The organism is Castellaniella sp. (genome assembly GCF_049651205.1).
GTDB lineage: Bacteria > Pseudomonadota > Gammaproteobacteria > Burkholderiales > Burkholderiaceae_B > Castellaniella.
In genome coordinates, this window is the sequence record NZ_JBASBR010000015.1 from 115344 (window position 1) to 168428 (window position 53085).

Genomic DNA, 53085 nt, shown 5'->3' on the forward strand with positions numbered 1-53085 from the left:
GGTAGCCCTGCTGCGCTGCGTCGGATGGCCGGCAGTGCGTCAGGCGGTGGTGCATCGGGGCCGGAGAGGCGCCGGTGGGCCAGCAGCCGGCCGTCGTTGGCCCAGGCCCACCAGTCTGTGGCTGGGGGTTGTGCCGGAGTCTGGGTGTGACTGCCCGTCATGCGGTCTGCCGCATCGTAATGAAACATCTGAATATGCCAGGCACCGGGCACGCCTTGCTGCCAGCGGCTGACACGCCCCCGCTTATCATGCCAGCGCCGCTCGGCCCACCGCAGTTGCTTGCCTTGTGTCAGCAGCAGGGCTTGGGTACGGCCCCGCGCATCTGCCTGCGCTTGCAGCTGCAGGCCATTGCCATAGCGGTAGCCGGCCAGCCCGGCCACCGTGTCGATCACGGGGTGCAGGCGGCCGTCGGCAGATTGCCAGGTGAGGGCGGCCAGATGGCCGTTGGCCAGCCAGCGGTAGTGCAGGGCGCCGCCCTCGGGCAGATGGTGGCGTACCCGTTGTCCGGCAGGGTTGTAGTCAAATCTGTCCTGCCATGAAGAGGTGCCTGTCGGATGCGGGCGGCGCAGATAGCGGGCCACCAGCTGTCCCTTGTCGTTGTAGGTACGCTGTTCGCGCTCGGCCGGGTGATCCAGTCGCCGCAACTGGCGTCCACGCCATTGCAGCTGCACGCTGACCCCTGGTGTATCTGGTGCGGCATAGTGGATCTGTACTGGACGGCCCACCGCATCCAGCTGCCAGCGCTGGCCACCGCCGTGCACCTGGCGCAGGCCCTGGGGCCTGCCTTTGGCATCAAACAGCCATTGGGTGTGGCCGCCAAGCGTGCTGAACCAACTATCCAGCATCCCCTGGGGGTTGTAATGCAGCTGCAGACCAGGCCACAGACCTTCATGCTGGATGAGAGTGCGGATCTGCCCCGAGGGATGCCGATGGATTTCCAGGCCTGCCAGGGCGCTCAGGCGCCCGGCGGCGTCTCGCCGGACGCTGCCTTCTGCCTGCCTTGCACGCGCCAGGGTCTCTTTGATGGCCAGCGCATTGGGTGCCTGGCTGTGCGGCCCGGATACTGCGCGCGTGACGCGTCCCAGCGCATCATAAGACCAGCTGCGCGCCCGCCAGCGCCGGCCCTGGGGGGTCGCCAGGCTGATGCCGGTGATGGCCCGCACGTGGCCGCCCTGATGCGCTGCTTCGTAATGGTAGTGCCGCTGCATGCCGTCCGGCCGACGTACCCGCTGGAGATGCATCACCACGGATTGTGCCGAAGTGCCCGTATCTGCATGATCTGTGGGCACAAGCGGCGCCGGGAGGCTTTCTACTGCCTGCGCTGGCGCCACAGGCGGGGTGATGGGGGCGGGGGCGTAGTGATACTCAAACTGCCCGCGGGGTGTCTGCAGCGTATGCAGCAGCCGGCGGCCCATTATGGCCCGGTAGCCCAGCTGCAAGACCACTGGCCCCCTGCGGATCTGGGTGATCAGCCCCTGTGTCTCGGGCGTACGCCCATACTGGATGTGTGTGGTGGCCTGGCCCGGGTGCACCCAGGCAATCAGGCGGCCCGCCTGGTCAAACGCCAGGCGCTGGCCTTCAGGGGATAACCATAGGTGTGTGCTGCCTGGGGCCAATGGAGGTGGGCGCCCGCCCTGTGCAAGCGGCCGCTGGCGGCTTTCCTGGGCGCGCCAGCGAGCAGCAGACATCACGTACCCTGTCAGGGCCTGCCGTGCCTGGCCGTTTGCGTCAAAGTAGACAGTACGGCCATCGGCCAGGTGCAAGCGCCAACCTGTGCCCTCGCGTTGAAGCCGTGCGTCGTAATCGGTGTGCCAGCCGTCCCCCCAGGGCCCTGCGTATGTAGACCCTGATCGGTAGTAGCGGCGAAAGCCTGGCTGGCGTTTATCCAGGCTTTCGGGCAAATCGATGGCCTGCAGGTATTTTTCACCGCTCAGGCGATGCACAGGGTTGCTGATGCCGGTGTCCAGATCGGGCTCGCGCACGGGCCCCAGCGGAGTTTGTGCCCCACAGGGGGGCAGTTCGCCTGGCGGGGTGTCGGGGGCGGGACAGATCAGCGCGGGGTTGGCCTGGCACATGCCGGCCACAGCCAGCAGGCAGCCTGGCAAAAACATGCGCCATCCCTTGGTTTGCCCTAGGCCTGTCACCATCGCAATCCCCTTGTCCAAGCGGGATATTCTCCTGCTTGGCAGGGCACAGAACTTGGGTTAGTGTATGTTTATGTCCACTGTTGGAAGTCCATGATGCTCATTTTGTTCCAGTCCCGGTCAGCCGCCGAAGTCCTGATGTTTGCCAAGCACGCCCGTCCCATCCTCGAGGCCGCCGGCAAACAGTTCGACACCCCCGACCTCCCCGAAAGAGGCGTCATCACGCACGCTCAGCTGGATACCGCCATCGCAGGCATCGAAGCCCTCATTGCTGCCGACAAAAGCCCTGATACGCCCAATTCCGACCACGACGAGGCCGCCGAGCACCCGATTGCCCAATATGTCGGGATGCACCGCCGTGCCTGGCCCCTGTTGGCCATGCTGCGGCTGGCACGCGAGAAAAGCGAGGACGTCACCTGGGAACCCGCCCCGATCTGGTAAGGACAGCACTATGCAGGCTCATGTCATGATTGTGTTTGACGCCCGGCACTCGCTCGAGCTCGACGTCGACGTTTCGCCTGATGCCGCACAGGCACAGGCGGCTCGCCAGTGGTTCGAGCAACGTTGGGATGCGCTAGGCTGCGAGCCTTTGCGCGTCAGTGGCAAGGTATTGCTGCTGGACAAAATCCTGGGAGTGGCCGATGCACTGGGCTATCGCAAGCTGTCCAGCCAAACTGAAACCGCCCAGGAGTTTGCCTCCCGGGCGGCGCTGGCACTCGAAAAACCGCGTGTTACGGTTGATCTTCCCGGCCTGTCCATCGTGTATTGAGGGGGCCAGGGGCCGTGATTCTCGCCGGTTGGGCGGGGATCACGGCGCTGCCGTGTATGGCTATAAAAGTCTGGCTGAAAGTCAGGCAGCCGCTGATACGCGGGCCGGCATTTCCTTGCCGGTGGCTGCATAGCGGTTGACTGCACTCAGAATGGCCAGGAAAGACGAGGTCACGATGTCTTCGTGGATGCCTACGCCGTAGCCGCCGGCCTCATCGCCAATCCGGATCTCGACATACGACGCTGCACGGGTGTCCGTACCGGTGCCGATGGCGTGCTCCTGGTAATCCATCACGCGTGCTTCAATGCCCAGGGCATCCACAAACGCCGAGATTGCACCGTCACCACGGCCTGTCAGGTGGCGGGTTTCACCGTCGACCTGGAGTTCGACCTCGATGGCAAACTGCTTCTGACCCGTGGTTTTGGGGCTGCCCGTGATGCGGTGGCGCACCAGCGACCAGGGCCCGGCCAGCTCCAGGTATTCGCGAGAGAAGATCTCGTACACATCCCTGGGAGTGACTTCGCTGCCGGTTTCATCGGTTACCCGCTGGATCGCACGGCTGAATTCGATCTGCAGGCGACGCGGCAAGGCCAGGCCGTGCTCGTGCTCGAGCAGGTAAGAGACGCCGCCTTTACCCGACTGACTGTTGACACGGATGACGGCATCGTAGCTGCGGCCCAGATCGGCAGGGTCGATCGGCAGGTAGGGCACTTCCCAGACTGCATCGGGTTTCTGGATGGCAAAACCTTTTTTGATGGCGTCTTGGTGCGAGCCCGAGAAGGCGGTAAACACCAGATCGCCCACGTACGGGTGGCGCGGGTGCACGGGCAATTGATTGCAGTCTTCGACGCAACGGCGCACACCGTCGATATCCGAGAAGTCCAGCCCCGGATGGACCCCCTGGGTGTACAGGTTCAGGGCCAATGTCACCAGATCGACGTTGCCGGTGCGCTCACCATTGCCAAACAGGCAACCTTCGATACGGTCGGCGCCGGCCATCACGGCAAACTCGGCGGCGGCCACAGCGGTGCCGCGGTCGTTGTGCGGATGCACGCTCAGGACAATGGTGTCGCGCTGCTTGAGGTTGCGGTGCATCCATTCGATCTGATCAGCATACAGATTGGGCGTGGTGGCCTCGATGGTGGCCGGCAGATTAAGGATGATGCGGTCTTGCACCGTGGGTTGCCAGGTGGACACCACGGCGTCGCATACCTCGAGCGCGAAATCGGGCTCGGTGGTGCTGAAGACCTCGGGTGAGTACTCGTAGCGCCAGTGGGTTTCGGGGTGATGACTGACGGCTGCCTTGACGGCGCGTGTGCCCTGGACAGCAATTTCGCGAACTTCGTCGCGGCTCATTTTGAAGACAATCTTGCGAAAAGCCGGGGCACAGGCGTTGTACATGTGCACGATGGCATGCCGGGCGCCTGCCAGGGCTTGTACGGTGCGCTCGATCAGGTCTTCGCGGGCCTGGGTAAGGCCAATGATGGTGACGTCGTCGGGGATGCGGTTTTCGTCGACCAGCTTGCGGACAAAATCAAAGTCAGTTTGCGATGCCGAGGGGAAACCCACTTCGATTTCCTTGAAGCCGATCTTGACCAATTGGTCGAAGAACCGCAGCTTGCGATCGACGCTCATGGGTTCGATCAGGGCCTGGTTGCCGTCACGCAAGTCGGTGCTCATCCAGATCGGTGGCGTGGTGATGCGGTGGCTGGGCCAGGTGCGCTCGGCGTAGTCGCGCGTAAACGGCGCAAACGGGACGTATTTGGAGGCGGGATTTTGAATCATGTCGGTAACCTGTCAGGGAAGTGCATCCGGATCACGGATGCAAAAAAATCGCGGATGGCGAAGATGTGGCGAACTGGTTGCCGAACTGCCACGCGGCGCTAGGCCCGGCAACCGATCGCTAGAAGTAGTAGGCCCGACAGGGGAAGCGCAAAGGCTGCAAGTGCAGCCTGGCGCGCGCGCAGCCCGTTGCCGGCAGAGGCCTGCGGCAAAGAGAAGATGGGTGCGCGTGAAGTGTTCATAGTGTGTAAGTCAAACACATTTTTTATGGTTATGCAAGGTTTATGCGGCCAAAGACCGCTATACCGTTGCTTAACTGTTGCGCTGGCGAGCGTCTTCGAGGGTGGCCAGCTGCCGTGCGGCCTGTTGCAGCCGTTGGGATCGGCCCGCATGGATTTCTTGCCGAGCCAGTTGGAGGTCGCCGACGCGCAGGGGCTCGTCGCGCGCCTGCCAGGCCCACAGCAGAACCTCCAGGGCGGGGGCCGACAATTGCTGTTCGAGCTGCTGAAACGAAGTGTTGTCTACCCATTTTTGACGTGACCGTGCAAGGATGCCGCGCACCACCTGGTACACCACCCAGGCCACGATGATCGTGCATAAAATAACCAATGCAACCCAGAAGTACGGGTTGTAACGCTGCAACAAAGCCGTGGCTTCTGCCCCTACCAGATGGTTTCCGGCATAATCAACGCCGTTTCCAAACGCCAGCAGGCGGTTAAGCAGCTGATACCAGACCAATGCCACCAGCACCACCAGGGCGGCAGATGCTATCTTGGCGGTGGCAGTCAGCTTCAGCACAATGTGCCGCAGCAGGCTGGCGTCTTGTCGATTGGGGGTTTGGTATGGTTCCTGTGTCATGGCTTTGATGAGTTGAGTATGCGTACGCAAGCTTCCCTGGAGCTCGGCCAGCACCAGCAATTGACGCTGACCCTGCAACTGCGCCAGGGTCTGAAGTTGTTGCAGTGCTCGACCCAGGAGCTGGAACAGGAAATCGCGCAGGCGGTGGCGGATAACCCCGTACTGGAGTACACCGAGCCAAGCCAGGAGATCCCGTATCCGGCGTCTGAGGCACCTGCCCCGGGTGATTCGTCTGCGCAGGCCGAGATGCTGGAGCGTCATTGGGTGCAGCCTGTGCGCCAGGCTGTCACGGATGATATCCCGGAATCACCCGCCCCGCAGAGCCTCACTGACCATTTATTGCAACAATTGCGCACGACGCAGGCAAGCGGGCGGGATCAGGCACTGGTTGCTGTCCTGATCGGCGAGCTGGATGCGCATGGCTATCTGCTGTTCGAGCCTGCCAGCCATGCGGGTGCGTTGCCGCCCGACTGGCAGGTGGATGACAGTGAGTGGCAAGCGGCGCTGCGTTTGCTGCAGTCGTTCGACCCGGTCGGTGTTGGGGCGCGCAGCTTGCCGGAGTGTCTGCAATTGCAGCTGCGTGCACGAGCAGCCGAGTGGCCTGCGCCGGTGCTGGATTGTGCCTTGCGCCTGACCCAGCATCTGCCCGACTTGGGCGCAGGCCGCTGGGCACGCCTGTGTCAGGCGCTGGCTTGTGATCGGACGCATCTGGATGCCGCCCACCACGTGTTGCTGCAGCTGGACCCCCATCCCCTGAGCGCCTGGGACAATGACGCCACCTACTATGTGGTGCCGGATATCTTCTTTTACCGGGCGGGCACGCGTTGGGTAGCCAGCCTGAATCCGGCTCTCGAAACCCCGCTGCGGATTGATCCCGAGCTGGCGCAGCAGCTGGAGGCGGCAGGGGGCACGCGGCTGCGCGAGCAGGTTCGCGAAGCCCGGCAATGGCTCCAGCACCTGAACCAGCGGGGGCAAACCATTTTGCGTGTGGCCGATTTCATTGTCGATCATCAGCAGCCATTTTTTGAGCATGGCGAGTCTGCGATCAAGCCTCTGGTGCTGCGTGAGGTTGCCCAGGCGCTTGAGCTGCATGAATCCACGATTTCGCGAGCCACCCGCCTGAAATATGCACAAACGCCTTGGGGCGTTGTCGAATTGAAACACTTTTTTGGCACCGCCCTGCAAACCACCTCCGGCGAAGACGCCTCGGCGCGGGCGATTCAGGCGGTGATGCGGACGCTGCTGGAGGCAGAGCCTGCCGACAAGCCACTGTCGGATATGCGGCTGGCCACCTTGTTGGCCGAGCAGGGCTTTGTGCTGGCACGCCGCACGGTGGCCAAATACCGTGAGGCCATGGGGGTGCCGGTGGCCAGTGTGCGGAAGGCACAGGCACGATAAAAACGATTGTGGCAAAAAGTGCTTGCCATCAATTTAAAACCAGATGATAATGATTCGCATGTATATTTGTGTATGCAACGCGATCAGCGAGCGCCAGGTGCAAGAGGCGATTGCCCAAGGGGCGGCAGATCTTGGTGATCTGCAGGCCACGCTGGGTGTAGCGACCTGCTGCGGCCAATGTGCCCAAACGGCTACGGATTACCTGCCGGGTGGGCGCTATGCCACGGTGACAGCGCCGTCAGCGTCTGTGGCACCCGGTCAGGTGGTGGCAGCGCCCATGCTGGACAGCACCGAGATCCGGCGCGTCGCCTGACGCCGTCTGCGGTTTATCGCCCAGGGGTTTGCTTGCGCCACGCGGCCCGTATACGTGCCGGTGGTGCACCGTACCGTGCCGGCTTGGGGCAAGCGTGCTAGGCTATGGTTCGGTGCCCGTACCGATGCGGGCACTGTCTACCAGGAGCCCAGCATGAAAGGCGACAAGACCGTCATCAAATATCTCAATCAGCAGCTCAAAAACGAGCTCTCTGCCATCAACCAGTATTTTTTGCATGCCCGCATGATGAAGCATTGGGGCTACGAAAAACTGGGCCAGCACGAATACGATGAATCCATCGGCGAGATGAAGCACGCGGATTTGTTGATTCAGCGTATTTTCATGCTGGATGGCTTGCCCAATCTCCAGGATTTGCACAAGTTGCTGATTGGCGAAACCGTGCCAGAAATCCTGTCATGTGACCTGAAACTCGAATCCGCTGCCCAGGACACCGTCAAAGAGGCCATGAAGTATTGCGAATCCGTGCAGGACTACACCTCGCGGGATTTGTTTCAGGTGATTCTGAACGATACCGAAGAGCACATCGACTGGCTGGAAACGCAACTGGGTCTGGTAGAGCAGTTGGGCATCCACAACTACCTGCAATCGCAGGTGTAATCGGGGCCGGGCTGTTGCCACGTGCCTGATACAAGCCGTCAAACAGGGCGATGACGCCCTGCCCGGGGGCTTGGCTGCCCGCTGGCTTTAGTGTTGGGCGGGACAGTCTTTGGCCTTGCCCCAGGCCTGGTTGGCTTCGCAGTATTTGTTGCGGGCAGCCCATGCACACGACGGCCGGGAGAAAAAGCCCAGATCAGCGCAAGCCTTAAGCTGCGCCTGAAAAGCCACCTGCCAATTTTGATTGCCCTGAAGGGTGTTGGGGGCGGGCGCATCCGGAGGCGGCGGCACGTCGATAGGCTGTACCGGCTGGGTATTGACCAGAATCCCGGCGTTGGCAATACCTTGCAGGCCGCTGTCATCCATTTGCCCCTGTGCGGCCAGGGCAATGGCTTCGTCCATGCTGATGGTGGTGGTAGCCAGTGCAATGGGGCGGTTGGCGTCTATCAGGGGTGCGTTTTGTATTTTCCAATCAACCGGGGGAGGCTGGTTGGGTACCCCTAGGCGGCCATCTGACAAAGGCTGGGGGGCGGAAGCAACAAAGGGCTTGCCGTTAGCATCCAGTACCGTTGCATCGGCCACCTGAGTTGTGGGATTTGGTGCGGGTGCCTGTGCTGGGCTGTGGATGATGAGCCAATCGCCCAGCCGCAGCCCGCCCCAGGCCGAAGCGGCGGCGGCAAATACCAGAGTGGCAATAATCAGACGCCAGGACATGGACGGGTTCCTTCGTCGGTTGATGCTGTGAACCTTGCCATTGTATCGGATGGCACGTCAGACACCGCTGCCAAAAACCCGTCCGGCATGCTCGCGCATGGCATGAAACTCGATCTCCGGGTAGCGTTCCTGCGCCACACGCAGCTGTGCCGGGGACGTTGCTAAAAATGCAACAGCATCCACCACGTCGTAAGCAATGTTGGCATGGTTGGCATCCATGAACTTTTTCAGGGCTTTGGGATCCTCGCTGGTGATCCAGCGGGCCAGACTGAAGCGCGAGGGCATCAGGCGTGCATCGGCACCGTATTCGGTTTTAAGACGGTGCGCCACCACTTCAAATTGCAGTTGCCCCACTGCGCCCAGCAGCAAGGCGCCGCCTGCCGCTTCGGGGCGGAATACCTGGATTGCGCCTTCTTCGCCCAATTGTGTCAGGCCGGTGCGCAGTTGCTTGGTGCGCAGGGGATCTTTGACCTCTACCGCCTGGAAGAGTTCGGGGGCAAAGAAAGGCAGGCCCGTAAAGGTGAGCGACTCGCCTTCTGTCAGGACATCGCCCAGCTGCAAAATACCGTGGTTGGGGATGCCGATGATGTCGCCGGCAAAGGCTTCTTCCACAATCTCGCGGCGTTGCGAAAGAAACGACACCACGTTGTTGGGCCGGATCTCTTTGCTATTGCGGGCAACTTTCAGGCGCATGCCCCGCTGAAAATGTCCTGAGCTGACGCGCACAAAGGCCACACGGTCGCGGTGCGCGGGATCCATATTGGCCTGTACCTTGAACACCACCCCGGTGAACTTGCTCTCATCGGGTGCCACTTCGCGTTCGAGTGCCGGGCGTGGGCCCGGCGCGGGGGCATAATCCACCAGGGCGTCCAGTACCTCGCGGACGCCAAAGTTGTTGATGGCCGAGCCAAAAAACACAGGGGTCTGACGGCCCGATAAAAAGGCGTTATGGTCAAATTCGGGTACGGCGCCGGAGATCAGTTCGATCTCTTCGCGGGCTTTGTCGTAGGCGTCGTCAAAGCGCTGCTTGAGAATCGGGTTATCCAGTTCGTGGATGGTTTCGTCGTTGTGCTGATCACGCTCGGCCCCCGGCTTGAAGACCCGCATGTGATTGTGCCGGATGTCGAACACCCCGCCAAAATGACGGCCCATGCCCACCGGCCACGAGAACGGGATGGCATCCATCCCCAGGTGGCCTTCAATCTCCGACAGCAGCTCCAGCGGCTCGCGCACCTCGCGATCCAGCTTGTTGATGAAGGTGATGATGGGCGTATTGCGCGCGCGGCACACCTGCAGCAGGCGGATGGTTTGCGGCTCTACCCCGTTGGCGGCATCGATCACCATCAGCGCGGCATCCACTGCGGTGAGGACCCGGTAGGTGTCTTCAGAGAAGTCCTGGTGGCCCGGGGTGTCCAGCAGATTGATGACGCAGTCGCGGTATTCCATCTGCATCACCGAGGACGCCACCGAGATGCCCCGTTGCTTTTCTATCTCCATCCAGTCGGAGGCGGCGTGACGGCTGGCCTTGCGGGCCTTCACGCTGCCGGCGATCTGGATTGCACCTGCAAACAGCAGCAGTTTTTCCGTGAGCGTGGTCTTGCCCGCGTCCGGGTGGGAGATGATGGCAAAGGTGCGTCGACGGGCGACTTCGGTGCTGAGGCTCATGGGCAGATGTGGTTTAGTGCGTGGGCTTGTTTAGCAGCGCCCCCGCACGTGGTGCCTGAGGGCGGCTCTCGCGCCGCTGTGTGGAAGGGGCGGCGCCGGCCCGGCTGGTGCGGCCGGCAGGTGTACGGCTATCCGTGCGGCGCGCGTCGCTGCGACGGGCTTCGCCCGTGCCTGGACGGTCGGACGAGGCACTGCGGCGGCCATCGCGCCGGCCGTCACGCGCACCGGCGCTGTGGCGCCCGCCACTGCCGTTGCGTGCACCGCCACGGGTATCGCCAAGACGTGCCAAAGCACGTTGTTCACGGGCATCGGGGGCGGAGTCGGAGGTGACCATCGCCCGCGGGTTCCAGCCCTCGACGGTGATGGGTTCAATGGTTTGTTTGGTGAGGCGTTCGATGGCGCGCAGCAGCTTGACCTCGGACTGGTCCACCAGCGACAGCGCCGAACCCGTGCTGCCGGCCCGGCCGGTGCGGCCGATCCGGTGCACGTAATCTTCAGGTACGTTGGGCAGTTCGAAGTTCACCACCTGGGGCAGTTGGTCGATATCCAGGCCACGTGCCGCGATATCGGTGGCAACCAGTACGGCGACTTTGCCGTCCTTGAAACCTGACAGGGCCTTGGTGCGGGCCGCCTGGCTTTTATTGCCGTGGATGGCGGCAGCCGTCAGGCCGTCTTTGGACAGCTTCTCGGCCAGCCGGTTGGCGCCGTGCTTGGTGCGTGTAAACACCAGCACCTGATGCCAGCCGCTTTCACGGATGATGTGGCTCAGGAGGTCGCGTTTATGGGCTTGCTCGGTCATCACCACACGCTGGCTGACCAGCTCGGAGGTGGTATTGCGCCGGGCGACGGAGACTTCGCCGGGGTTGTTCAGGATGCCTTGTGCCAGGCCACGGATTTCGTCCGAGAAAGTAGCCGAGAACAGCAGGTTCTGGCGTTTGGCCGGCAGCAATCGGAGTACGCGGCGGATGTCATGGATGAACCCCATGTCCAGCATGCGGTCGGCTTCGTCCAGCACCAGGATCTCGACGCCGGACAGATCCAGCGTTTTTTGCTGTGCGTGATCCAGCAGACGCCCCGGCGTGGCCACCAGGATATCCAGCGGTTTGTGCAGTGCCTTGATTTGCGGATTGATGTTCACGCCGCCAAACATCACCATCGACCGAACCGAGGTGTACTGGCTGTACAGGCGCACAGACTCTTCTACCTGGGCAGTGAGCTCGCGCGTGGGGGTAAGCACCAGAACGCGTGGACGGCCCGGCTTGCGGCCCTCGATAGGGTGCTGAATCAGGTAATGCAGGATCGGTAGCGTAAAGCCGGCGGTTTTGCCGGTGCCCGTTTGGGCGGCGGCCAGCAGATCGCCGCCCTCCATCACCCGGGGGATGGCCTGTGCCTGAATGGGGGTGGGGTGCGTGTAGCCGGCATCCAGCACAGCACGCAACAAGGGTTCTGCCAAGCCCAGCGAGGCAAAGGTGATCGAAGTATCCAAGGGTAAGACTCCAGCGACAGCCTATCGCTCGAGTCGAGAGATACCAATCCAGGCGGACGAATAAAAAAACTGGAAAATGCCGCCGGCAAGATGGGGTGCCATGTAGTGCCGTGTCTGGTGACAGGCGGGCAACACCGGTGCCGGGGAAGGCTGTGCAACGATTGGCAAGTTGCACGAAAGGCTGGATTATAGCCTGTTGCCTGTTTTGGGGAAGCCCTGATTTGTGTGTGGTGTATGCGCCGCAGGGGTGTTGCTGCGAACTTGGCTTCCCTACAATACAGGTTCCCGGTTGCCCCGACGAGGTTGGCATGTTTCAAAGAACCCTAAAACTGGCTGCCATGGCAGCTCTGGCGCTGCTGCTGTCTGGCTGCGGCTACAACGAAATCCAGCGCCAGGACGAGCAAGTCAAGGCAGCGTGGTCACAGGTGCTTAACCAGTACGAAAGACGCGCCGATCTGGTGCCCAAGCTGGTGTCCTCTGTCAATGCGTACATGGTCAACGAGCGCACGGTGCTGCAGCAGGTTACCGAAGCACGGGCGAAGGTCGGGCAAATCCGTATCACCGCCGATGATCTCGACAACCCCGCACTGGTGGCACGTTTCGAGCAGGCCCAAGGTGCGCTGGGATCCAGTTTGTCGCGCCTGCTGGCCGTGTCCGAAAACTACCCCGATCTTAAAAGTGACGGTCTGTTTCGTGATCTCATGACACAACTGGAAGGCACAGAAAACCGCATCACCGTGGCGCGCGAGCGCTATGTGGGCGCGGTGCAGTCGTACAACCTCACCATCCGCCAGTTTCCCACCCTGATCACCGCCAAAGTGTTTGGTTATCAGCCCAAGGCCCAATATGGGCTGGACAAGGCCGATCGTGTGATGCAAGACCCCGAAGTGAAATTTGACGTGCCTGCAGGGGCCGGCAAATGAGACTGCCTGTCTGGCATACCTGGCGTTGGCTGGCCAATACCCTGGCAGGCCTGATGCTGGGGCTGGTGGTGCTGTTGGCGCCGGCGCAGGCCGAGACCATCCCGGTGCCTGCCTGGACAGCCTCGCTGATGGACCTCACCAACACCCTGGATGCCAGTCAGCGGCAGGCCCTGATCGCGCAGCTGCAGAAGATCCAGGCTACCGGTGGCTCGCAGCTGTATGTGCTGCTGGTGCCTACTACCGGTGATGACACCATCGAACAATACGCCCGGCGGGTGTTCGACCAATGGGAAATCGGCCGCAAGGGGGTGGACGACGGTGTCCTGCTGTTGGTGGCGCTGCAAGATCGTACCGTGCGTATCGATGTCGGCTATGGCCTTGAAGGCGCCATCACCGATGCAGCAGCCGGGCGCATCATCCGCGAACAGATCACGCCGCGTTTTGCCCAGGGCCAGGTCTTTGGGGGCCTGCAGGCGGGGGTCAGTGCCCTGCAAGCCTTGATCGCAGGCGAGGCCCTGCCGCCGCCCGCGCCCACGGTGCAGGATGACGAGGGTGATATGGATCTCGCCATGGCAGTGCCTTTGCTGGTTTTCCTGCTGGTCATGCCCGTGTGGCTTGGCGCTGTGCTGGCTGGCGGGTTTGTGTTTATGCTCACCGGCAGCTGGCTGTGGGCCGTGTTGGGTGCAGTGGCCGGTGTGCTGGTGGGCGGTGTCGCCCGTGCGCTGGGGATTACCTCGCGCCTGGCCAATGCCCGGCGCTCGCGGGGCCGCGGCGGTGATGATGGCTTTGGTGGTGGTGGCTTTGGCGGCGGCGGTGGTTTTGGTGGGGGCGGTGGCTCTGGTGGCGGAGGCGGCGGTGGCCGTGGCGGTGGTGGTGGCGCTTCAGGTGGCTGGTAGCCTGCCGGCCGCCAGAGTGCTTTAAAGCGCCAGAAACAAGGCCTGTGCCATCTGCCCGATCAGTTGGTCGCGCCGCATGTCGGTGCTTGGTTCGTCGCCGATTCCCGACCACTCCGGATGGCTGCGCGCCTCTTTGAGGATAGCCTGGACGTCTGCCGGCAGACGGCGCGCTGCTTCCTCAGGCGCAGTGTCAGGGCTTGGTGCGTCTTGCGCAACCTGGTCGTCATTGGACGGGCCGGCGTCCGCACCCTCGATGGGCTCCGGGTGTACCGGCGCAGGCGTCCAGTCCAGCAGTTTGGCGTCGATTGGCCGCATGGCGGCATGACCCCGGCACTCCAGTGCACGCACCAGCGCCAGCTGGCGCAAGCCCAGCAAGTGCAAGACTGGATCATCTACGGTCATTTCCAGATTGCCGGCCAGCCGGCCTACCACCCGTTTGCCCCACTGATTGGCCCCTTGCCAGGCACCCCCGATGGCTGCGCCCAGCAAGGCTGCAGCCCCCAGGCTCAGCCCACCGGTCAGCATATCCAGCGTGGCGCCAGCCATGGCGCCAGTGGCCATCCCCTTGCCCACCTGCACGCCAAAGTTGCGCAAAGTTTGGGGGTTGAACAGATCCATGCCCCAGCGTTCACCCTCCAGGGGCAGCGGATGGTGCGGAAATGTGGATTTACTGAAGCGATAGCGCTTGAGCAGTGCCTGTACGCAGCGCTGTTCGCGCTCGCGGGTGCGCTTGCGCAACACCAGCGTTACGGTGGCCATATGCGTGCCATCCTGGGTGCAGGGCAGGCGCAGGGCAGCGGCATCCATCAGCAGTTCGGCCACCAGGCGGGTGGCATCCTGCAGGCGCTTGAGGCGTTGCTCGCCCAGGTCGTGGCGCAAGGCCTGCAGCGTGGGGATGTGTGCATCAAGCATCAGGGCCAGGCGGTCGAGCAGCTGGCTTTCGCCATCCAGCGACGGTGCAACGGTGTCGAAGTCGACGGTGGCATGCAAACCCAGCCGTGCCAGTGCCTCGCGCCAGTCGGCGATATGCGCCTGGGGGCTGCGAGTGAAGTTGAGCACCGGCAAGATCGGCCTACCACATGCCGCCAGCAGGGTGAGTTCGTCTTTGTGCTTGGGCAAGACAGGGTCGCGGGCATCGATGACATACAGCGCTGCGTCGGTTTCCAGCACGGTAACCAGCACGCGGCATTCCTGCTCGAAGCGCCCGGCAGCCTCAGGGCTGTCCAGCAGGCGCTGGATGCGATCCGGGCCATCGGGCCGCTCGGTGGGTGCGATCAGCTGCTCAAGGTAGTCCAGCACGCCCATGGCGTCTTCAAGCCCAGGCGTGTCGCGCAGCACCAGCATGGGTGCGCCACTGGAATTCAGCAGCTGTGCGCTTTCTACGTGGCGGGTGGTGCCCGGCTGATCGGCCACTTCGCCAAAGTACTCGTCGCGCAGCAACGTGCGCAGCAATGAAGTCTTGCCCGTATTGGTATGGCCAACGACAGCAAGATCAATGGGGGCGGCAGGTGACGTCATGATGGTGAAGGTCCGAGAGTGCCCAGCCAGGCATCCAGGTGCCTGGCCTGAGGCAGATCGTAGCGTGAAAACAGGGCTTCCCAGGCCTGTTGGCGGGGTGCTGGCCCGGGCAGGCACCACACGTGCATCTGCGGGCAGCGCTGGTGCAGCTCGTCAAGCCAGGTGGCGCTGCCGCGGTCGGGGGTTCGACGCGCATCGCACACCAGCAGCAGGGGTCGGGCGTCCAGGGTTTCACGCAGGCGCTGGCGGTCTTCGCGGCTGTCACAGCGTCCCAGGTTTTCGATGTGGCTGGGCAGGCCCTCCGGGGGCCAGGCCACATCGGGGCCAAGCTCTAGGGCAAGCACGGCGGGCTGCCACATGCTGCCAGTTGTATGCGGGTGGTGTGCCGCCCGGGTATCGGCGGGTGAGTCCGGGCGGTCGATGCCCAAGGACTGGTGCGTGGGTTGCAGGCGCTCGCGCAGCTCGAGCCAGCCGGGCAGGGCGGGGTTGATGTGGATGCGACGGAGCCGGCGCTTGAACCAAAAGGCACACACCAGCAGCCCTAGCACCCGTGGCAGCCAACCCCAGCACAACAGATTGCCGATCAGCCATAAAGACCAGTCGGCCTGCACCGTGGCAGGCGCTGCGGGGCCTCCCATGCTTTGGGCCACTGAAATACTGTCGGGCACGGGAAACCCCAGGGCGTGCGGCAGGCTGCCCAGCGTCTGGCTGAGGGTGACAAATGCTTCAGGTGAGAGCAGCGTGGTTTCCCAGTGAAACGTATAACTGCGGGTGCTGAGCAATACGATTAAGGTGGGGATGGCACAGCTGTAGGCGAGTGTCCACATGCCGTGGCTGAGCAGGCCCACGGCGGGTTTCCAGGCCTGGGCACGCCCCAGCAGCGACACAAAGGACTGTGCCGCCAGGACGTGGTCGGGCCCGCGCGCCAGCTTTTTGCTTGACCACCACCAAAGCTGTGAAAGCAATGTGCCCGCCTGTATGCCGGGCAGGCAGCCGATGAGCCAGATAATGAAGGTAAGCGCATGCAGGCCCAGCAGGCCCACCAGTGCCATCGCCAGATTGACGGATCCGCGCGCGGGATTCAGGGCGGCCGTGGCGGCGCCCACGCCCAGCACCACGCCCAGGATTGCCAGGCAGATAAGGCTTAGGCGGGCAGCAAGCGCCCATTGCTGCAGGCTGCTTTGCAGGGTGCCATGCCGGGCAAGTATGGCTGCCCGGGCCAGAATGCGGGGCGCCAGGCCCTGTGTCTCGCGCACGGCGGCCTGGTTGGCTGCGCGATCGTCCAGCGGGCCCCATTGGGTTTCACGCAGACGCACTGCCTCGGCCTGCCACTGCTGAAACAGCGGCAAGCGCACGAGCGGAGAATCTGCGTCTGAAGCCATGGCACTGGAATGGGCGGCAAAAAGAAGATGATACAGAGTTTTACTGTAGCCAGCCGCTGGCAGAGTGCCTTACGGTTGGCGGCAGGGTCTGAGTAGCGTGACATCACCATCAGTAGGCATCACGCCGCGCAAGGGTTGGCAGTGTCCTTTGACGCACCAGTCGTAATCCGCCGTATAAGGCGAGCGGGTGAGGCGCAGGATCTGGAGTGGTTTGGTGTGCGGTTGATACTCGTACCATCCGTCGGCGTGGTGTACGGCATCTGGGGGAGGATCCATCCCCGCCCCCGAGCCCAGCACACGTGCCTTGCCCGCCACCAGCACTGGCTGGCCTTGGGCATCGGTTTGCACGCGGTAGTCTTCTTCCCAACGGATTTTCTCGATGGAGTGCGTCCAGGCCAGCGTAAACGCCTGGACGGGCACAAAGCGTGGCGGCAACTGCGGAGTTGCCGCCAGTGTGAAGCAAACGCCCAATGCACCCAGCATCATGCCGCCTGTGCCGCAGCCTGGCGGCGTGATCGAAGTACATGCCAGACCAGGAACAGGGCAGTGGCTGCAAAGCCGATATCGTCTGTCATGGGGATGGCCGCCACCAGCAAGGCCGCTGCCAGCACCACATAGATGCGCTCGAAGGCATTGATGCGGGTGATGAGAAAGCCCGTCATGCCTGCACCCCACAGCGTGATGGCCACCAGTGCCTTGAAGACGATGTAGACGACTGCCAGTACCGCGCTGATACTCCAGCTGTCAAAGCCTTGCAGCATCAGTGCGGGGGAGTACACCGCCATGTAAGGCACCACAAAGCCCGCCACCGCCACGCGCAAGGCCTGGATACTGATCTTGAGGCCGTTTTCGCGGGCGATGGGGGCCGCCGCAAAGGCGGCCAGCGCCACTGGAGGAGTGAGATCGGCCATGATGCCAAAATAAAACACAAACATGTGCGAAATAATGAGTGGCACACCCAGCTTGAGCAAAATGGGTGCAGCCAGCGAGCTGGTGATGATGTAGTTGGGGATGGTGGGGATGCCCATGCCCAGCACCAGGCAGGTGATCATGGTGAGAAACAGCGCCAGGAACAGATTGTTTTCGCCGATCGCAATTACCTGGCCACCGAATTCGGCCGCCACACCCGTGAGGTTGATGATGCCGATGATGACGCCTACCAGTGCGCAGGCTGCGGCTACCGACAAAGCGTTACGCGCGCCTTCGGCCAGCGAGTTGATGGCTAGCTTAAGCGTTTGGTGGCCATGGCGGCGAAACAGCAAGATTGCCGCCAGCACGGCGATGACGGCGAAGAAATCGGTGACGCCAAACCGGACAAACCCCGCGCAGGCAATGCCTAGCAGCAACCAGAACAGATAGCGCAGCATCATGGGCCGTGCGCCCTGGATGACGGCGGCGCCGAAAATCAGGATGACTGTAAGGCCCAAGCCAATGGTGCCTGAAAACAGCGGTGTATAACCCGAGAACAGCAGTGCCACCAGGCCGATCAGGGGCAGTAGCAGATACCAGCTTTTTCGGACGGCGGTCCAGGGGTTTGGGCAGTCTTCTTTGGCCAGGCCGTGCAGGCCGCGCCGGCCGGCCTCAAGGTGCACGGTTAGAAACGCGGTGGTGAAATACAGAATAGCCGGGATGATGGCCGCCTTGATCACATCCACATAGGGAATGTTGAGGGTTTCAGCCATGATGAAGGCCACGGCGCCCATCACCGGCGGCATGATCTGCCCGCCCATGCTGGATGTGGCCTCGACGCCGCCTGCAAATGCGGACGAATATCCAAAGCGTTTCATCAATGGGATGGTGAACTGCCCGGTGGTAACCACGTTAGCCACACCCGAGCCATTGATGGTGCCCATCAGGCCCGAGCTGACCACCGACACTTTGGCGGGCCCGCCACGGGTATGGCCCACCATCCCCATGGAGAAGTCGCTGAACAGCTGGATCATGCCGGCTTGCTCAAGGAAGGCCCCGAACAAAATAAACAGATAGATGTACGTGGACGACACGTAGGTGGGCGTACCGTAAATGCCTTCGACGCCGAAGCTCATGGTGCTGACGATTTGGTCGATCCCGTAGCCGCGATGCATGAAAGGCCCCGGGATGTACTGACCAAACAGCCCGTAAGCCAGAAACAGGCCGCAGATGATGGGCAGCGCCCAGCCCATCATGCGTCGGGTGGCCTCAAACACCAGAATGATGGTGATGATCCCCACCACCATGTCGGCGTCTGTCATTTGGCCTGCGCGAGCAGTGAGGTCGGACTCGTACACCCAGTGATAGAGACTGATGACAAAGCCGACGGTGCCCAGTGTCCAGCCAATGGTTTGGCCCAGGCGCCCGCTGCGTGCATACAGCGTAAACACCATCAACAGCACAAAGCCCACGTGTATGGCACGGATGACCTGGCTGGAAAGCGGGCTGTAGGCGGCTGTCCAGATCTGGAAGCAGGAGAAAATAACGGCAATCCAGAAAACGCCGCGCGGCATCGGTTTATCGACGTACTCGTGAGCAGAACTCATGGTGTGTTCCAGGGGATAAAAGGACGGGCCGGGAGGGGGGGCTTGCGGGGCGCCGTCGCGGTAAACAAAAACAGATTTCAGGCTAAATAAGCCCCCTCGGGGGAAACACCGGAGGGGGCTTGGGCACTGCGTGTGGCGTAGTGAGCTGATCTTATTTGATCAGGCCGACTTCTTTGTAATAGCGCTCGGCGCCGGGGTGCACCGGAACAGGCATGCCTTTGAGGGCATTGGCGAGTTCGATGGATTTGGCCGAGTTGTGCGTGGATTTGAGGGTATCGAGTTGCTCGTAGAAGACTTTGGTCATCTGGTAGACGAGGTCGTCGGGGACGTCTTTGGACGTGATGAGGAAGTTGGGGACAGCCACCGTGGCGACGTCGCCGGCCATGCCATCATAGGTGTCGGCAGGGATGACCGCCGGTTGATAGGCGGGGTTGTTGATTTTGGCGACGACATCGGCAGGGATGGGCACTACGACGATCTTGACCGAAGTGGCCAGGTCGCGGATGGAAGACACGCCCAGGCCTGCGGATTGCAGGGTGACATCCAGCTGACGGTTTTTCATGAGTTCGACGGATTCGCCAAACGGCAGGTATTCGACCTTGTCGAAGTCGTCGTAGCTGAGGCCGGCGGCCTTGAGTACGGCACGGGCGTTGAGCTCGGTGCCCGAACGCGCAGCACCCACGGAGATGCGCTTGCCTTTGAGATCAGCCAGGGTTTTGATGCCAGACTCGGCGTTAGCGACGATCTGGATATAGTTGTTGTAGGTGGCTGTCATGCCGCGCAGTTTTGTGAGCGGTGCCTTGAAGCCGGCTTCGGTGTTGCCTTTGTAGGCATCAGAGACGGTGTCGGCCAGCGCAAAGGCAAGCTCGCCACGCCCGGCCTGGATCAGGTTCATGTTTTCGGCAGAGGCCTTGGTAACCTGGGCTGTGGATTTGGCGTCGGGGATGTGTTTGTTATAGATTTGTGACAGTGCCACACCCATGGGGTAATAGACGCCGCTTTGGCCACCTGTGAGAATATTGATGAACTTGGTATCAGCATGGGCAGGGAGCGCTGCGACAGCGGCGACGGCCATGGCTGCAGTAGCCAGCCATTGAGTGAGTTTCATGTGCTTTCCTTATATGTTGCGGGCAAAGTCAGATCGACAATGATAACAGGCCAAAAACCGCATGAAACTGAGGAATCACCCTAGGGGCCGCGCGCGTGCGCAGGTACACTGTCAACCTGCGTACAGGCGCATTGCCCACAGTCATCATGAAACCACCCTCCCTGCCGCGCATCAATTTGCTTGAACCCGCCGTGATGCTGGCCACTGCATTGCAGTGGCTGATTCTCGCGTCGCTGGTGGGTCTTATCGTGGGCACCGGGGTCAGCCTGTTTTTGCACGCCTTGTTTCTCTCCACCGACAGCACCCTGCATGTACCGCACTGGGCTTACTGGCTGATGCTGCCGGCCGCCGGCCTGATCAACGGGCTGTTGATGGTCTACGGCTATCGTGCGCTGGGCACGCCGGGCCTTAAGGATTCCATCTTTGCCGCGGTGCACGAACAAGGCGGCCGTATGCCCTGGCGCACCTTGCTGCTCAAACCCGTTGCGGCCATTATCACGCTGGCCAGTGGTGGCTCTGCTGGCAAAGAAGGCCCCTGTTCTCATTTGGGTGCGTCGTTGGCGGCTGCGGTGGGGCAGGTGTTTCGGCTTAACCGCGAGTTGCGCCAGCGGATTGTGGCCTGTGGCGTCAGCGCAGGCTTTGCCAGCGTCTTTGGTACACCGATCGCTGGTGCGCTGTATGGGGTGGAAATGCTCATCATCGGCCGTATCCGCCATGATTTTTTGTTTCCTGCACTGATTGCCGGCATCACTTCGTTTCAGGTCAGCAAAGGCCTGGGCATTGTCTACCAGTATTACGAAGTCCCTGTCCTGCCGGCGTTTTCCGAGTCGATCTTCTTGCGCACGGTGCTTATCGGCATGCTGTGTGGCGTAGTGGCCCGTATCTTTGTGGATCTCATCTATGCCGTGCGCAACGCCTGCCACCGGATACAGGCGCGCTATCAGATCTGGCCGCCGCTGATGCCGTTGATGGGTGGCCTGGTGTTGGCGGCGCTGGTCACCGTCATCCCCACTGATTACCTCGGTTTAAGCCTGCCCCTGATGGATCAGGCCCTGCAAGGCGAGGCTATGCCCTATCTGGGTTTTCTCTGGAAATCGCTGCTTGTGGCCGTTACCTTGGGCTCGGGCTTTTATGGTGGTATCGTCACGCCGCAGTTTGTTATCGGGGCTGTGGCCGGCAACGCCTTTGCCCACCTGTTTGGCATCAGCCCCACCCTGGGGGCGGCCGTTGGCCTGGTGTCGGTGGTGGCGGCAGCCTCCAATACACCGCTGGCGGCCATCCTGATGGGGGTCGAACTCTTTGGTGGCGTGGTGGGCACGGTGTATGTCTCGGGAGCTGCCATTGCAGCTTATTTGATCATTGGCCATCGTAGCGTTTACCCTGACCAGCGGCTTGGGTACGCCAAGTCGTCCTGGATGCGGGTACGTCCTGATATTCCAGTCGGCCAGGAAAAAACCCACTTGTCCTGGGGGCTGTTAAAAAGTTGGCGCCAGGTGCGTTCGCAAGGCCTGCGGGCCTGGTTGCGGGCCTGGTGGCAATCCGTCCGTCAAGGGAAACACACATGACGATCAGTTCAGAACTCCTCCTGGCCAGTATCGGCGTAATTGCGATGGCTGCCCAATGGCTGGCCTGGAAACTGCGCGTACCGGCCATTTTATTTTTGTTGCTTGCCGGTATTGCGGTGGGCCCCATGGCCGGCTGGCTCAATCCCGATGAACTCTTTGGCCCGTTGTTATTTCCGGTGGTTTCGCTGGCTGTGGCCGTGATTCTGTTTGAAGGCAGCCTGACGCTCGAGTTTCATCAAACCCGGGATCTTAAGCAGGTGGTGCGCCGCCTGGTGGGGGGCGGGGTGCTGATTACCTGGGCGGTGGCGGCCGGTGCAGTGCATTGGCTGCTTGATTTCCCCTGGGATCTGGCGATTTTGTTTGGTGCCATCACCTGCGTCACAGGCCCGACGGTGATTGCGCCGCTGCTTAAAACGGTCAAGCCGGTGGCGCCGGTGGCCCATGCCCTGCGCTGGGAGGGCATCCTTATCGATCCCATTGGCGCCATTCTGGCCGTGCTGTCCTACGATCTGATGGTGGCCTTGCGTACGGGCCTGGAGTGGGGCTACGCCCTGCTGTCTTTGGGGGGCACCGTGGTCACGGGTCTTTGCATCGGCATTGGTGCAGGCTGGTTGTTGGCCCTGCTGCTGCGTCGCGGCTGGATTCCGGATTCGCTGCTCAATCTCTCGGTGCTGGCCTCGGTGTTTGCGGCATTTTCGCTATCCAACGCCGTGCAGCACGAGTCCGGGCTGCTGGCCGTCACCATCATGGGGATCTGGCTGGCCAATCGTCCGGGGGTGCCCGTGCACGATATTCTTGAATTTAAAGAAACCCTTAGCCAGATTCTGCTGTCTGCCCTGTTTATTTTGCTGGCTGCCCGTGTGGCCCCCGGCCAGATTTTCAGCCTGGGATGGCCGGCACTGGCCGTGCTGGTGTGTATGTTGGGCATTGGCCGCCCCCTTAAGGTGCTGTATGCCACCTGGGGCTCAAAACTGAATTGGCGCGAGCGTGGCCTGTTGGCCTGGATTGCCCCGCGCGGGATTGTGGCCGCCGCGGTGTCGGCTTTGTTTGCGCTGCGGCTGGAGTCTCTGGATGTGCCGTTTTCGGAGCGCCTCCTGCCCATGACCTTCCTGGTGATTATTGGCACCGTCATCTGGCAAAGCCTTACGGCCCGGCCCATGGCGCGCCTGCTGAAAGCTGCCGAGCCTGATCGGGTGGGCTTTTTGATTTCGGGGGCCAACCCGGTGGCGCGCGCCATTGGCCGGGCCCTGCACGAGCAAAACATCCCTGTGCGTCTGTGCGACAGTGATTGGTACAGTTTGTCGAAAGCGCGCATGCTGGGCTTGCCCACCTACCATGGCAGCCCCTTGTCAGAACACGCCCAGCACAATCTGGACACCAACGGCCTGGGGCGCCTGCTGGCGCTGGGCACACGCGACCACGTCAATCAGCTGATCATGGTGCGAGGCCGCGACGAGTTTGGCAAGCAAAAGGTTTTTAGCCTGCCCTTGTCTCAGGATGATGATCCCTCGCAAAGACATGCGGTGGATCCCGAATATCGCGGCCGCACCTTGTTTGCGCCCGGCGTGGGTTACTGGAAATTGTCTGCTTTGTTGATGGCAGGCGCACAAATCAAGGCTACCCGCCTATCCGAGAACTTCACTTTTCAGCAATATAAAAGGCAAGATCGCAACCGGCAGGTGATCCCGCTATTTGCGCTAAACCCCAAGGGGTATGCGATTCCTTTTACGCTGGATCAGGATCTGCAGCCCGAGGCAGGCTGGACGGTGATTGGCCTGCACGCAGCCAACAGCGAAAGCGCTGCTGCCGAAGACCCCAATAAAAGTGAAGTGATAACCAACCTGCGGGCGGTGTCCGAGACGCCACACGCTGCCTGAAGCAGATCCGGGTACCGCTGTTTGGCAGACTTACACCGACAGATAGCGGTGTTGCGTCTCGGTGTCTTGCAAAAGCGCCTGGCTGGTAGAACCATGCACGATGCGGCCCTTCTCCAGGATATAAGCGTGTTTGGCGTGCTTTAGCGCAAAATGCACGCTTTGGTCGGTAAACAGGATGGTGGTGGTGGCCGAGAGCTCGTCGATCAGCTGCCCGATTTGCTGCACGATAACTGGCGCCAGGCCTTCGTTGGGCTCGTCCAGCAACAGCAGTTGCGGCTGACTCATCAGAGACCGCGCCACTGCCAGCATCTGCTGTTGCCCGCCCGATAGTTTCCCGCCATCGCGGTTGGCAAGCTCTGCCAGCATGGGGTATTGGTCGAAGATGCGCTCGACTGTCCAGGTGTGCGTGCTTCCCGGCCGGTGGTATTCGCCGATTTCCAGGTTTTCGCGCACCGTCAGGGTGGGCAGGATGCGGCGGTCTTCGGGTACCAGGCTGATGCCCATGCGGGCAATGCGCCAGGCCGGTAACCCCGCAATATTTTTGCCCTCAAAATGGATGGCGCCCTGACGCGGTGGGGTAAGCCCCATGATGCTGCGCAGGGTGGTGGTCTTGCCCGCACCGTTGCGTCCCAGGAGGCACACGGTTTCGCCTGCCTTGAGCTCAAATGACACCCCCTGGAGGGCGTGGCTTTCGCCGTAGAAAGTATGGATGTCCTGCACCGCCAGCATCAGGTTTGCTCCGTCACGGGGTCTTCCTCGCCCAGGTAGGCGCGCCGCACTTCGGGGTTGGCGCGCACCCGCTCGGGGCTGTCGAGCATCAGGCGGCTGCCGCGATGCATCACCAGGATGCGGTCGGCAAGGTCGAATACCACCCGCATATCGTGTTCGGTAATCAGAAAGGTATATTTGCCCGTTCGGGCAAGCCCTCGTACAAGCTCAACCACGCGCCCGGTTTCATCGGGGGTCATCCCGGCGGTGGGTTCGTCCAGTAGAACAAGCTCTGGCCGGATGGCCAGAACCATAGCGATTTCTACCAGGCGTTTGTCGCCGTAGCTGATGGTGCCGGCAATTTGCTCGGCCAGGTGAGTGAGGCCAAGGTCTTGGAGCAACTGTGTGGCTTGCTGGTGCACCTGCTGGTTGTCTGATGCGCGGTTAAGCCAGCGGCGGCTATCGCCCTGTTGCACCGTGATGGCTACCTCGACGTTCTCACGCACGCTCATTTCGGGGAAAATATTATTGATCTGAAAAGAGCGGGAGATCCCCATGCGGCTGACCACATGCGGGGCAAGGCCGCTGATTTCCTTGCCCTTGAAGCGGACGCTGCCGCTGCTGGGGTTCAGGCGTCCGGACAACAGGTTGTAAAAAGTGGTTTTTCCTGCGCCATTTGGCCCGATGATGGCCAGGGTTTCCCCCGCCTGTACATCCAGGCTGATGTCGGTAACTGCTTGTACGCCGCCAAAGTGTTTGGTCAGGCCCTTGATGCTGAGGATGGGAGATGATGCGGCCATGGCTTAATCCTGCCGCCGCTTGGTGCGTAAGGTGTTAAGCACCGTGCCCAGCGCACCATCGCGAAAGAACATCACCATCAGGGCCAGAATGATGCCCAGCACCAGCATCCAGGCCTGGGTGAGGCTGCTGATCCAGGTTTCCAGCAGCACAAAGATGCCGGCACCCAGAAAGGGCCCCAGGAAATAACTGCTGCCACCCAGGATGGTCATGAGCACGGGTTGGGCCGAGGTGGTCCAGTGGGCCAGCTCGGGGCTGGCGATGCGCAAGAATGGGGCCACCAGGCCGCCGGCCAGGCCGGCAAAGGCGCCCGCGATGGTAAAGGCGGCCAGCCGGTAACGGCGCACATCCAGGCCGCAAAACGCCACGCGCTCGGGATTTTGGCGGATGGCACGCAACACCATCCCGAAAGAAGACTGGCAAATACGATGCAGCACCAAGCCCGCCACCACCACAATGGCCAGCACCACGTGGTAATACACGGTGGGATTACCCAGCTGCACATGGATGCCCAACCCCAAAGATCCCACGGAGAATCCCGAGAGCCCGTCGCTGCCGTTGGTGACCGAGCGCCATTGGTGGATGACGCCAAACACCATCATGCCAAAGGCCAGGGTAAGCATGGCAAAGTACACCTCGTCGAGGCGCACGCAAAAAAAGCCGATGATCAGGGCCAGGATCATCCCCGCGGCCATGGCTGCCAGCAGGCAGGCCAGCAGGGGCCATTGGAGATGCTGCAACAGCAGTGCCGTGGCATAGGCCCCGACACCGTAAAACGCCGCGTGCCCGAAACTGAGCATACCCGTGTAGCCAAACACCAGATTGAAACTGGCGGCAAACAGACCCAGGATGAGGATCTGGGTGGCGATGAAAATATAGAAAAAAGGCGTCAGCCAGGGCAGTGCGATCAGCAGCGCCAGCAAGACAAGCAGCCCCATACGACCATACGCGGTGTTCATGCGGAGTTCCTTGTACCCATGAGCCCTCGCGGTTTGACGAGCAATACCAGCGCCATGCCGATAAAGGGCAGCACAAGATTGACCTCTGGCAGGTAACGCCCACCAAAGCCGTGGATTAAGCCCAGAATGATGGCGCCCACCAGCGCGCCGGGGAAGCTGCCCAGGCCGCCAATGACCACCACAATGAAGCTTTCGATGATGATTTTGTCGCCCATGCCGGGATCGATGGCGCGCATGGGTGCGGCGATGACGCCGCCAAAGGCGGCCAGCCACGCGCCAAAGCAAAACACGCCCGTGATGACTAGCCGAGTGTTGATGCACAACACCTGTGCCATTTCGCGATCAAGCGCAGCAGCCCGCATGATCTTGCCGATGCGGGTGCGATTGAACAGCAGCCACAGGCCCGCCAGTGTGAGCAGCCCCACCACCAGCACAAAGGCGCTGTAGCGCGGGTAGCTGAGCCCGGCGCCGAACTCGAAGGATCCCTGCAGCAGGGAGGGGGGGTCGATGATATGGATGCCCGGCCCCCAGATGAGGCGTACGGATTCGTTGAGAATCAGCAGCAGGGCAAAGGTAAGCAGCAGGCTGTCGGTGACTTCACGCTGATAAATGAAGCGCAGCATCAGGCGATCAACCACCGCAGCCAGCACGGCCACCACCAGCGGTGCCAGCAGCAGGGTAAGCCAAAAGGGCAAACCCAGGCTGGCCACGCTGGTGACCGCCAGATAGGCCCCCAGCATATAAAGCGCCCCGTGTGCAAAATTGATGATATTGAGCACACCAAAGACGATATTCAGCCCGACTGCAATGATGAACAGCAGCAGGCCGATATCGAGACTATTGAGCAGTGCAAGGGCCAGACTGGACATGTCACATCTTGCAGGCAGGGTCTACAGGCGGCGTGACTTTGACGCCGTCAAAGTTTTGCACCTGCGTCAGCGAGCGGATCTTGTCCTCCGTGTTCATGGGTCCCGTCAGGCCCCAGGTGGGTCCGATGAGGGCCTGGTGGTCGCCCTTGCGGAAAGTGAGGTCTCCGGTGGGGGCCTGGAAGGTAAGGCCGGCCAGTGCGTCGATCACTTTATCGGGGTCTGTAGAGCCTGCTTTCTCGAAGGCTGCCTTGAAGGCGTAGATGGCTGTGTAGGCGCCCTCGGCGTTATAGCTGGGAGGCAACTTGTAGGTTTCTTTGTACGTCTTCACAAAGTGCTTGTTCATGGGTGTATCCCAGGAACCATACCAATAGCGGGTGCCCAGCCAGACGCCTTCGGGCATTTGGTCGCCCAGCGCCGTGAGCACCTCGGTGGCGGCGCCAACGTTCATGAACACCTTGTAGCCTTGCTTGAAAAAGCCTTTTTCGTTGGCCTGACGTACAAAGTTGACCAGATCACCGCCCCAGAGCGAAATCAGCACGCCGTCGGGCTTGCTTTGCATCACGCTGTCGATAAAGGGGGTGTAGTCTTCGGCCCCGAAGCGGGGGAAGGCCAGATGGTCGTTCATCAGCACGACATCAGGCTTGGCAGCCTTCAGGTAGTTGCTGAAGTATTCCCAGGATTCGTGCCCAAAGGCGTAGTCGGGCCCGATGGTGGTCCATTTGGTGGCCCCGCTTTTGGCAGCGATCTGTGCGCCGCCGCTCATCATCTGCGTGACATTGACGCTGATGCGAAACGCGTATTTGTTGCACTGCTTGCCGGTAACCGCCGGCGTGGCTGCGTGGGTGATCATCAGCGGTTTGCCCAGATCAGGCAGTACCGGCACAAGGCCTTGGGCTACACCCGAGCTGTCGATCCCCATGAGGATGTCGACCTTATCCTGGTAGACCATTTTTCGGGCCAGCTGGATGGCTGTGGCCGCCTTGCCCTGGCCGTCTTCCAGTTGAAGCTCGAGTTTGCGTCCCAGCACACCGCCCTTGGCGTTGACTTCGTTGATGGCCAGGGTGGCGCCTTGCTTGGCGAATTCGCCGTATGTGGCCGCACTGCCGGACAGCAGATAAATGCCGCCGATACGGATGGGGTCTTCGGCTTGTGCGGGGGAACTGGCCAACATCGATGCGGTAGAAATCGCAGCCAGTAAGGTGGTAAGTGAATGCCTGCTCATGAAAGTCTCCTCTGTCGACACGTCTGCCGTGGATGGGGCGGATGTGAAATCAAAATCGGATCTGCTCTTGGGGCAGCTTGGGGTGAGCGTGTGCTTCTTGAATCCGGGCCGATGTGCAGGAGCCTTGTTGCCAGGCGGCCTCTAGTTATTTTGGTAAAACATAAAACAATTGTTCGCTAAAGTCAAAAATTATCCCTAGTGGATTTCACCAGATGCGGGATCCAGATAATCCCGCAGCATGTCGTAGACCTGCTGCGCGTAAGTGCCGACATCGATGCCCTGGCGCCGGTAGCGGCTGTGGCGCAGGTACCAGTCTTGCATCATGGCTTTGGTCAGTGCGGCCAGCAGCCGGGCGTCCGCTTGTCTGAACAGCTTTTGCGCCATGCCTTCCTGGAGGATATCCATGAAAAGGTCTTCGATCTGGCCGGACAGGCGCACGGTGCGCTGCTTTTCGAGGTCGGGCAAATTGCGCGCCTCCATAAACGAGAAGCTGAACCAGGTGGGCATGAGTTCGCTGAGAAACAGGTGCACCCGGATGGCGGTATTGAGTTTGACAGGGCCTGGGGGCAGGTTTCGTGTGCGGGTGTCCAGGGTTTTGCGGGTAAGCAAAAAGCCGTAGCTCTGGATCAGGTGCAGGAGATCTTCTTTGTTTTTGATGTAAGCGTAGATGCCGCCGATGCTGAAGCCCGAGTGTGCGCACAGATCGCGTAGCGACATTGCATGAAACCCGCTGGAGGTGGCCAGGGTAAGCGTGGATTCGATGATGGTGCGCAGCCCCCGGATGGCCACGGCCTCTTTTTTGATGCGGATGTGGTGGCCGTTTTGCTGATAGAGCTCGCGGTAGATGTCTTCTTTGGAGAAGTTGAGTTCTTTCTTGAACGACTCGAAATCCAGAGGGGTGTCGTCGGCGGCGTGCGTCATGATGAGGGGTCTGTTTTGTCGGGGGGGAGATCCTGCCGCACCTGTGCACGCAGCACGTTTTTGCGGATTTTACCGGTGGATGTTTTGGGCAGCGGGCCAAACACCACCTGCTTGGGGATCTTGTAACCCGGCATATGCTGGCGGCAAAACGCGATGATATCTGTTTCGTCAAGGACGGCTGTGTCTTTTAGCGTGACAAAAGCGCAGGGCACTTCGCCCCAATGGGCATCGGGGCTGGCAATCACGGCGGCCTCAAGCACCTGCGGATGGCGGTAGAGCACGTCTTCCACCTCTTTGCTGGAGATGTTTTCGCCCCCCGAGATAATGATGTCCTTGGCGCGATCTTTTACCTCGACGTAATGATCCGGGTGCATGACGGCCAGATCGCCTGTGTGAAACCAGTTGTCCTGAAACGCTTCTTGCGTGCTTTGCGGGTTTTTCAGGTAGCCCTTCATCAGGGTGTTGCCACGGTGCACCAGCTCGCCCAGGGTCTGGCCATCGGCCGGTACGGGCTGACCGGTATTGCGATCCAGCACATTGATGTCATCCATGGCATAAAGCCCCACGCCCTGGCGTGACATCTTCACTGCCAGGGCGTCGGTGTCCAGGTTGCTCCAGGCGGGCTGGGGCACGCATACCGTTGACGGGCCATAGCTTTCGGTGAGGCCATACAGGTGCGTGATGCGAAACCCCACTTGTTTGCCTTTTGCGATGACGGCTTCTGGGGGAGCCGCCCCGCCCACAGCAAACTGCACCCACTGCTCAAGCACGATCTGGTCTTTCGCGAAATCATTGACCAGCATGTTAAGCACCACCGGTGCCCCGCACAGGTGGGTGACTTGGTCTTCTTGCAGGTGTCTGAGGATGATGTCGGATTGCACCTTGCGCAAACACACCTGGGTGCCGCCCACCGCCACGATGGCCCAGGTGTAGCACCAGCCATTGCAGTGAAACATCGGTAGTGTCCAGAGATAAACGGTCTCGGGTGTCATGTTGAAGGCCATGGCGTTGCCCAGCCCCGACAGATACGCGCCCCGGTGGTGGTACACCACCCCTTTTGGGTTGCCGGTTGTGCCCGAGGTATAGCAAAGCGAAATCGCGTCCCATTCGTCCTGTGGCTTTTGCCAGGCAAACAGGGGGTCGCCCGAGGCCAGCAGAGTTTCATAATCCAGGCTGTTCACCCCCGGGGAGGCCGTGCCCACCCGGCCAGTGGAGATCAGGATGGGTGGGGTGGGAAGATCCTGGACAGCCTCCTGAACCACGGCCTCGAGAGCGGGGTCGTAGATCAGCGCGTGGGATTCTCCGTGCTGCAGGATAAAGCGGATGGATGCCGCATCCAGGCGCACATTGAGTGCATTCAGAACCGCACCCGCCATAGGCACAAAAAAGTGGCCTTCCAGCAGTTGGTGCGTGTTGAAGCACAGCATCGACACCGTATCCTGGGGCTGAATGCCCAACTGCTGCAGGGCGCTCGCCATGCGCCGGCTGCGCGTATAAAACTGTGCATAGGTAAAGCGGACATCCTCGTCGATCACGGCAATCTTGTCTGGGAAAACCGTGGCCGATCGCTTCAGGAAACTGATGGGCGTCAGGGCGGAATAATTGGCGGCCTGCTTGTCCAGGCCTTGCTGGTATTTGTTGCTCATGACGGTGTCTCCTTCAGGGGCCGCTTGGAACAGGTGGCGTGGGTTGTGGATGTCAGGCTTTGATCGTGTCGGGCATGGGAGGCCCCCATGCCCAGAACCTGGGGCCTTGTGCGAGCAGGCGGCGTGTCAGCACCATTTTGTGCACCTCTGAGGCGCCATCCACCAGACGGGCCTGCCGCGCATAGCGGTAGATCCACTCGAGCGGCGTATCGCGTGAGTACCCGTGCGCGCCACATAACTGGATGGCGGTGTCCACGGCCTTTTGCAGAGTATCAGCTACCGCCACCTTCGCCATCGAGACTTCAGCTTGGGCGTAGTCGCCCTGGTCCAGACACCAGGCGGCATGCATGGTTAACAGCCGGCCGGCCCTGACTTGCATGGCGGCCTCGCCCATCAGCCACTGTACGCCTTCGTGCTCGGCCAGTGCTTGACCAAACGATTGCCGCTGGGCTACGTAATCGCCTGCAATCTCCAGCGAGCGCCGTGCCAGACCCAGCCAGCGCATGCAGTGTGTCAGGCGGGCCGGGCCCAGCCGGATCTGTGTGGCTTTCAGGCCGTCGCCCACTTCCATCAGCCGGTTTTCGTCCGGGATGAACAAGCCATCAAAGCGCAACTCGCAATGTCCACCGTGCTCTTCGGGGCCCATGATGGGAATCCGGCGCACGATTTCCCAGCCGGGATCGTCTTTATGAAACAGAAAGGCGCTCAGGCCCCGGCGAGGATCGTCCGAGGTGCGGGCGATGAGAATGAAGTGGGCGGCCGCACCTGCGCCTGTGATGAAGTGTTTGTGACCGTGGATGCGCCAGCCCTTGCCCTCGGGCACGGCCCGCGTCAGCATCATGCCCGGATCGGAGCCGCAGCCTGGGGCGGGCTCGGTCATGGCAAATGCGGAGCGGACCTGACCGTCGATGATGGGCTGCAGCCAGCGCGATTTTTGCGCCTCTGTGGCCACCTTGTTCAACATCATCATATTGCCATCGTCGGGGGCGGCCGAGTTGAACACCACCGGCCCAAAGAGGCTGCGGTTCATTTCTTCGTAGCAGGCGGCCATGTCTGCCATGCCCAGCCCCTGGCCGCCGCGTGCTTTGGGCATCTGCAGGCACCAGAGGCCCTGGCTGCGGGCCTTGGCGCGCAGGGTGGCCAGCAAGGCCTCGTTGATGTTCTCGTGAAGGTCGAAAGTAGCCGGATCGCGCTCTAGCGGGATGAGCTCCTGGTTGACGAAGGTGCGGATGCGCGCACAGAAATCCTGGATAAGCGGAGACAGTGAGAAGTCCATGGCCCTGTCCTGTTGGAGAGTGGATTGCAGGTGGCCACTGTCGACCCCCGGAGAACGGCTTGAGTGCCTGGATCGAAAGGGGAGTGTCTGCCGCCCACATGTGCTGAATGATCTGTTGTAAACATAGAACGATCGTTCGGTCTCTTCAATGAAGGAAAACCCGTGGACAGAATATTGTGCAAACGGTGCTGTGGGGTGGCTGGATAATCGTGGCCCCGCCGGGCAGGTGGGTGGGGAAAGGGGCAAGCGTGCGAATCCGCGTGCGGCGGCTAAGAGACTTCGGTCTGTGCGGTATGAACCGGCCCGCTTTGGGCGGCGAATATCCCTGGGGTCAAACCCGTAAATGTCTTGAATGTGGCAATAAAGGTGGAGAGGCTGTCGTAGCCGCAGGCCAGGGCGACATCGGTGATGGAGTCGCCGCGCTCTAGCAGGGGCAGGGCATGCACCAGGCGCGCGCGCTGGCGCCACAGCCGAAACCCCAGCCCGGTTTGTGCCTGAAACAGCCGCGTCAGTGTGCGAGCCGAGACACCCAGCTGCGCCCCCAGGGTTTGCAGACTGAGCTCCAGGCTGGGGTCTTGGGCAAGCCGTCGGCAGATGGCCGCCAGCCGGGGGTCTGTGGGCCAGGGCAAAATCAGCCCCACCTCGGGAGCCGCTTTCAGCCGGTCGATCAGCACTTGCGCCAGGCGCCCGTCAGAGCCAGCCTCGTCGTAGTCGCTGGGCAAGGTGGCAAATTGGCGGATGAGTTCGTGCAGCAGTGCAGACACTGCAATCACCCGGCAATCCGGCCAGTTCAGTTCTAGAGCGTAGTGATCCAGGTAAAGGCTGCGAATGATGGCCTGGGGTGATTGCTGCACCTGATGGCGCACATGGGCGGGAATCCATACGGCACGATGCGGCAGGGCCACAAAGCGGGCCTCGGGCGTCCACACCTGCAAGTGGCCCTGGATGGCGTAGGACAGCTGTGCCCAGGTGTGGGTATGCGGACGTGCGCGGGCAATGTTGGGGTGCTGGTTGATGCTGCCGTACAGGGGCCGGATCAGGCGCGTGGCCGATCCTTGGGCGCGTACTGCTGCAGGCGTATCCGCAGGCGTGTCTGTGTGCATGCCCCCCACTCGCTGAACCGGCTTGAGAGACCTTGGTTTGTCGCTTCGTGAATATTTCATTGTCATTTAACGGCAGACGTGTGTTGTCACCCAAGTTTAAGCTGAGTGTCTTCTTTTTCCTATGGCCCAAAGGTAAAGGCATGCCTGACAAATTACGCCTGCTGTTTGATCGCTTTACGCTCACCCTGATTGCCGTGGTGGCGACTGCAACCTTGCTGCCAGCGCATGGGGACGGGGCGGTGTTCTTCAAGCACCTGACGTCTGCCGCCATTGCGCTGCTGTTCTTTATGCATGGGGCGAAGTTGTCCCGCCAGGCCATTGTGGCGGGCGCCACGCACTGGCGTTTGCACATTGTGGTGTTTTGCTGGACGTTTGTGATCTTCCCGCTGATCGGCTGGGCGCTGCGCCCGGTGCTGGTGCCCTTGCTGGGCATGCCGCTGTATATAGGGGTGTTGTATCTGTGCGTGTTGCCAGGCACCGTGCAATCGGCCATTGCCTTTACCTCGATCGCCCGGGGCAATATCCCAGCGGCGGTGTGTGCGGCATCAGCCTCCAGCCTGCTGGGGATTTTCATCACACCCATGCTGTTGCAGTGGTTGCTGGAAGCCAATACGTCGGTGCTGGGATCCGGCTCTTTGTTGCAGGCCATCGGCAACATCAGTGTCGAAATCCTCTTGCCCTTTGTGCTGGGTCACTTGATGCGCCCGCTGCTGGGCCGCTGGATGGACAGCCACCGCCGCCTGGTGCGCAATGTCGACCAAAGCTCTATCTTGTTGGTGGTGTATACGGCGTTCAGCGAGTCGGTGATCGGCGGTCTGTGGCTGCAGGTGGATACCGTGTCGTTACTCTGGTTGTTCGCAGTGTGCGCAATTTTGCTGGCTTTTATTTTGAGCCTCAACATGTGGTCCACGCGCAAGATGGGGTTCAAGCGCGAGGACGAAATTACCATTGTGTTTTGTGGTTCAAAGAAAAGCCTGGCAACCGGGGTGCCAATGGCCGGCGTGCTGTTCAGTGCGGGTGCCATCGGCCCGGTGCTGCTGCCTTTAATGCTGTTTCATCAGATTCAACTGATGGTGTGCGCGGTGTTGGCACAACATTATCTTCGCCAGCAGGTGGCTGCCCCTGCGGCAGCAACACCTGCGGTGCCGGCAGCTGCCGGCCGATCCTGAGCGCCAGGATCCGGATTTCTCGTTTGCGTACTGGGTAGCGGGCTTTGGGCCCTCTGCCCAGGGTTAGTCCTGATGCTTTTTTATGTAAACGGTATACAATATCCTAAAAGCACGCATGTTTGCGATAGGATTTAGTTTATGCTTAAAGTAACTTTACATAAAAACGGCCAGGTCTATCAGGACGAGGTTCAGGAAAACGCCAACCTGGTGGTTCGCGCAGGTATCCGGCAGTTTCCGTATCCCAATTTGTCGTACCGCTGCGGCATGGGCAAGTGTGCCACTTGCGCCTGCAAGATACTGGATGGCGCAGATCACCTGCCGGCTCCTAACTGGAAAGAAAAGAAGCAACTGGGCAGCCGCCTGGATGAAGGTTACCGGCTGGTATGCCAGTTATGGCTTACCCACGACATCGAGCTTACCCAGGATGTCGAACCTGTTCATCATGCAGATGCATCTGCATAAGCCCGGAGATCCCTCATGTATATCATTCTTACCAGCAAACCGGGCGTATACAGCGCAACCATTCAGGCAGGCGGTACCCCGATAGAAACTTATCAGTATCTATTTTATGGGCGGTGCAAGGCGGTGTTCTCGCTGGTCCGCATTGATGCCGATATCAAGATCGACATCGTGGAAGACACCCCGCCCCATATCCGCAATGTGGTTTCAAGCAAGTTCCTGGATCACTTCAATACCCTGGACGAAGCCCGGGCCGAACTCAATCATCTGGTTCATTTTGGTGGGCTGGATGCCGTCTTGCAACGGTGTGAACCATCTGGTGCAGTTGCGTAAAAGGTAGTCATGATGGTTTCAATTACATTTCTGAATGGCAGCAGCAAAACGGTCGAAGCACCGGATAACAGCAATTTGCTGCGGGTCTCGATCCGCGAAAAAGGTGGTATTCCGTTCAAGTGCGGCGGGGGCCTTTGTGGCACCTGCAAGTGCCGTATCGAGGAAGGCAAAGAGAACACCGACAAAATCAAACCCAAGGAAAGGCGTCATCTGAAAGACGAAGACTTTGCCGAAGGTTATCGCATGGCTTGCCAGACGTTTATTACCGGTGACGTCAAAGTCTCCTGGTAAGCAGGTTTGGGTCTCATTGGCAGGCAGTCACAGCCAGAAAGCCACCGGCACCACTAGGTGCCGGTATCTGGTAGGTTTTACAGATCCCACTTGGGCGGTTCACCGCCCTTTTCTTTGACGTACGCACGTGCTGCATTGTGCACGTGCTGGGTGGCCAGCAAGCCGGCGAGTTCGACGTTTCCGGCGATGACTGCGCGCAGGATTTGCTCGTGGTCAGCCCAGTTTTCTCTGACGCGGCCGATATTGCTGGGTGCAAACACCAGAGCGGTGCGGTCACGCAGCGAATTCATGATGTCCATCAGAACCGGATTGCCGGTAACCGTGGCCAGAGTTTCGTGAAAGGTACGGTTCAGGTGGCGGCAGGTATCCATGTCTTCGGTTTCTACCGCTTTCATGCCTGCTTTCAGGATGTCCTCGAGCTCTTGGATGGCAGATTGTTCGCGCCGCTGCGCGGCCAGCCGGGCATTGAGGCCTTCGAGGGCGGCACGCACCTCGACCATGTTGTAGGCCATTTCATCGGAGAGCACGGCAACAGAGGCCCCCCGGCGTGGTTCGATGCTGACCAGGCCTTCGGCAGCCAGTGCACGCAAGGCCTCGCGGATGGGGATCCGGGAGACGGCCATCTCGTCAGAGAGCCGGCTTTCAACCAGCCGTGCCCCGGGGCGGAACTCACCTTGCAGGATGCGATCGCGAAGCTTGTCGCGGATCACGGCAAAAAGAGGTGAGTACTGCTCACCAATCCTGAGCGAATCGCTGTTTTTTGTCCCATGGGGCGCCAGGTTGCTTGATCTCATTGTGGTGGTGCTCATGATTCCCGTACTCAAGATATTTGAATCGTCTGTTTAGTATACAAGTGTGCGCCTGGGCAGCCCCGGTGCTGCCCGGCGATGGCTCAAAGAAGAGTACTTATTATTGCCACAGAGTCTTGACCGCCAGCCCCAGTGCACTGGCGGCACAAAAGATCAGCAGGCCGTAGCGCAGTGCCGGGCCGGTGACGCGGTGGCGTGCTTTGTTGGAAAGCCAGAATCCCAGAAACAAAAAGGGGAAAAGCGTGGCGCTCAGCAGGAGATCGTGCCAGCCGTAGTGCCCTGTCAGGGCCAGCGCAGCCAGCGAGACCGTGGCTCCGCAGCCCAAAATCGCACCAATCGTGGCGCGAATGGTGGAGGGCGGGCTGTGCTGCATGATGATGGCCAGCGGTGGAGAGCCTACAGAGGTGAGTGTCCCCATGACGCCGGAAATCAAGCCGGCCACGCTGGCGCTGACCGGCGATACGCGCAGCCGCAATCCAGAGACGCTTAGTAGCACTGCCAGCAGAATCAGGCCGGCAAATAGCAGGCTCAGGGTTCGCGACGCCAGCTGGCTGAGCGCAAACACCGCCACCAAAGCCCCCAGCGTGCGGCCGGCCAGTGCAAAGGAAGCCGGTTTCACTGCGATCTGGTGCCGCTCCCGCAGGGCGGTCATAAAGGTCACCATGCCGCCCAGTGTCAATAAGGGCCCCGGTACCAGTTCAGGACTGACAATCAAGGCCACCGGTGCGGCAAACATGGTAAACCCCACACCGCCCACCCCTTGTAAAAGAGCAGAACCCGCAATAAGGAAGGCCATCAGGGCATAGACCCAGGGGTCTGTAAACGGCAGCAGGTCTAGGGGCATGAGCTCTCCGTAATCAGAAGCAATGAAAGAGTTGATAATGGTATACCATGTACAAACAGCATATTTCATACCTGAACCAGCCGCATGCCGTGTTGCCAGCTACTTGTTCGCCGATCTTCAGTAAAATGCCCTATCTATATAGATAACAATGAATAATAAAGGCAAATTCGCTTTAGGCATGAACATCTAAGGGAAACCTCTGGGTATCGTTTAGATACTTGAAGAATATAATATCCAGTATACAGGATACGGAATATAAAGAAGATCCTGAATTCAGCTCTGGATGACAGGGGCCACGTGTCATCCGTTTTAAATTTCAATCTCAAGATTTACCCTTAAGGGGAGGCTCATGGGTTCAGAAGTCACTCTCAACCTATCGCACTGGATATATCTGGCTAGTGTGGTGGTGATCATCGCTACGATGATTTTTCGTGCCAACGTGGTGGTTCCGGCGGTTATCGGAACATTCCTGGTTGTCACCTCGCTCACCGGCAATCCAGTAAACGGATTTATCGGTATCTTTAATGCCAGTTTCGTGGCTGCCCGCGAGCTGTTCAATATCTTCCTGGTCATTACATTCATGACGGCGCTGCTTAGCGCATTGAAAGCCACTGGGGCGGATGTCCTGATGGTCAAGCCGTTTCAGAAGGTGATGCGCGGTGGCTTGTCTTCGTACATCGTGATTGCAGTGGTTACCTATTTGTTTTCACTGTTTTTCTGGCCTACGCCGGCAGTACCTCTGGTATCCGCCGTGCTACTGCCAGCCGCCATTGCGGCAGGCCTGCCACCCATCACGGGTGCCATGGTCATTGCGATTGCAGGTCAAGGGATGGCGTTGTCCTCTGACTACATCATTGGTGTGGCCCCAGGCATCAGTGCCAAGGCCGCCGGTGCGGCCGTCACAGCGCAGGCCGTGGCTGATAAAGCCATGACTCTGTCGCTCATCACAGGTGTTGTGGCCTTGGTGCTGGCGTATTTGTTCACCCGCAAAAGCATCCAGAAACCCAGCCCTGCTTTGTTGGATGAGTGGCAATCGCGCGCCAGCGATGGCGGCGCTGTCAACGTGGAGCGCTCCGGCAGCTTTGATAAGTCTGAAATGGCGCACAGTGCCGATGCACCTGATGAAGATGTGCCGGCCAAGGCGCGTGCCAATCAGCATCTGCGCAAGTGTGCCAAGACCTTTGCTATCGTCACGCCGCTGGCCTTTCTTGGCGTGATCCTGGTTCTGGTATTGCCCACCATTTTCCCATCCATGCCCGCCCTGCGTGGCGGCGATGCGGCCGGCCTGGTTGGCGGCGTGGGTTTCGTTTTGATGATGGCGGCCTGTCTGATGTTTGTAGGTGGCCGGCGGATGCTGGATCTCTGCCCGGATTACATGACTGACGGTTTCGTGTTTGCCTTCAAGGCCATGGGCTCTGTACTGCCAATCGCTGGTTTCTTCTTTCTGGGTACCAGCGATGCCACCGCACAGATTCTGGGTATCCCGGCGGCCGGTGCACCAAGCCTTCTGTTCGAGCTGATCACTGCGGGCCAACACTACATCCCCAACAACAGCATCATGATGGCGTTTGGCGAGCTGATTGTCGGGATGGTGACGGGTATCGATGGTTCGGGTTTCTCGGGCTTGCCCCTGACAGGTTCTTTGGCGGGTGCGATTGGCCCGGTCATCGGGATGGATGCCGCTACTCTGGCAGCTATTGGCCAGATGGGTGCTATCTGGACGGGCGGCGGCACCTTGATCGCCTGGTCTTCCCTGATCGCTGTGGCTGGTTTTGCCCGTGTCTCGGTGCTGGATCTGGTGCGTCTGCTGACCTTGCCGGTATTGATTGCGTTGGCGGTATCCACCACCTTCGCGGCGATCTGGATGGCGTAACTGTTCTGCAAACAGCCGGTGCGGCTGGCCTTAGTGGCCGCCCGGCATCCACTCTGCCGACGATCTGGAACACTCAATATGTCCTCTTTACCGGTCTCTCAAGGCCATTACCGAATTGCCACCCGCTCAGGTGATCTGATCTTTACCGCCGGGATGACACCACGCAAGGATGGTGTCCTGATTCGCAAAGGGAAGATCAGCAGTGGCACACCGGTGTCTGATTACCGGGCCTGTGTCGAGCTGGCGGTGCAAAACGCCTTGCAGGCGGCGCAAAGCCAGATGGCACCCGAGGAACGTATCTCCCGGGTGTTGAACACCACTGTTTATGTGGCGGCCGAAGATGGCTTCGAAGGCCATTCAAAAATTGCCGATCTGGCCTCAGACCATCTGTTTGCCCGCTTGCCGGAAATCGAACCCGGTGCGCGCACCGCGGTGGGGGTTTACACCCTGCCGGGCAACTCCCCGGTTGAGATCGCTCTGGTGGTGGCTGTGCAGTCTCCGTAGGCGAAAGGCGGCAGACGGTCTGTCGCCATTTTCGCAATGCTTTACCTCTCGCCCCCGCTTGAATTGCTGCAGACCCCGTCTGCACAAGGGGTCTGCTATCCAGTCTTAGGAGGTATCTGTCTCATGTCCCCCTGAACCGCAAAGCATCGCGGCCAAATTTCCGCCCAGTGTGATGTCAGCACGTGGGAAATTTCTGGCAAAGCGATTTGTGTTGCCCTCGTACTGCTGCATGGCCTGCCACATCCAATAAAACCATCGTGCGCGGCTGGCGGAACTCAATAGAAGAAATGGAGACTTCAATCGTTATGAAAAAGCAAGCTTTTATATTGGCACTGATTGGGGGGTTTGGCGTGATGCTGTCCGCCCAGGCAGAGACCTCGGTGACGCTGTATGGTGTGGTGGATACGGGCTATGGCTATGGCAAGCACGAGATTCACAAGGACGGCATCAATTACACGGCCAAGTCCTCTGGTCTGCACGACAGCTATTTATCGGGCAGCCGCTTTGGCTTCCGAGGTGTCGAAGACCTAGGTGATGGCCTGCGCGCTATGTTTATTCTGGAGTCCGGTATCAACCCGGGTAACGGCACCACGGTAACCGACCGCGTGTTTCACCGGGAATCCCATGTGGGGCTCGCCAGTGATCGCTGGGGTTCGATCACGATGGGGCGTCAGTACAACCTGGCAGACCCGTACTTTGGCGTCAATGCCACGGCCTCGATGGGGGATATCGACAAGACGTTTGGTGCTGCCTCTGTGCGTGTGGACAATATGTTCATCTACCAGACGCCTAATATGTCGGGGTTCCAGGCAGGGGTGGGTTACGCAGCTGAGGGCGCGGTGATCCGTACCAATGTGGATCCGGACGCCAATAACCAGGATAGAAACAGCTATTTGTCCCTGGGTGTGCAGTATCGTGACGAGGCCTTGCACGCTGCCGCCACCTACGACCGTGTGGGTAATGGCGAATACGCCAACGCAGCCACCAGCTGGGCATTGGTGGGTTCGTACGATTTCGGTGTGGCCAAGCTGGCCCTGGGCTACGGGCAAGACCGCTATGCCAAGATCAACGGTGTCGGTGCCTATAGCAACGAAGCGCTGTTTGGCGAGGTCTTTACCGAGGCGGGTTCTCCCGTCAAGGGCTATGAAGACTATCTGGCGACGCATGATTTCAAGGCCAGCAACTATTACGTCGGGCTGTCTGTGCCGCTGGCGGGTGGTACGGTAGGGATGGCCTGGGGCCGTACGGCATCCAATCTGGATGACGCCGACAAGCTGGGTGATTATGCAGGCGATCAAAATATTTACAGTGCCCGTTATGTGTATCCCTTGTCCAAGCGCACAAGCCTCTATGTTTATGGTGCCTATGGCACCAATATTGCCTATATCGAAGGCCTGAAGGGACAAGAAGCCGGTTTGGGTATTAATCACAGCTTCTGACAGGCACCTGTGGTGTGATCTCCGTAGGGCACTGTCATCAGAGCAGGGTGACAGTGCCATTTTTTTCTTGAATTGATGAGCAGGCCAGAAGATGAGGAATAACCCGGTAAACACTCAAGCCATGGTGGCCACCGGCAACCCGTTGGCCGCCTCGGCAGCTATTGAGATCTTGCGCGAGGGTGGCTCGGCTGTGGATGCGGCAATTGCCGCTGACGCGGTGATGGGGCTGGTAGAGCCCATGGCAACCAGCATTGGCGGGGATCTTCTGGCGATGGTCCATCAGCCGGGCCAACCGGTGGTTAGCTACAACGGCACCGGTCGGGCCCCGGCTGCACTGGACATTGCCATGGTGCAGGCACTGCCCGACAGCAAGATTCCGGAGCGCCATCCTTTGTCGGTGACCACGCCTGGGGCCGTGCAGGGGTGGTGGGATCTGCATCAGCGCTTCGGGCATCTTGCCTGGGCGCGCCTGTTTGATCGCGCGATCCAGTTGGCGCGGGATGGCTTTGAGGTAGCCCGTGTGGCGGCCCACGAGTGGGAAATTTTTGATTTCGTGCTGCACCGGGATCCCGAGTGCGAGCGGTTGTTTCGCGGTGGCCATCCACCCAGCGCCGGCGAAACCCTGACCAACCCCGCGTTGGCTGCAACGCTGAGCCACATCGCCCATGAAGGGCCGGACTATTTTTATCGGGGCCCGCTTGCTGGCCAGGCGGCGCGGGCGGTGCAGCGGATGGGGGGCGTGCTGGCCGCAGAAGATTTTGCACGCCATAGCGGTAATTACACCGAGCCACTCTCCCTGGAGTTTCACGGCGCTCGTATTCATCAATGTCCGCCCAACACGCATGGGGTGGCAATCCTGGATGCGCTGGCTGCCGTGCAGGGCCATGGTGGCGCACCGGACGACCCTGACACCTGGGTGCATATGGTGGGCGCCACGGCGCGTGCCATGCAGGCGGCAAAGAAAACCGTGGCAGATCCCTCCGGCAACACAGTGTGCACTGTCGTGGTTGACGCCGAGGGCCTGGCCGTCACGTTGATGTCCAGTGTATTCAAGCGCTTCGGTTCAGGCATTGTGGTGCCGGAGGGTGGCTTTTGCATGCAAAACCGTGGCTTCGGATTTTCCACGCCAGGCCATATCAATGGCCCTGCACCAGGCAAGCGCCCATATCACACTGTCGTGCCGGGCCTGACCACCCGGGACGATCAGTTTTTGCTTGGCATGGGGGTGGTGGGTGGTTTGATGCAGCCACAAGGGCAGATTCAGATCCTCACCCGCGTGCTGGCCTGGGGCTGGGATATCCAGGAGGCACTGGATGCGCCCCGTTGGCGCCTGGAAGCAGGAGATACCCTGGCCATCGAGAAGGGGTTTCCTGATGTGCTGGCTCATGCCCTGCGGGCTGCCGGCTACGAAGAACCGCACCCGCAAGTGGGCGAGTTGGCAGGCCGCAGTGATTTTGGCGGTGCTCATGCCGTGCTCAGGGCGGCAGACGGTCAGCTGCATGGTGGCGCGGATCCCCGTAAAGACGGGCAGTGGCTGCGCTGCCAATTCTGACGAAAACATCCAGATACTTTAAGCCTATAAATTTCGGGGATAACCCTTATTCACTTCAAATGTATACGGTATACAATAGTCCGTACAGTACAACAGGTTGACCGGCTTCTAGTCCTCTCATTCCTGGGTGCAGTCCTCAGACTACTTACTTTTGTGCAGCGTTTTTAAGACGGGAATAAAAATGGCCAATTTGATGAACCAAGACGAATTCCGCTCCGCACTGGAGCTGGCGATCAAAGGCAATAGCGCCAATCGTGCGCCATTCAGCGTGGCTTGGGCTACCGGCAAACTAAGCCGTGAGCACATCGCACGCTGGGCCGAAAACCACTATCACTATGTCGGTCCCTTCGCCGACTATCTGGCATATGTCTATGCACGCATGCCTGACACCTATACCGAAGCCAAGGATTTCCTCCTGGCAAATATGTACGAAGAAGAAATCGGCGGTGATCGCCATACCGATTTGCTGATCCGTTTTGCCGAAGCCTGCGGCACCACCCGCGAGCGTGTCGAAAATCCCGACAATATGTCGCCCACCACGCGTGCATTGCAATCCTGGTGCTATTGCGTGGCCATGCGCGAAGATCCCATCGTGGCAGTAGCCGGCCTGGTGGTTGGCCTGGAATCCCAGGTGCCTTCCATCTATCGCAAGCAATCGCCCATCCTTAAAGAACAGTATGGCTTTACCGACGAAGAAGCCGAGTTCTTTGATCTGCACATCGTGTCCGACGAAATCCACGGCGAGCGCGGTTATCAGATTGTGCTCGAGCATGCCAACACCGTAGAGCTGCAGCAAAAATGCCTGCATATCTGTGAGATTGGCGCCAAGATGCGCTATCTGTACACCACTGCGCTTTACAACGACTACGTTAAGAACGAAATCCCTCTCGAGTCCCTCGAGATGGAAACTGCGTAAGCACGGGTCAGTGCCCATGAGGCCCGATGCAAGGGCCTCATGGTGCGTCTTTACCGCAGTTCAGGTATTTCATGGATCATGTCCACGGCGGCAGAGACCGGCGTGGCAACAGGGAAGCAGTTGTGATAGATCTCAAGACGCAGGTTTTCCAGAATCATATCGGCGGTACCTGGCAGGCTTCTGCCACCGGGCAGACCTACCCCAACCATAACCCGGCAGATTCCGACGATATCGTTGGCAATTTCCAGGATTCAGACCAGACAGACGTCGCTCAGGCCTTGGCCGCAGCCCAGGCTGCCTTCGAAGGGTGGCGCGCCACAGCGCCCAGCAAACGCGCAGCTATTCTGATGCGTGCCAGCGAGCTTTTGCGCGAACGTGCGGATACCATCGCCCACGAGCTGACCTGCGAAGAAGGCAAGCAATTGGCCCAGGCCAAAGCCGAGGTGATGCGCGCTGCAGGCACCTTGCAGTTCTACGCAATTGAGGGCCAGACCTACACTGGCGAAACGTTTCCCCAGGATGACCCCGATATGGTGGTCTACACCCAGCGCGAGCCTCTGGGTGTCGTGGTGGTGATTTCGCCCTGGAATTTTCCCATTTCCATCCCGGCGCGCAAGATCGCGCCCGCTTTGATCACCGGTAACACCGTGGTGTTCAAACCCTCTACCGACACGCCGCTGACCGGTTACCGCCTGGCAGAAGCCCTGGTGGATGCCGGCATCCCGGCCGGTGTGCTTAACTTTGTCACGGGCCGCGCCTCCCGCATCGGCAAGGTGTTGACGCAGTCGCCCGAGGTTCGTGCCATTACGTTTACGGGTTCCACCCAGGCAGGCGAGGACATCCACCGCAATGCCTCCATGACCACCCGTTTGCAGATGGAACTGGGCGGCAAGAATCCCCTGATCGTGATGGACGATGCCGATATCGATCTGGCTGTCGATCTCACCGTCAAGGGTGGTTTGTCGCTTACCGGGCAAGCCTGTACCGGTACCAGCCGGGTGCTGGTGCATCAGTCCGTCAAGCAGGTGTACACCAATAAGCTGCTGGCGCGGATTGCCGCACTGAAAATCGGTGCAGGGCTGGAAAAGGGCATCGACATCGGCCCTCTGGCCACCGCATCCCAGCTGAAAACCGTCCTGCAGTACGTGGATATCGGTAAATCCGAAGCCCGCCATCTGGTGGGGGGAGACCGCATTACCGGCCCCGGGTTCGATAAAGGATTCTTTGTCAGCCCTGCCGTGTTTACGGATGTGTCTCCAGACATGCGTATTGCCCGCGAAGAAATTTTCGGTCCGGTGATTGCGATTCTGGAAATTGGCAGCTACGAAGAGGCGATCCGTATCGCCAACGACACCGAATACGGCCTGTCGGCTTCCATCGTCACCACCAGTGCCCGTCTGGCACACCGCTTCGCCGGTGATATTCAGGCCGGTACGGTCAAGGTCAATCGCACCACCACGGGCAATCTGGTCAATGCACCGTTTGGCGGCATCAAAAAATCCAGTACCGCAACCTTCCGGGAATCCGGGCGTGTGGGGCTCGAGTTTTTCCTGCAAACCAAAACCGTCTATCGCGGCGTTTAAGTTTCAATCATATTTTGGCCGGGTGGGCGTCTGATGCCTGAGCCAGACAAATCACGGAGATAAGTCATGAAAAATACAGTCCAACTTGAGCAAGAAGAAGCCCGTTTGATGGTGAATGCTGCGATCGCCAAATCTAAAGAGATCGGCGTGCTCGAAACCGTCTGTGTCGTTGACGCTGGTGGCTTTCCGATCTTGCTTGAGCGCATGAATGGTTCGCGCATCACAGGCCCGCAAATCGCCATGAACAAAGCGTTCACGGCCGCTGGCCACAAGCGCTCCACCCATTTGTTCACGACGCCTCCCAATGGCCCTGCGCTGCCGGGCAACGAGGCTTTTGGCATCCAGCTCAGCTTCGAAGGCCGTTTCGCGGCGTTTGTCGGGGGCTTCCCGATTGTGGTCAACGACGAAGTCATCGGCGGCCTGGGCCTGAGTGGCGGAAATGGTGCGCAGGATACAGCTGCCGGCATGGCGGGCTTGCAGGCATTGGCCGACGCCCTGAAAGACAAGGGTATGACGGTCTTGGTTCAGCCTGACATCAAAAAATAAGTTGGGATGCGGCTTTTCTTTAGACAGGGAGTATCGTCATGAGCCATCGTGTAGTGATCTCGGAAACCCAACAGCAATTCGATGTTGCAGGAGAGGAAACCATTCTGGACGCGGCACTGCGATCAGGCGTGCGCCTGCCGCACGAGTGCACGTTTGGGGCGTGTGGTACCTGCCGCGTAAAACTCGAGGCTGGATCCGTTCGCTACGACGAGTTCCCCATCGGGCTCACCAAAGAAGAAGCTGCCCAGGGCTATGCACTGGCCTGTCAGGCACATCCGTGTAGTGATATGGTGATTTCACCTGCCAGCCACGGGCCGGCCTTGCCTGATCCGGTGCAGACGGTTGCCACCGTCAAGCAGGTGGAAGCCCTGACGCCGGATATCGCCCGTCTGGTACTGCAATTGCCCGAAGATCTGGATCTGGACTATCGCGCCGGCCAGCACATGAACATCCTGCTGGCTCCCGGAGAAGAAAGAAGTTTTTCGATGGTGGGCGCTTACCCGTTTGGCAATGAGGTCGAGTTCAATATCCGGCGGGTGCCGGGCGGGCGGTTTACGCAAGAGATGTTGTCGGCGCTTAAGCCGGATGACACCTTGCAGGTAGAAATCCCCAAGGGTACGTTCTGCTTTCATGCCGAAGACTACCGGCCCTTGTTGTTTGTGGCCACGGGCACCGGGCTCGCTCCCATCCGTGCCATGTTGGAAGCCTTGCTGGATGATGAGGACTGCCCGCCAGTTTCCTTGTACTGGGGGATGCGCACCGAGGCGGATCTCTACGCCAAAGATGAAATCGAATCCTGGTCAGACCGTCTGTACGAATTCAACTTCGTGCCCGTGCTGTCGCGGGCCACAGATGCCTGGCAAGGCCGCCGGGGCCACGTGCAGCAGAGCATCCAGGAAGACTTCACTGATCTTTCCGAGTATGCGTTTTACTTGTGTGGATCACCCGAGATGGTGACAGACACCAAACGCTTGCTGTTGTCTCTGGGTGCCGATCTCGAGTACGTCTATTCGGACAGCTTTACGTTTCATCACCCACAAAAAACGGCGGCCGTGTGATCACGCCGCCGATCTCGGGCCGGCGGGTTGCCGGCAGGCTGTGGGTTAATCAGGCATGTGCCGGTCGGCGATGCGACGAACGGCGCTTAGCCGCTGTTTTCCCCGATGCAGTGGCTTCTAGGGGAGCAGGCTCGCTGGTGCACAACGACATACCATTGCCTTTCAGCATCCGGCCAATGTCTTTCAGTGAGGTGGGCAGCAGCGGAATCGTACGGCGCAGAGTAGACCGATGCGTGTAAAAGCGGCCAAGCAACTCGCCCACAGGGGTAGAGGGGTAGCGGTGATAGGTAACCATGGAGTTTCTCCTTAAGTGGTTCGTCCTGATTGAACTTGTATTTAGTATACCGTTTTCAAGGTAGAAATACTAGTAATAACCCTAACACAAACAGGGTGTGGGGTTCTTGCCACGTCATTTGTATGGAGAGGCAGTGGGCGGCTTTGTCTAAAAAGCTGCTGCCGGTGATCAGGCGGAAGAAGTGCCCACCCAAGCCAGGAAGGGTTGCAGAATCAAACGCTAAAACCTCCTGCAGATCGCTGCATTCACGGCTGCGTCTGAATGATAAGTTCATAAACTGATCAATAAGCTTTGCATGAAGCTCCGAAAAACCCATCCCCAAGAATTGCCCTTCTTGGGGATGGGTTTTTAAGCGGTGCCTGCTTGGCAAGTCTGTGCAGTGCACTATCTGCAATTTTCACATCCAAATATCCATGTACAAGAAAAGCCTTTTAGCAATATTGACGTTTGTGTTGTCCGCAAGCCATGCCTGGGCTGCCGACGAACAAGGCCACTGGATTGCCATCGCTGCCAGCTCCTCTGTGGCGTATTCTGCAAAAGGTGAGAGTGGCGGGCTGATGAATGTCAGTGGAAAAAAGGGCAATGCCTACGGTTATGTTTATCAAATAGAGAATAAGAAGAACAAGACGTTTAGCTATGGGAAAGTGTTTGTAATGCTTGACGCTTGTAAAAAGGGATACGGTCAAGTCATATACAACGACATGCAAGGCAAGTTCACGGACGCGATTGATTTTGTCCGCTTCGGCGGTACTGTTGCTGATAGCCTGGGCAGCGTGGCGTGTTCTGCCTGGGATGGAGAAACAGGCAAGATCTCGCGGGCGGAAACTGCGGGTAGATGGGAATTGGCAGCAAAGGCAACTGAGAGCGGTAATGAATTTGTCCTCAAGACCGATACCGTGCGCAAGTCTACCTATAGTGGCAAACCAGCCATCACCGCGTTGTTTGGCTACAAAGATTTAGCACAGGACACCACCGACTACGGCGTCTATACCATCCGCATTTCCGATTGCAAGAAGGGGTTCGGCACCATTTATGAGTCGGATTTAAAAGGTAAACAGGTCGGAAAATCAGATGTCGCGCTGGATGGGAGATCAGTCATTTCGCACGTGGCAAGCGCTCTTTGCAGAAAACTCTGAAGCGGCCTGAGAAGGCACCACCGGAATAAAAAAGAGGGCCCGCCAGGAGGTGCCCTCTGTGCCCGCGCAATCGGGAAAATGAAATGGTGCCGGCTAGAGGAGTCGAACCCCCGACCTTCTCATTACAAGTGAGCTGCTCTACCAACTGAGCTAAGCCGGCGAAAGCCGCCATTCTACAGGAATTACGGCTTATTTGAAGACCTGCCGCTTGTGAAACTCTTGTTGGAAACAGCGGCTGCGGTCTTTTGATCTGCGTGTTACTTCACAATCTTCAGGTGTGACGGCTTGGGTACGTCACCGGCCGGTTTGGTGTCGGGCGCATCGGGTGCCGGGCCGGATGACGGCGGGGTATCACCGCCACCGGGATAGGCTTGCGAAGGCACGACCTCGAACCCCATGCCGGCACCAGTTTCGCGGGCATACAGTGCAGACACCGCCGCCACGGGTACAAACAGGTGCTCGACGGCACCGTTAAAGCGGGATTCGAACTCGATGTAGTCGTTGCCCAGAGTAAGCCGGTTAGTGGCTAGATGGCTGATATTCAGCGTGATCTGGCCATCATGGACATGCGCAGGCGGCACAACCGTGTTGGCATCAACTGTGACCACCAGGTAGGGCGTATAGCCGTTGTCCGTGCACCATTCGTGCAATGCGCGGATCAGATACGGTTTGGTGGAGCTCTCCTGCATATCAGCGGCGCATGACCTTCTCGGAGGGCGTCAGCGCTTCGATGTAGGCCGGGCGCGAGAACAACCGCTCGGCGTATTTCTGGATCGGCGCCGCGCTTTTGGGTAACTCGATGCCATAGTGCGCCAGGCGCCACAACAAGGGGGCGACAGCGACGTCCAGCATCGAAAAATCATCGCCCAGCATGTATTTGTTTTTGACCAGCAAGGGTGCCAGCTGGGCGAGACGGTCACGGATGTTGGCGCGGGCGGCGTCGCGGACTTTCTCGTCGGTGATGCTGCGGGTTTCGAGCGTGGAGACGTGAACAAAGAGTTCTTTCTCGAAGTTGTACAAAAACAGCCGCGTGCGGGCCCGCATGATGGGGTCGGCAGGCATCAGTTGCGGGTGCGGAAAACGCTCGTCGATGTATTCGTTGATGATGTTGGACTCGTAGAGCACCAGATCACGTTCGACGAGGATTGGCACCTGGCCATAGGGGTTCATTACCGCAATGTCTTCAGGCTTGTTGTACAAGTCGATATCGCGGATTTCGAAGTCCATGCCCTTTTCGAACAGCACAAAGCGGCAACGTTGCGAAAACGGGCAGGTCGTCCCGGAGTAAAGCACCATCATGTCGAGGATTCCAATACAGAAAAGCAGTGAATGCGCCCCGGAGGGCGCAGGACTTACCGGACGTGTTTCCAGTAGGCGTGGTTCATGCGGATGGCCACAAACATGAACAAGAACAGGAACAGCATTACCCAGACGCCAATTTGCTTGCGCAGCAGTTGGGCGGGCTCGGCCATCCAGCCCAGGAAGTTGCTGAGATCCGCGACATCGCTTTCGAACTTGTGGAAAGATTTAGCGTCGGCAGAATCAAAGCGCCCGGTGGATGAAGCTTCTCCTGTGTAACCCTGGAGGGGCTCATTTTTTACCGTGGGGAACCCAGACTCGTCGAACACCGTCGTGGTGCGCGTCCATTGCTCGGCGCCCTTGGCATCGGCTACCTGATGCACCTGCACGCTGGTGTAAGTGCGCGGGCCTTCTAGTTGCCATAGTACGTTGGGCATTGCCACACTGGGAAACACGACGTTGTTCCAGCCGGTTTTCTTGGTGGTGTCGCGGTAGAAACTACGCAGGTAGGTGTAGATGTAATCCACACCCGAGTGGCCAAAGTTGGCGCTCTTGGCCCGGGCAATCACAGAGAGGTCTGGGGGCGCTGAGCCAAACCATTTTTTGGCGTCTGCGGGTGTCATGGCGATGGTCATGAGATCACCCACTTTATCGCCCGTAAACAACAGGTTTTTCTTGATTTCGGCTTCTGTCAGGCCAAGATCGGTGAGCTTGTTGTAGCGCATCGAGCTGGCACTGTGACAGTTGAGACAGTAATTGACGAACAGCTTGGCCCCGTTTTGCAGCGACGCCAGGTTGGTAATGCGGTCTGGGGCGCGGTCGATATGCGCGCCGCCTTCGGCAAAAGCCAGCGTGCAGGTAAGTGACAGAGCCAAAGCACCGAGCAGTTTTTTGATCATGATCTTTCCGTAGCTATCAGTGGTGGGCCATCAGTGTGCGCGAAACGTGACGCGATCCGGGACGGGCTTGAATGTACCCAGTGCGCTCCAGACAGGCATCAACAGGAAGAACGCCAGATAGATGACCGAGCAGATCTGGCCCATCAGCGTGAACACCGGCGTGACGGGCTGCGTACCCAGCCAACCGAGGATCAGGAAATTGACGATGAACACACCATACAGGAACTTGTGCCACGACGGACGGTAGCGGATGGATTTGACCGGCGAGTGATCAAGCCATGGCAGGAAGAACAGAATCACCACGGCGCCACCCATCGACACCACACCCCAGAACTTGGCATCCAGGGTCTTCATCAGCACAGCGACAATCACCAGGATAAGTGGCACTGCCAGGCGCCAGAACCCCGAGAGCTTGCCCTTGAGGAATAGCGCGGCGGCGGCCACCACCGCAGCAGCCGACAACACCCACGTGAAATCGCTGGTGGTGGCACGCAGCATTGTGTAGAACGGTGTGAAATACCACACTGGTGCGATATGTGGCGGCGTTTTAAGAGGATCGGCCGGGATGAAGTTGTTGTACTCGAGGAAGTACCCGCCCATCTCGGGGCCAAAGAAGATAATGGCTGCAAAGACGATCAGGAATCCTGCCACGCCCACGATGTCGTGCACCGAGTAATAGGGGTGGAACGGAATGCCATCCACCGGACGGCCGTATTTGTCTTTGGGCCCTTTCTTGATTTCGACGCCATCCGGGTTGTTGGAACCCACTTCGTGCAGCGCAAGAATATGTGCCACCACCAGGCCAATCAACACCAGCGGGATCGCAATCACGTGGAACGCGAAGAACCGGTTGAGCGTGGCATCAGACACCACATAATCGCCGCGGATCCACAGGGAGAGATCAGGGCCGATGAACGGGATGGCTGAGAACAGATTGACAATAACCTGGGCACCCCAGTAGGACATTTGGCCCCAGGGCAGCAGATAACCGAAGAAAGCCTCGGCCATCAGGCACAGGAAAATACCCACGCCGAAGATCCAGACCAGTTCTCGGGGCTTGCGGTACGAGCCGTAGAACAGCCCGCGCAGCATGTGCAGATACACCACCACGAAGAACATCGACGCGCCCGTGGAGTGCATGTAGCGGATGAACCAGCCGCCTGGCACCTCGCGCATGATGTATTCGACGGACTCGAAGGCAAACCGCGCATCCGGTTTGTAGTTCATGACCAGGAAAATCCCGGTAACCACCTGGATGACCAGCACCAGCAGTGCCAGCGAACCAAAGAAATACCAGAAATTGAAATTTTTCGGAGCATAGTACTCGGACATATGCTCTTTAAACATTTTCGTCAGGGGGAAGCGGCGGTCTACCCAGCCAATCAACCCGGTCGTCTCGACATTATTTTCGGCCATGAACGGCTCCTATCAGTATCACGAAAAGATGAACAGCACGTTCATCAGGCCTTGGTTGGGTAGGTATCCACCCCGATCACGACATGTGACCCATCGGGTGAAAACGCATAAGGCGGGACTTCGAGATTATCTGGGGCCGGCTTGTTCTTGAATACGCGGCCGGCGAGATCGAAGGTAGAGCCGTGACACGGGCAGAGCCAACCGCCCGGCCAATCATTGGGTAACCCCGACTGGGCGCCCGTTTGAAAATGCGCTGTGGGCGAGCAACCCAGGTGCGTACAGATACCAATACAGATAAAGATCTCGGGCTTGCGCGAGCGGTACTCGTTTTTGGCCCACTCGGGGGTAAACCCGGCGCGCTCGGATTGAGGATCAGCGAGTTCGGAATCGTGCTTCGGCAGATCTTCGAGCTCGGCCTTGGTACGGCGCACAACCCAGACAGGTTTGCCGCGCCACTCGACCGTCATCATCTGCCCCTCGGGCAGCCCCGAGATATCCGCCTCGACCGGAGCCCCAGCCGCCTTGGCTTTCTCGGACGGCGCAAATGATCCAACCAAAGGCACCGCCGTTGCTACCCCGGCCACCCCGCCTAACGTACAGGCTGATGCCACCCAGAAACGACGGGAAGGGTCGGGGGGCAAGTTGGGGTCGACTGCGCCCTGCTCATCGGACTGTGTCGGATTTTGACTCATTTGTTATCCCTGGTAGCCGCCCCGGAGGGCGGATCGTTAGACAATATCGGCTTGCACATGGACGCAACACAGGCAGTATCGCCTGCCTAATCTGCATCCACGGGGGTCTTCAACCGCGTATTATAGCGTTACGACCAACGTGGTAAATCCCGAGGAGAAACCCAACATGGCCAAAGCAAGCGGTTTTATCAAAGAATTCCAGGAATTCGCCGTCAAGGGCAACATGATGGACCTGGCCATCGGTGTCATTATTGGTGGCGCCTTTGGCAAAATAATTGATTCAATCGTCAACGATCTAGTCATGCCGCTCATCAACTTCATCCTCGGCGGCCAAGTCAACTTCGACAACCTCTTCTGGGTCCTGCGCCTGCCCGAAGGCTACGCCGGCCCCATGACCTCCGTCGACCTCACCAAAGCCGGCGCCGTCGTCTTTGCCTGGGGCCACTTCCTCACCATCCTTGTCAACTTCATTCTCCTGGCACTCGTTGTCTTCATGCTGGTCAAGATGGTCAACAACGCCCGTCGCCGCCTAGAGGCCCCGCCGCCCCCCGCAGCCGCCCCCGCCACCCCCGAGGACGTCGTCCTCCTGCGCGAAATCCGCGACGCCCTCAAAAAATAATCACCCGCTGCGCCGCTGCCCGCCGCAGCGGCGCAATCCCCTGTATTCCAGCCCCCATTCCTTGCGTGGCGCACGCGCCGCGACAAGCGGCAGAGCGTGATTCCGCTGTCCCGCACAGCCCGGTACGCCTATAAAACGGGTGAGAGAAGGCGCACTTCATTTCCTCTTGGTGTATCCGGCAGCATTTAACTGAATCGCTTCCAAACAAGCCCCACACAGCAGCCGCAAAATCTCCCAAAATCGTCAATCCTCGCGGGGAGGTGTTGGGGGGCACTATTGGAGCCCACCCCCCCAATCCCGGCGAAGCCGCCGAATTGCGACT

51 protein-coding genes and 1 tRNA gene (1 of these 52 cut by a window edge) are annotated in these 53085 nt (G+C 59.7%); 23 read left to right on the top strand and 29 right to left on the bottom strand.

What is annotated here, in order from left to right; translation table 11 throughout:
* Window positions 1–2165, bottom strand: the 5' portion of a protein-coding gene (locus WA928_RS10935) for a phospholipase effector Tle1 domain-containing protein (protein WP_424303339.1). Its footprint begins 1612 nt before the window's first position; the window shows 2165 of its 3777 coding nt (coding positions 1–2165); its start codon is at window positions 2163–2165; the stop codon falls past the left edge of the window.
* Between the two features lie 72 nt (window positions 2166–2237).
* Between WA928_RS10935 and WA928_RS10940 the strand changes: the two genes are divergently transcribed.
* Together WA928_RS10940 and WA928_RS10945 are read left to right on the top strand one after the other, a co-directional pair.
* A complete protein-coding gene (locus tag WA928_RS10940) occupies window positions 2238–2585 on the top strand; it encodes a DUF1840 domain-containing protein (protein WP_424303342.1) in 348 nt (115 codons plus the stop codon).
* A 10-nt stretch (window positions 2586–2595) separates the two neighbouring features.
* Window positions 2596–2913, top strand: a complete 318-nt coding sequence (locus WA928_RS10945; RefSeq protein ID WP_424303345.1) for a hypothetical protein — start codon at window positions 2596–2598, stop codon at window positions 2911–2913.
* Between the two features lie 81 nt (window positions 2914–2994).
* Here the strand turns inward: WA928_RS10945 and leuA are convergent, their stop codons facing one another.
* Together leuA and WA928_RS10955 are read right to left on the bottom strand one after the other, a co-directional pair.
* On the bottom strand, window positions 2995–4698 hold the full coding sequence (gene leuA, locus WA928_RS10950; RefSeq protein WP_424303348.1) for a 2-isopropylmalate synthase: 1704 nt from the start codon (window positions 4696–4698) through the stop codon (window positions 2995–2997).
* Between the two features lie 309 nt (window positions 4699–5007).
* On the bottom strand, window positions 5008–5553 hold the full coding sequence (locus tag WA928_RS10955) for a hypothetical protein (protein ID WP_424303351.1): 546 nt from the start codon (window positions 5551–5553) through the stop codon (window positions 5008–5010).
* Window positions 5554–5571: 18 nt separating this feature from the next.
* Between WA928_RS10955 and rpoN the strand changes: the two genes are divergently transcribed.
* The 3 genes from rpoN (at window position 5572) to bfr (ending at window position 7882) form a co-directional block, all read left to right on the top strand.
* Window positions 5572–6951: an RNA polymerase factor sigma-54 gene (gene rpoN / locus WA928_RS10960; RefSeq protein WP_424303354.1), complete on the top strand. Its 1380-nt coding sequence runs from the start codon at window positions 5572–5574 to the stop codon at window positions 6949–6951.
* A 58-nt stretch (window positions 6952–7009) separates the two neighbouring features.
* The gene (locus WA928_RS10965; protein WP_424303476.1) at window positions 7010–7264 is read left to right on the top strand and encodes a (2Fe-2S)-binding protein; all 255 of its coding nucleotides are present in this window, start codon (window positions 7010–7012) and stop codon (window positions 7262–7264) included.
* A gap of 153 nt (window positions 7265–7417) precedes the next feature.
* Window positions 7418–7882 (top strand): bacterioferritin, encoded by a 465-nt coding sequence (gene bfr / locus WA928_RS10970; protein ID WP_424303357.1) that lies wholly within the window; start codon window positions 7418–7420, stop codon window positions 7880–7882.
* 87 nt (window positions 7883–7969) lie between these two features.
* Here bfr and WA928_RS10975 read toward each other — a convergent pair whose 3' ends face one another.
* The 3 genes from WA928_RS10975 to WA928_RS10985 are packed head-to-tail and all read right to left on the bottom strand — an operon-like array spanning window position 7970 to window position 11744.
* Window positions 7970–8593 (bottom strand): hypothetical protein, encoded by a 624-nt coding sequence (locus WA928_RS10975; RefSeq protein WP_424303360.1) that lies wholly within the window; start codon window positions 8591–8593, stop codon window positions 7970–7972.
* A 57-nt stretch (window positions 8594–8650) separates the two neighbouring features.
* On the bottom strand, window positions 8651–10258 hold the full coding sequence (locus WA928_RS10980; RefSeq protein ID WP_424303363.1) for a peptide chain release factor 3: 1608 nt from the start codon (window positions 10256–10258) through the stop codon (window positions 8651–8653).
* A 13-nt stretch (window positions 10259–10271) separates the two neighbouring features.
* Complete coding sequence (locus tag WA928_RS10985; protein WP_424303366.1) at window positions 10272–11744, bottom strand: DEAD/DEAH box helicase; 1473 nt, start codon at window positions 11742–11744, stop codon at window positions 10272–10274.
* 308 nt (window positions 11745–12052) lie between these two features.
* Between WA928_RS10985 and WA928_RS10990 the strand changes: the two genes are divergently transcribed.
* Complete coding sequence (locus WA928_RS10990; RefSeq protein ID WP_424303369.1) at window positions 12053–12667, top strand: LemA family protein; 615 nt, start codon at window positions 12053–12055, stop codon at window positions 12665–12667.
* Window positions 12664–13563 carry a TPM domain-containing protein gene (locus WA928_RS10995; RefSeq protein WP_424303372.1) on the top strand — a complete coding sequence of 300 codons (900 nt, stop codon included), beginning with the start codon at window positions 12664–12666 and terminating at the stop codon, window positions 13561–13563. The genes WA928_RS10990 and WA928_RS10995 overlap by 4 nt, the downstream gene beginning before the upstream one ends.
* Window positions 13564–13584: 21 nt before the next feature.
* Here the strand turns inward: WA928_RS10995 and WA928_RS11000 are convergent, their stop codons facing one another.
* The 5 genes from WA928_RS11000 to WA928_RS11020 form a co-directional block, all read right to left on the bottom strand.
* Window positions 13585–15081 carry a GTPase/DUF3482 domain-containing protein gene (locus WA928_RS11000; RefSeq protein WP_424303375.1) on the bottom strand — a complete coding sequence of 499 codons (1497 nt, stop codon included), beginning with the start codon at window positions 15079–15081 and terminating at the stop codon, window positions 13585–13587.
* Window positions 15078–16463 carry a DUF2868 domain-containing protein gene (locus WA928_RS11005; RefSeq protein ID WP_424303378.1) on the bottom strand — a complete coding sequence of 462 codons (1386 nt, stop codon included), beginning with the start codon at window positions 16461–16463 and terminating at the stop codon, window positions 15078–15080. Before WA928_RS11005 ends, WA928_RS11000 begins: the two co-directional genes overlap by 4 nt.
* A 69-nt stretch (window positions 16464–16532) precedes the next feature.
* A complete protein-coding gene (locus WA928_RS11010; protein ID WP_424303381.1) occupies window positions 16533–16949 on the bottom strand; it encodes a DUF1850 domain-containing protein in 417 nt (138 codons plus the stop codon).
* Complete coding sequence (locus WA928_RS11015; protein ID WP_424303384.1) at window positions 16946–18979, bottom strand: TRAP transporter permease; 2034 nt, start codon at window positions 18977–18979, stop codon at window positions 16946–16948. The genes WA928_RS11010 and WA928_RS11015 overlap by 4 nt, the downstream gene beginning before the upstream one ends.
* 151 nt (window positions 18980–19130) lie before the next feature.
* Window positions 19131–20087, bottom strand: a complete 957-nt coding sequence (locus WA928_RS11020) for a TAXI family TRAP transporter solute-binding subunit (RefSeq protein WP_424303387.1) — start codon at window positions 20085–20087, stop codon at window positions 19131–19133.
* 95 nt (window positions 20088–20182) lie between these two features.
* On the opposite strand from WA928_RS11020, the gene WA928_RS11025 reads away from it, so the two are divergent.
* Both WA928_RS11025 and WA928_RS11030 read left to right on the top strand, forming a co-directional pair.
* A complete protein-coding gene (locus tag WA928_RS11025; protein ID WP_424303390.1) occupies window positions 20183–21652 on the top strand; it encodes a chloride channel protein in 1470 nt (489 codons plus the stop codon).
* Entirely contained in the window at window positions 21649–23529 is a 1881-nt protein-coding gene (locus WA928_RS11030) for a cation:proton antiporter (RefSeq protein ID WP_424303393.1), read from the top strand. The genes WA928_RS11025 and WA928_RS11030 overlap by 4 nt, the downstream gene beginning before the upstream one ends.
* A gap of 30 nt (window positions 23530–23559) precedes the next feature.
* Here WA928_RS11030 and WA928_RS11035 read toward each other — a convergent pair whose 3' ends face one another.
* From WA928_RS11035 to WA928_RS11075, 9 genes are all read right to left on the bottom strand, one after another.
* Window positions 23560–24258 carry an ABC transporter ATP-binding protein gene (locus tag WA928_RS11035; protein ID WP_424303396.1) on the bottom strand — a complete coding sequence of 233 codons (699 nt, stop codon included), beginning with the start codon at window positions 24256–24258 and terminating at the stop codon, window positions 23560–23562.
* Entirely contained in the window at window positions 24258–25037 is a 780-nt protein-coding gene (locus tag WA928_RS11040) for an ABC transporter ATP-binding protein (protein WP_424303399.1), read from the bottom strand. Before WA928_RS11040 ends, WA928_RS11035 begins: the two co-directional genes overlap by 1 nt.
* Window positions 25038–25040: 3 nt before the next feature.
* Window positions 25041–25994, bottom strand: coding sequence for a branched-chain amino acid ABC transporter permease (locus tag WA928_RS11045; protein ID WP_417277197.1), 954 nt, complete (start codon window positions 25992–25994; stop codon window positions 25041–25043).
* Window positions 25991–26863 (bottom strand): branched-chain amino acid ABC transporter permease, encoded by an 873-nt coding sequence (locus WA928_RS11050; RefSeq protein ID WP_424303403.1) that lies wholly within the window; start codon window positions 26861–26863, stop codon window positions 25991–25993. The genes WA928_RS11045 and WA928_RS11050 overlap by 4 nt, the downstream gene beginning before the upstream one ends.
* A 1-nt stretch (window position 26864) precedes the next feature.
* Window positions 26865–28085, bottom strand: coding sequence for an ABC transporter substrate-binding protein (locus WA928_RS11055; RefSeq protein ID WP_424303407.1), 1221 nt, complete (start codon window positions 28083–28085; stop codon window positions 26865–26867).
* Between the two features lie 195 nt (window positions 28086–28280).
* On the bottom strand, window positions 28281–29006 hold the full coding sequence (locus tag WA928_RS11060; protein ID WP_424303410.1) for a TetR/AcrR family transcriptional regulator: 726 nt from the start codon (window positions 29004–29006) through the stop codon (window positions 28281–28283).
* Window positions 29003–30652 (bottom strand): AMP-binding protein, encoded by a 1650-nt coding sequence (locus tag WA928_RS11065; protein WP_424303413.1) that lies wholly within the window; start codon window positions 30650–30652, stop codon window positions 29003–29005. The genes WA928_RS11060 and WA928_RS11065 overlap by 4 nt, the downstream gene beginning before the upstream one ends.
* Window positions 30653–30704: 52 nt before the next feature.
* Complete coding sequence (locus tag WA928_RS11070; protein ID WP_424303416.1) at window positions 30705–31928, bottom strand: acyl-CoA dehydrogenase family protein; 1224 nt, start codon at window positions 31926–31928, stop codon at window positions 30705–30707.
* 269 nt (window positions 31929–32197) lie between these two features.
* Window positions 32198–33091 (bottom strand): AraC family transcriptional regulator, encoded by an 894-nt coding sequence (locus WA928_RS11075; RefSeq protein ID WP_424303419.1) that lies wholly within the window; start codon window positions 33089–33091, stop codon window positions 32198–32200.
* Between the two features lie 80 nt (window positions 33092–33171).
* On the opposite strand from WA928_RS11075, the gene WA928_RS11080 reads away from it, so the two are divergent.
* The 4 genes from WA928_RS11080 (at window position 33172) to WA928_RS11095 (ending at window position 35283) form a co-directional block, all read left to right on the top strand.
* The gene (locus tag WA928_RS11080) at window positions 33172–34200 is read left to right on the top strand and encodes a bile acid:sodium symporter family protein (RefSeq protein WP_424303422.1); all 1029 of its coding nucleotides are present in this window, start codon (window positions 33172–33174) and stop codon (window positions 34198–34200) included.
* A 138-nt stretch (window positions 34201–34338) separates the two neighbouring features.
* Window positions 34339–34662, top strand: a complete 324-nt coding sequence (locus WA928_RS11085; protein ID WP_424303425.1) for a 2Fe-2S iron-sulfur cluster-binding protein — start codon at window positions 34339–34341, stop codon at window positions 34660–34662.
* A 15-nt stretch (window positions 34663–34677) separates the two neighbouring features.
* Window positions 34678–34992: a ferredoxin gene (locus WA928_RS11090; protein ID WP_424303428.1), complete on the top strand. Its 315-nt coding sequence runs from the start codon at window positions 34678–34680 to the stop codon at window positions 34990–34992.
* 12 nt (window positions 34993–35004) lie between these two features.
* Window positions 35005–35283, top strand: coding sequence for a 2Fe-2S iron-sulfur cluster binding domain-containing protein (locus WA928_RS11095; RefSeq protein ID WP_350381326.1), 279 nt, complete (start codon window positions 35005–35007; stop codon window positions 35281–35283).
* A gap of 77 nt (window positions 35284–35360) precedes the next feature.
* Here WA928_RS11095 and WA928_RS11100 read toward each other — a convergent pair whose 3' ends face one another.
* Both WA928_RS11100 and WA928_RS11105 read right to left on the bottom strand, forming a co-directional pair.
* The gene (locus WA928_RS11100) at window positions 35361–36077 is read right to left on the bottom strand and encodes a GntR family transcriptional regulator (protein WP_424303479.1); all 717 of its coding nucleotides are present in this window, start codon (window positions 36075–36077) and stop codon (window positions 35361–35363) included.
* A 115-nt stretch (window positions 36078–36192) separates the two neighbouring features.
* Window positions 36193–36936: a TSUP family transporter gene (locus tag WA928_RS11105; RefSeq protein ID WP_424303431.1), complete on the bottom strand. Its 744-nt coding sequence runs from the start codon at window positions 36934–36936 to the stop codon at window positions 36193–36195.
* A gap of 349 nt (window positions 36937–37285) precedes the next feature.
* Here WA928_RS11105 and WA928_RS11110 point away from each other — a divergent pair, with 349 nt between their 5' ends.
* From WA928_RS11110 to WA928_RS11145, 8 genes are all read left to right on the top strand, one after another.
* A complete protein-coding gene (locus WA928_RS11110) occupies window positions 37286–38809 on the top strand; it encodes a hypothetical protein (protein ID WP_424303434.1) in 1524 nt (507 codons plus the stop codon).
* Window positions 38810–38887: 78 nt separating this feature from the next.
* The gene (locus tag WA928_RS11115; RefSeq protein ID WP_424303437.1) at window positions 38888–39313 is read left to right on the top strand and encodes a RidA family protein; all 426 of its coding nucleotides are present in this window, start codon (window positions 38888–38890) and stop codon (window positions 39311–39313) included.
* 305 nt (window positions 39314–39618) lie between these two features.
* Window positions 39619–40752, top strand: a complete 1134-nt coding sequence (locus tag WA928_RS11120; protein WP_424303440.1) for a porin — start codon at window positions 39619–39621, stop codon at window positions 40750–40752.
* Between the two features lie 91 nt (window positions 40753–40843).
* The gene (locus tag WA928_RS11125; protein WP_424303443.1) at window positions 40844–42304 is read left to right on the top strand and encodes a gamma-glutamyltransferase family protein; all 1461 of its coding nucleotides are present in this window, start codon (window positions 40844–40846) and stop codon (window positions 42302–42304) included.
* A 181-nt stretch (window positions 42305–42485) separates the two neighbouring features.
* A complete protein-coding gene (locus tag WA928_RS11130) occupies window positions 42486–43220 on the top strand; it encodes a TenA family transcriptional regulator (protein ID WP_424303446.1) in 735 nt (244 codons plus the stop codon).
* Window positions 43221–43291: 71 nt separating this feature from the next.
* A complete protein-coding gene (locus WA928_RS11135) occupies window positions 43292–44803 on the top strand; it encodes an aldehyde dehydrogenase family protein (protein ID WP_417277190.1) in 1512 nt (503 codons plus the stop codon).
* A 66-nt stretch (window positions 44804–44869) separates the two neighbouring features.
* The gene (locus tag WA928_RS11140) at window positions 44870–45349 is read left to right on the top strand and encodes a GlcG/HbpS family heme-binding protein (protein ID WP_417277189.1); all 480 of its coding nucleotides are present in this window, start codon (window positions 44870–44872) and stop codon (window positions 45347–45349) included.
* A 38-nt stretch (window positions 45350–45387) separates the two neighbouring features.
* Window positions 45388–46407 carry a 2Fe-2S iron-sulfur cluster-binding protein gene (locus WA928_RS11145; protein WP_417277188.1) on the top strand — a complete coding sequence of 340 codons (1020 nt, stop codon included), beginning with the start codon at window positions 45388–45390 and terminating at the stop codon, window positions 46405–46407.
* Window positions 46408–46456: 49 nt separating this feature from the next.
* Here the strand turns inward: WA928_RS11145 and WA928_RS11150 are convergent, their stop codons facing one another.
* On the bottom strand, window positions 46457–46702 hold the full coding sequence (locus tag WA928_RS11150) for a hypothetical protein (protein ID WP_424303451.1): 246 nt from the start codon (window positions 46700–46702) through the stop codon (window positions 46457–46459).
* A gap of 413 nt (window positions 46703–47115) precedes the next feature.
* Between WA928_RS11150 and WA928_RS11155 the strand changes: the two genes are divergently transcribed.
* On the top strand, window positions 47116–47838 hold the full coding sequence (locus WA928_RS11155) for a hypothetical protein (RefSeq protein WP_424303454.1): 723 nt from the start codon (window positions 47116–47118) through the stop codon (window positions 47836–47838).
* An 84-nt stretch (window positions 47839–47922) separates the two neighbouring features.
* On the opposite strand, the gene WA928_RS11160 is transcribed toward WA928_RS11155, so the two are convergent.
* From WA928_RS11160 to petA, 6 genes are all read right to left on the bottom strand, one after another.
* Window positions 47923–47998, bottom strand: a tRNA-Thr gene (locus tag WA928_RS11160).
* Between the two features lie 97 nt (window positions 47999–48095).
* On the bottom strand, window positions 48096–48527 hold the full coding sequence (locus WA928_RS11165; RefSeq protein WP_424303457.1) for a ClpXP protease specificity-enhancing factor: 432 nt from the start codon (window positions 48525–48527) through the stop codon (window positions 48096–48098).
* Window position 48528: 1 nt separating this feature from the next.
* Window positions 48529–49137, bottom strand: coding sequence for a glutathione S-transferase N-terminal domain-containing protein (locus WA928_RS11170; protein ID WP_424303460.1), 609 nt, complete (start codon window positions 49135–49137; stop codon window positions 48529–48531).
* Between the two features lie 53 nt (window positions 49138–49190).
* On the bottom strand, window positions 49191–50036 hold the full coding sequence (locus tag WA928_RS11175; RefSeq protein WP_417277183.1) for a cytochrome c1: 846 nt from the start codon (window positions 50034–50036) through the stop codon (window positions 49191–49193).
* A 30-nt stretch (window positions 50037–50066) separates the two neighbouring features.
* A complete protein-coding gene (locus WA928_RS11180; RefSeq protein WP_424303464.1) occupies window positions 50067–51452 on the bottom strand; it encodes a cytochrome b in 1386 nt (461 codons plus the stop codon).
* Between the two features lie 44 nt (window positions 51453–51496).
* Entirely contained in the window at window positions 51497–52144 is a 648-nt protein-coding gene (gene petA / locus WA928_RS11185) for a ubiquinol-cytochrome c reductase iron-sulfur subunit (RefSeq protein WP_350381053.1), read from the bottom strand.
* A gap of 166 nt (window positions 52145–52310) precedes the next feature.
* On the opposite strand from petA, the gene mscL reads away from it, so the two are divergent.
* Window positions 52311–52763, top strand: a complete 453-nt coding sequence (mscL, locus tag WA928_RS11190; protein ID WP_424303467.1) for a large conductance mechanosensitive channel protein MscL — start codon at window positions 52311–52313, stop codon at window positions 52761–52763.
* Window positions 52764–53085: the final 322 nt, after the last annotated feature.

What these genes read in the sequence shown, in the direction of transcription:
- WA928_RS11110 (WP_424303434.1), top strand. Translation starts at nt 37,286, where the DNA reads ATGGGTTCAGAAGTCACTCTCAACCTATCGCACTGGATATATCTGGCT.
- WA928_RS11010 (WP_424303381.1), bottom strand. Translation starts at nt 16,949, where the DNA reads ATGATGCTGGGTGCATTGGGCGTTTGCTTCACACTGGCGGCAACTCCG.
- leuA (WP_424303348.1), bottom strand. Translation starts at nt 4,698, where the DNA reads ATGATTCAAAATCCCGCCTCCAAATACGTCCCGTTTGCGCCGTTTACG.
- mscL (WP_424303467.1), top strand. Translation starts at nt 52,311, where the DNA reads ATGGCCAAAGCAAGCGGTTTTATCAAAGAATTCCAGGAATTCGCCGTC.
- WA928_RS10990 (WP_424303369.1), top strand. Translation starts at nt 12,053, where the DNA reads ATGTTTCAAAGAACCCTAAAACTGGCTGCCATGGCAGCTCTGGCGCTG.
- WA928_RS11000 (WP_424303375.1), bottom strand. Translation starts at nt 15,081, where the DNA reads ATGACGTCACCTGCCGCCCCCATTGATCTTGCTGTCGTTGGCCATACC.
- WA928_RS11065 (WP_424303413.1), bottom strand. Translation starts at nt 30,652, where the DNA reads ATGAGCAACAAATACCAGCAAGGCCTGGACAAGCAGGCCGCCAATTAT.
- WA928_RS10955 (WP_424303351.1), bottom strand. Translation starts at nt 5,553, where the DNA reads ATGACACAGGAACCATACCAAACCCCCAATCGACAAGACGCCAGCCTG.
- WA928_RS11030 (WP_424303393.1), top strand. Translation starts at nt 21,649, where the DNA reads ATGACGATCAGTTCAGAACTCCTCCTGGCCAGTATCGGCGTAATTGCG.
- WA928_RS11100 (WP_424303479.1), bottom strand. Translation starts at nt 36,077, where the DNA reads ATGAGATCAAGCAACCTGGCGCCCCATGGGACAAAAAACAGCGATTCG.
- rpoN (WP_424303354.1), top strand. Translation starts at nt 5,572, where the DNA reads ATGCGTACGCAAGCTTCCCTGGAGCTCGGCCAGCACCAGCAATTGACG.
- WA928_RS11035 (WP_424303396.1), bottom strand. Translation starts at nt 24,258, where the DNA reads ATGCTGGCGGTGCAGGACATCCATACTTTCTACGGCGAAAGCCACGCC.
- WA928_RS11140 (WP_417277189.1), top strand. Translation starts at nt 44,870, where the DNA reads ATGAAAAATACAGTCCAACTTGAGCAAGAAGAAGCCCGTTTGATGGTG.
- WA928_RS11095 (WP_350381326.1), top strand. Translation starts at nt 35,005, where the DNA reads ATGGTTTCAATTACATTTCTGAATGGCAGCAGCAAAACGGTCGAAGCA.
- WA928_RS11115 (WP_424303437.1), top strand. Translation starts at nt 38,888, where the DNA reads ATGTCCTCTTTACCGGTCTCTCAAGGCCATTACCGAATTGCCACCCGC.
- WA928_RS11090 (WP_424303428.1), top strand. Translation starts at nt 34,678, where the DNA reads ATGTATATCATTCTTACCAGCAAACCGGGCGTATACAGCGCAACCATT.
- WA928_RS11105 (WP_424303431.1), bottom strand. Translation starts at nt 36,936, where the DNA reads ATGCCCCTAGACCTGCTGCCGTTTACAGACCCCTGGGTCTATGCCCTG.
- WA928_RS11085 (WP_424303425.1), top strand. Translation starts at nt 34,339, where the DNA reads ATGCTTAAAGTAACTTTACATAAAAACGGCCAGGTCTATCAGGACGAG.
- WA928_RS11155 (WP_424303454.1), top strand. Translation starts at nt 47,116, where the DNA reads ATGTACAAGAAAAGCCTTTTAGCAATATTGACGTTTGTGTTGTCCGCA.
- WA928_RS11050 (WP_424303403.1), bottom strand. Translation starts at nt 26,863, where the DNA reads ATGTCCAGTCTGGCCCTTGCACTGCTCAATAGTCTCGATATCGGCCTG.
- WA928_RS10995 (WP_424303372.1), top strand. Translation starts at nt 12,664, where the DNA reads ATGAGACTGCCTGTCTGGCATACCTGGCGTTGGCTGGCCAATACCCTG.
- WA928_RS10975 (WP_424303360.1), bottom strand. Translation starts at nt 8,593, where the DNA reads ATGTCCTGGCGTCTGATTATTGCCACTCTGGTATTTGCCGCCGCCGCT.
- WA928_RS11145 (WP_417277188.1), top strand. Translation starts at nt 45,388, where the DNA reads ATGAGCCATCGTGTAGTGATCTCGGAAACCCAACAGCAATTCGATGTT.
- bfr (WP_424303357.1), top strand. Translation starts at nt 7,418, where the DNA reads ATGAAAGGCGACAAGACCGTCATCAAATATCTCAATCAGCAGCTCAAA.
- WA928_RS11055 (WP_424303407.1), bottom strand. Translation starts at nt 28,085, where the DNA reads ATGAGCAGGCATTCACTTACCACCTTACTGGCTGCGATTTCTACCGCA.
- WA928_RS11130 (WP_424303446.1), top strand. Translation starts at nt 42,486, where the DNA reads ATGGCCAATTTGATGAACCAAGACGAATTCCGCTCCGCACTGGAGCTG.
- WA928_RS11005 (WP_424303378.1), bottom strand. Translation starts at nt 16,463, where the DNA reads ATGGCTTCAGACGCAGATTCTCCGCTCGTGCGCTTGCCGCTGTTTCAG.
- WA928_RS10945 (WP_424303345.1), top strand. Translation starts at nt 2,596, where the DNA reads ATGCAGGCTCATGTCATGATTGTGTTTGACGCCCGGCACTCGCTCGAG.
- WA928_RS11150 (WP_424303451.1), bottom strand. Translation starts at nt 46,702, where the DNA reads ATGGTTACCTATCACCGCTACCCCTCTACCCCTGTGGGCGAGTTGCTT.
- petA (WP_350381053.1), bottom strand. Translation starts at nt 52,144, where the DNA reads ATGAGTCAAAATCCGACACAGTCCGATGAGCAGGGCGCAGTCGACCCC.
- WA928_RS10940 (WP_424303342.1), top strand. Translation starts at nt 2,238, where the DNA reads ATGATGCTCATTTTGTTCCAGTCCCGGTCAGCCGCCGAAGTCCTGATG.
- WA928_RS11180 (WP_424303464.1), bottom strand. Translation starts at nt 51,452, where the DNA reads ATGGCCGAAAATAATGTCGAGACGACCGGGTTGATTGGCTGGGTAGAC.
- WA928_RS11080 (WP_424303422.1), top strand. Translation starts at nt 33,172, where the DNA reads ATGCCTGACAAATTACGCCTGCTGTTTGATCGCTTTACGCTCACCCTG.
- WA928_RS11070 (WP_424303416.1), bottom strand. Translation starts at nt 31,928, where the DNA reads ATGGACTTCTCACTGTCTCCGCTTATCCAGGATTTCTGTGCGCGCATC.
- WA928_RS10965 (WP_424303476.1), top strand. Translation starts at nt 7,010, where the DNA reads ATGTATATTTGTGTATGCAACGCGATCAGCGAGCGCCAGGTGCAAGAG.
- WA928_RS11135 (WP_417277190.1), top strand. Translation starts at nt 43,292, where the DNA reads ATGGATCATGTCCACGGCGGCAGAGACCGGCGTGGCAACAGGGAAGCA.
- WA928_RS11165 (WP_424303457.1), bottom strand. Translation starts at nt 48,527, where the DNA reads ATGCAGGAGAGCTCCACCAAACCGTATCTGATCCGCGCATTGCACGAA.
- WA928_RS11075 (WP_424303419.1), bottom strand. Translation starts at nt 33,091, where the DNA reads ATGAAATATTCACGAAGCGACAAACCAAGGTCTCTCAAGCCGGTTCAG.
- WA928_RS11125 (WP_424303443.1), top strand. Translation starts at nt 40,844, where the DNA reads ATGAGGAATAACCCGGTAAACACTCAAGCCATGGTGGCCACCGGCAAC.
- WA928_RS11120 (WP_424303440.1), top strand. Translation starts at nt 39,619, where the DNA reads ATGAAAAAGCAAGCTTTTATATTGGCACTGATTGGGGGGTTTGGCGTG.
- WA928_RS11060 (WP_424303410.1), bottom strand. Translation starts at nt 29,006, where the DNA reads ATGACGCACGCCGCCGACGACACCCCTCTGGATTTCGAGTCGTTCAAG.
- WA928_RS11170 (WP_424303460.1), bottom strand. Translation starts at nt 49,137, where the DNA reads ATGATGGTGCTTTACTCCGGGACGACCTGCCCGTTTTCGCAACGTTGC.
- WA928_RS11175 (WP_417277183.1), bottom strand. Translation starts at nt 50,036, where the DNA reads ATGATCAAAAAACTGCTCGGTGCTTTGGCTCTGTCACTTACCTGCACG.
- WA928_RS10980 (WP_424303363.1), bottom strand. Translation starts at nt 10,258, where the DNA reads ATGAGCCTCAGCACCGAAGTCGCCCGTCGACGCACCTTTGCCATCATC.
- WA928_RS11020 (WP_424303387.1), bottom strand. Translation starts at nt 20,087, where the DNA reads ATGAAACTCACTCAATGGCTGGCTACTGCAGCCATGGCCGTCGCCGCT.
- WA928_RS11015 (WP_424303384.1), bottom strand. Translation starts at nt 18,979, where the DNA reads ATGAGTTCTGCTCACGAGTACGTCGATAAACCGATGCCGCGCGGCGTT.
- WA928_RS11045 (WP_417277197.1), bottom strand. Translation starts at nt 25,994, where the DNA reads ATGAACACCGCGTATGGTCGTATGGGGCTGCTTGTCTTGCTGGCGCTG.
- WA928_RS11040 (WP_424303399.1), bottom strand. Translation starts at nt 25,037, where the DNA reads ATGGCCGCATCATCTCCCATCCTCAGCATCAAGGGCCTGACCAAACAC.